Below are 57,152 nucleotides of genomic sequence, written 5' to 3'. Positions count from 1 at the left end.
AGAAGCAGGGTCAGCAGCTCGTCGCGGCTCTTCACGTAGCGGTAGACCGCCGAGGAGACCACGCCGAGGTCGCGGGCGACCGCACGCAGCGAGAGCGCGGCGGCGCCGTGGACCGCCAGGTGCTCGCGGCCGATCCGGACGATCTCGTCCATGGTCTGGGCCCGCGCCCGCTCGCGTGGGGTGCCGTCTCGTGAGGTGGCTGTCATGGCGCCATCGTGTCCCGATCCTGAGAGCGCTGTCAACAAAAGTGAGCACTGCTCTTGCTTTTGCTGCACACCTCCGCCAGACTCTTTCCGAGAGCACTGCTCTCGGAACCCACCAAGGAGACAGCCATGAACAGCACCTACCTCGTCATCGGCGCCGGCCCCGTCGGCACGACCATCGCTCAGCAGCTCGCCGCCCGCGGCGACCGCGTACGCCTCCTCACCCGCTCCGGGAGCGGCCCGGTGCACGCGAGCATCGAGCGCCTGCGCGGCGATGCCACCGACCCCGAGACCGTCACCCAGGCGGCGACCGGAACCCGCGCCGTCTTCCACTGCATGCACGGCAGCGCCTACGCCGCCGCCACCTGGCGCGCCGAGCTCCCGCGGGCCGAGAAGGTCGTGCTCGAGGCCGCCGGGCGGGCCGGTGCCGTCGTCGTCTTCCCGGAGAGCCTCTACGCCTACGGCCACGTCACCGGGCCGATCACCGAGCGGACGCCGCGCACCGCCGACTTCGGCAAGCCGGCGGTGCGGGTCGAGCTGCTCCGCGCCCGCGACGCCTCCCCGACTCCGACGGTCAGCGTCGCGGCCTCGGACTTCTACGGCCCGGCGGTGCGTACCGCCCACGCGGGCGAGCGGATGGTCCCGACGGTCCTGGCCGGGCGCACCATGCGCGTCCTCGGCGACCCGGACGCGCCGCACTCGTGGACGTACGTCCCGGACCTGGGGGCCGCGATGATCAAGGCGGCCGACGAGGAGAGCCTGTGGAACTCCTTCCTGCACGCACCCACCGCGCCGGCCGTCTCCCAGCGCGAGCTCGTCCAGCTCTACGCCGACGCGGCTGGGGTCGCGGCTCCGAAGGTCGGCCGCATCCCCACGTGGGCGATGAAGGCGATCGGCACGGTGCACGCCGGCACCCGCGAGCTGGCCGAGATGATCTACCAGTTCGACAAGCCGTTCGTGCTGGACTCCTCGGCCAGCGAGTCCCTGCTCGGCCTGTCCCCGACCCCGCTCGAGACCGGGGCCAAGGCGACGGTGGACTGGTGGCGTACGCAGGCCTGAGCAGGCCGGAGCGGACCGGAGCTGGGGCTAGCGGGCGCTCCAGCCGCCGTCCATCGCCCACGAGGCGCCGGAGACCATCGAGGCGTCCGGGCCGGTGAGCCAGCCGACCAGGGAACCGACCTCGTCCGGCTCGACCAGTCGCTTGACCGCCACGTCCTGCAGCAGCACCTTCTCGACGACCTCGGTGGCCGCGATCCCGTGCACGCGAGCCTGGTCGGCGATCTGCTTCTCCACCAGCGGCGTACGCACGTAGCCGGGGTTGACGCAGACACTCGTCACGCCGTGCGGGCCGCCCTCGAGGGCGGTGACCTTCGAGAGGCCCTCCAGGCCGTGCTTGGCCGAGACGTACGCGCTCTTGAAGGGGGAGGCGACCAGGCCGTGCACGGAGGAGATGTTGATGATGCGGCCCCAGCCGTTGGCGTACATGTGCGGCAGGGCGGCCCTGACCAGCAAGAACGGCGCGACGAGCATGATCGAGTGGATCCGGCGGAAGTCGTCGGGATCGAACTCCTCGATCGGGCTCACCCGCTGGATGCCGGCGTTGTTGACCAGGACGTCGACCTCCAGCGAGAGGTCGTCCAAGACCTCGGTGGCCGTCAGGTCGACCACCCACGCCTCGCCGCCGATCTCGTCGGCGAGGGCGTGGGCGGCGTCACCGGCGAGGTCGGCGACGACGACCCGCGCGCCCCGGGAGGCGAGCTCGCGGGCCACCGCCGCGCCGATCCCCGACGCGCCACCGGTGACCAGGGCCCGCCGACCCTGCAGCGTACGTCCGGAGACATCGGCGGAGCCCGAGGCGGCCGAGATCACGCCGGGCTCACCTCGCGCTCGGCCATCCGGTCGGCGTCGGCGCGGTCCAGGGCGCGGAGCGAGGTGCCCTTGGTCTCCTTGAGGGTGAGCACGACGAGCGCGGTGACAGCCCCAGCCACGGCGAGGTAGATCGCGGTGTTGGTCCAGGTGCCGGTGTCCTTGAGCCAGGCGATGGCCAGCAGCGGCGCGAGCGAACCGGCGAAGATCGAGGTCACCTGGTAGGAGATCGAGACGCCGGAGTAGCGCATCCGGGTCGGGAACATCTCAGCCATGATCGCGGGCTGGGTGGAGTACATCAGCGCGTGGATGGCCAGGCCGACGACCAGCGCGGCGACGATCGCGACGTTGCTCTTCGTGTCGAGCATCGGGAAGGCCCAGAAGCCCCAGGTGGCGCCGAGCACCGCACCGGCGAGGTAGACCGGCTTGCGGCCCACTCCGTCGGCGAGCCGGCCGACGGCGAGGATGAAGAAGAAGTGGCAGGCGTGCGCGATCGCGACCAGGCTGAGCAGCGCGCCCTGCTCCATCTTCTGGTCCTCGACCAGGTAGACGATCGAGAACGAGACCACCAGGTAGTACATGATGTTCTCCGCGAACCGCAGGCCCATGCCCTTGAGCACGCCCAACGGGTAGCGGCGCAGCACCTCGAAGACGCCGTAGCCGGCCGAGGCGGCGTCGGTCTGCTCCGCCTTCGCCTCCTCGAAGATCGGCGAGTCGGTGACGGAGCGGCGGATGAAGTAGCCGACGAGGACGACGACGGCCGAGAGCCAGAAGGCGACGCGCCAGCCCCAGGACAGGAACGCGGCGTCGGACAGTGTGATGGTCATCAGGGTGAGCACCAGCGTGGCCAGCAGGTTGCCCACCGGCACCGCGGCCTGCGGCCAGGCGGCCCAGGTCGCCCGGCGCTCGTCAGGGGCGTGCTCAGCGACCAAGAGGACGGCGCCGCCCCACTCACCACCCAGGGCGAGTCCCTGCACGAACCGCAGCAGCACCAGTGCGATCGGCGCGGCGATGCCGATCTGGCCGTACGTCGGCAGGCAGCCCATCAGCACGGTGGCGACACCGATCAGCATGATGGTCAGCTGCAGGGTGTACTTGCGGCCGAGACGGTCGCCGATGTGGCCGAAGACGACACCGCCCAGCGGGCGGGCGACGAACCCGATGGCGTAGGTGACGAAGGCCGCGATGATCGCATCGTAGGCGTTGCCGGTCGCCGGCATGATCACTTTGGCGAAGACCAGCGCCGAGGCGGTGGCGTAGAGGAAGAAGTCGTACCACTCCACGACCGTGCCGGCCATGGAGGCGGCCACGGTCCTGCGGAGCAAGGTCTGCTCGTCGGCGGGAGGGTCGGTGGGGGCGGTGGCGCCCGGCTGTGTCGAGGACATGGCTGGGAGTGTGACAGCGATCATATTGTGCTTGCAACGCGCATGTTGGCACACGGCGTGAACGAAAATGCACATTCCGGCTAAGGTTGTCCGATGGCCACCTCGTCTCCGACACCACCGTCCGCCGACCAGCTGCTGGTGCTGCTGGAGGTGGCCCGCAGCGGCCGGTTCACCACCGCGGCACGCTCGCTGGGCCTGACCCACACGACGGTGAGCCGCAACATCTCCGCCCTCGAGCGCGCGCTCGGAGGCCGGGTCCTGGTGCGCGGCTCCGACGGGTGGGCGCTGACCGCCCTGGGCGAACGTGCGGCGCGGGCGGCCGAGGGCGTCGCCGAGTCGCTGGCCCGGCTGGCCGCCGACGAGCCGGCCGACCCGGTCGCCGGTGTGGTCAGGATGTCGACGACCGACGGGTTCGCGGCGTACATCGCCTCACCGGCGGTCGCGGCGCTGCGGCAGGACCATCCCGAGCTCGCGGTCGAGATCGTCACCGTCACCCGGCAGGCGGCCCAGCAGCGCTCCGGCGTCGACATCGAGGTGGTGGTCGGCGAGCCTGCTGTCATGCGTGGTCGCGCGCTCCACCTGGGCGAGTACGAGCTCGGCCTCTACGCCTCCCCCGCCTACCTGGAGCGCCACGGCACCCCTGCCACGATCGAGGAGGCCGTACGCCACCGCCTGGTCTACTTCGTCGACTCGATGCTCCAGGTCGACGACCTCGACATCCCCCGACGCCTCCTGCCGGGCATGAAGGATGCCCTGACCTCGACGAACGTGTTCGTTCACGTCGAAGCGACCCGCGCCGGCGCGGGGCTCGGACTGCTTCCGTGCTTCATGGCCGAGCGGCACCCCGACCTCGTCCGAGTCCTCGACGACGACATCCACGACCGGCTGCCCTACTGGGCCGTCGTGCATCCCGAGTCGTGGCGGCGACCGGCCGTGGCCGCCGTCGTCGAGGGGCTGCGACAGCAGATGGCCGAGCAGCGCCCCGCGCTGCTCGGCCGATGACCCGGCTTCGCGGATTCGTTGGTGTCGGTCACGCCTCGGGTGCCTGGATCCTGGACCCATGCTCCGCCATTCCCCCGCCCATCAGCGACAATGCACAGGTGCCACACTCGACTCGGGCCGCTGCGGTGCGTCTGGTGGCGTTCTTCGTGGCCGGGATGCGGCTGGCGACGCTCGCGCAGATGGCGCCGTCGCTGCTGGCGGCGATGCCGGCGCTGCCCCGGGTCGATCACCCGTGGCTGACCGGAGCGAGCTGGATCCTCGCGACCGTCATGCTCGTCGCAGTCGCAGCGCTCACGGTCGTGACGCGGCGGCCGCCAGCGGTGCCGTACGCCGTGCTCGACGTCGCGGTGGCCGTTGCGCTGCTGGTCGTGGGGCTGTGGACGGTGCCGGTCGAGCTGCGTACGGGCACGTGGGTCGGGTTCCAGCTCGGCTATGCGCTGTGCGTCTCCTGCGGACTCTCGGCCGTACGCAGCCGCTGGCTGTGGATGTTCCTGCTGGCCTCGCTGGCGATCGCCGAGGTGGTCTACATCGCACCGACCGTGTCCGACCTGACCGATCTCACCCTGGCGGTGAGCACGTGCCTGACCTTGCTGGTCCTCGGGCCGCTGGCCTGGTTCGGCTGCCAGACGATCGTGCGGATCGGAACCGAGGCCGATGAGGCGCGACGCTATGCCGCCGCGGCCGCCAAGGCCGAGGAGGAGCGCCGCGCCCGGCTCGCGATCCACAACGGGACGGCGATGATGCGGCTGCTCGTCGAGACCGACGCCGCCGACGGCAACGGCGCGCTGCGCTCGCAGGCGGAGGTCGAGCTCAACCGGATGCGCGCTTACCTCAGCGGCCAGACCCCGCCACCGGTGGGCGACGCGACCAATCTGGCGGCCGTGGTCACCGCCGTCGGCGCGGAGTTCGACGACCTGCCGATCACGGTCGTCGCCGACCTCGCCCAGGACGTCTCGCTCACGCGGGATCTGGCCGACGACCTGGCCGCGGCGCTGCGCAGCCTGCTGCTCAACGTACGTCAGCATGCACAGGCGGGCCGGGTGGTCCTGCACGCCGCGGAGGACGAGGACGGAGCCGGCTGGGAGGTCACCCTGCACGACGACGGGATCGGCTTCGACACGGCCGCGACCGAGCTCGGGGTCGGACTGCGCGAGGTGGTCGTCGAGCAGCTCGCGCGGTCGAGCGTCGAGGTCAGGATCAGCAGCATCCGCGACCTGGGCACGACGGTCACGCTCACTCAGGCCTCCGGCGTGGAGGTCTCGTGACCACGACCCCCGAGCCTCGCTTCAGCCACGTCGACGACGCGACCGCGATGCGCGCGTCGCTGAGCCTGCTCCTGCCCGCTCTGACCTTCGTCTCCAGCCACGGATCCGTCGAGGACCTGCTGGCGTCGAGCCCCGAGGCCGACGTGGTGATCCTCGACCTCCACCTCGCCAACACCGGCCAGCCCGACGCGTCCCAGGGCACCGCAGCCATCCGCCGCATCGTCGAGGCCGGCTACCGGGTCTGCATCTACTCCCAGGAGGAGCGCCGGTTCGTGCTCGCGGCCTGTCTGGCCGCCGGGGCGACCGGTGTGGTCTCGAAGGCGGCCTCGCTGGCCGAGGCAGAGGCCGCGTTCCGAGCCGTGGCCGCCGATGAGCCGGTGATCCCCCCGGGCATCACCGGACTCATCGAGGTACTTGTACGCCGCCGCAGCATCACCGTGCTCTCCCCGCGGCAACGTGAGGTTCTCGCCCACCGCGCCCGCGGTCTGACGTACGCCGAGATGAGCCGGACGATGTACCTGTCCGAGTCGACCCTGCGCGGCTACTGGATGGAGCTGGCGCAGCTGGTCTCCGAATACCTGCGGGAGACCTCTCCGGGCGACATCGAGCATGCCCTCGGACTGCGTCCGGGAGACCTGCTCGATCTCTGGCCGGGGTGAGTCCTAGCTGCTGATCCCGCTCCACTTCCAGGTGCCGTCGGTGCCGACCCGGACCGGGGCGGAGAAGGTCGTGCTGTGCCCGAGACCGCTGCTCTGCCGCAGGCGGACGGCGTTGCCGGTCGTCGGGTTGATCAGCACGATGTCCTTCGCCGCGACCATCCCGGCGTCATCCCAGCAGTTGTGCACCGACAGGTAGCGCCAGGACGCGGCGTTGATGGAGCGTACGACGTACTTCTTCGCCTCGGCCGGACGGTCGGGGCGCACGATGATCTGCTCGAGCTTGTTCGTGCTGGAATTGATCGAGTAGAGGATGTTGTAGAGCACGCCGCTGCTGTTGCGCGTCCACACCCCGGCCACGGTCTTCGAGCTGCCGAACCTCACGGGCAGAGTCGCCGCTGCGCCCAGCCGGTAGTCGTAGGTGCTGCTGTTGTAGACGATCTTCATCTGGCTCACAGCGCCGGAGTCGGAGACGGTGTAGACGGCACTGGTCGGGCCGTTGACTACCTTCCGCGGGGTCCAGCCGGTCACCGCGGCACCACTGGTGCGGTAGAGCTGTTTCACGGTGACCTTGGTGAGAACCGACGTGGTCGTATCGCCGTGGAGGGTGACATCGCGGCCCCGGCCGTCGGTGCTCGGCACGATGAAGCTCGACATCCAGGTGTTGCCGCCGCCCGCCCCGCCGTAGGAGATCCAGGAGCGCGGATTCCACGAGACCGTCGACGGGCTGCGATAACCCTTGGTCACGGTGCTGTTCCGGACGTTCCGGTAGCGGAGGTAGCCGCCCGCCTTGCCGATGACGGTGCCGGAGCAGTTGACCGCGCCGGCCGCGGCCGCGGGCGAGGCACCCGCACCCACCATGGTGAGCGAGCCTGCCAACAGGGCGGCGGTAGCGGTGATGAACGCCGTTCGGCGCCGATGAGTCATGTTCTTCACCTGCCTGAGGCTAGGGATCCCGCGGCTTCCGGGGGACCAACGAAATCGCGAATCAGCTGCTGATCCCGGTCCACTTCCACGTCCCGTCGGTGCCGACGCGTACGGGGCTGGTGAAGGTGGTGGAGTGGTCGATGGCGCTGCTCTGCCGGATGCTCCGGGCGATGCCGGTCGTCGGGTTGATCACGATGATGTTCTTGGCCTGCACCGGGCCGTCGTCGTCGAAGCACCAGCCGACCGACATGTACTCCCAGCCCGTGCCGATGCCACGCACGGTGTACTTCTTCGCCTCGCCCGGGCGGTCGGGACGTACGACGATCTGCTCGAGCTTCCCGGCGGTCGGGTTGATCGCGTAGAGGATGTTGTACGTCACGCCGTTCCGCTCCGCAGAGGTGCCCGCCATCGTCGTGGTGCTGGGCATGGTGATCGGCAGCTCGATGCTCGGGCCGAGGGTCGTACCGACACCGCTCTTGCGCACGATGTCGAACTGCTTCAGCGTGCCGTTCGGCGAGATCGTGTAGAGGTGGTCGGTGCTTCCGCCCGCGACCTCGCGAGGATTCCAGTCGGTGACGAGCGTGCCGTTGGCGCGCTCCATCGCCGTGGAGCTGAAATAGGTCATCACGGACTGCGTCGAGTCGTGTCCGACGGTCACCACCCTGGACCTGCCGTCCGACGTCGGCACGACGTTGACCACCTCGTGATAGGTGCTGCCGCCCAGCTCGGCGGTCGGGATCCAGGCACGTGGCGCCCAGGTGAACGTCGACGGGCTACGGCTGCCGCTCGTGACCACGTCGTCCTCGATGACGCGCGTACGGATGTAGCCGTCGGCCTTGCCCGTGACTCTCGCGTTGCACCTGACCTCGCCCGCCGCGGCAGCGGGCGAGGCACCCGGGCCGAGCACGGAGAGGGAGCCGGCGAGCAGGGCCGAGGCAGCGGCGGCGAGGGACGTACGGAAGGTCAGAGGTTTCACGCCGCGGACACTAGTGAGGGCCGGTAACGGTCTGAACCCGTAGTTCTCCCGTACTCAAGGTGTCCAGCAACTGGGCGGTAACCGTCCCATAACCTGGACGACCCGATTCTGATGGGTACCGTGGCCGCCATGTTCAAGAAGGTGTTGGTTGCCAACCGCGGCGAGATCGCGATCCGAGCTTTCCGTGCAGGCTTCGAGCTCGGGGCCAAGACGGTCGCCGTGTTCCCCTACGAAGACCGGGGCTCAGAGCACCGGCTGAAGGCCGACGAGGCCTACCAGATCGGCGAGCTCGGACATCCCATCCGGGCCTACCTCGATCCCCATGCGATCGTCGAGGTCGCCAAGCAGAGCGGCGCCGACGCCATCTACCCCGGCTACGGGTTCCTCTCCGAGAACCCGGCGCTGGCCGAGGCCTGCGCCCGCGCGGGCATCACGTTCATCGGGCCGTCGGCGGAGGTCCTCACGCTCACCGGCAACAAGGCCACCGCCATCGCTGCGGCGAAGGCTGCCGGTGTACCCACCCTGCAGTCGGTCGAGCCGTCCACCGACGTGGACGCGCTCGTCTCCGCCGCCTCCGCCCTTCCCTACCCGCTGTTCGTGAAGGCGGTCGCCGGTGGTGGCGGTCGCGGGATGCGTCGCGTCGACGACCCCGAGAAGCTCCGCGAGGCCGTCGAGACCTGTATGCGCGAGGGTGAGGCCGCCTTCGGTGACCCGACCGTCTTCATCGAGCAGGCCGTGGTCGAGCCGCGTCACATCGAGGTGCAGATCCTCGCCGACGGCGAGGGCAACGTCATCCACCTCTTCGAGCGCGACTGCTCGGTGCAGCGCCGCCACCAGAAGGTCGTCGAGATCGCGCCCGCGCCGAACCTCGATCCCGAGCTGCGCGAGCGCATCTGCGCCGACGCCGTGCGGTTCGCCAAGGAGATCGGCTACTCCTGCGCCGGCACCGTCGAGTTCCTGCTCGACCCGAACGGCAACTACGTCTTCATCGAGATGAACCCGCGCATCCAGGTCGAGCACACCGTGACCGAGGAGGTCACCGACGTCGACCTGGTCCGCTCGCAGATGCGGATCGCCTCCGGCGAGACGCTGGCCGACCTCGGCCTGTCGCAGGACACCGTGCAGCTGCGCGGCGCGGCGATGCAGTGCCGGATCACCACCGAGGACCCGGCCAACAACTTCCGCCCCGACACCGGGATGATCACCACCTACCGCTCCCCCGGCGGCGCCGGGATCCGGGTCGACGGCGGCACCACGTACGCCGGGGCCGAGGTCTCGCCCCACTTCGACTCGATGCTCGCCAAGCTCACCTGCCGTGGGCGCACCTTCGAGGACGCCGTCACCCGCGCTCGCCGGGCGGTCGCGGAGTTCCGGATCCGCGGCGTGGCGACCAACATCCCGTTCCTGCAGGCGCTGCTCGACGACCCCGACTTCATCGCGGGCTCGATCACCACCTCGTTCATCGAGACCCACCCGCAGCTGCTGACCGCGCGGGCCTCCGGTGACCGCGGCACCAAGCTGCTCACCTATCTCGCCGACGTGACCGTCAACCAGCCGCACGGCGCCGCGCCGGTCTCGCTGCACCCCGTCGAGAAGCTTCCTACGGTGGACCTGTCCGTGGCACCGCCGGCGGGCTCGCGCGACCTGCTGCGCGAGCTCGGGCCGGAGGGCTTTGCCGCGGCGCTGCGTGCCCAGGAGGCGGTGGCGGTCACCGACACCACCTTCCGCGACGCCCACCAGTCGCTGCTCGCGACCCGGGTACGCACCGCCGACCTGCTCGGTGTCGCCGGCCACGTCGCCCGGCTGACGCCGCAGCTGTGGTCGATGGAGGCCTGGGGCGGGGCGACGTACGACGTGGCGCTGCGCTTCCTCTCCGAGGACCCGTGGGAGCGGCTGGCGCAGCTGCGCGAGGCGATCCCGAACATCAACCTGCAGATGCTGCTGCGCGGTCGCAACACGGTCGGCTACACGCCCTACCCGACCGAGGTCACCGACGCGTTCGTCTCCGAGGCGGCCGAGACCGGCATCGATGTCTTCCGGATCTTCGATGCGCTGAACGATGTCTCGCAGATGCGGCCGGCGATCGACGCGGTGCGTTCGACCGGGACCGCCGTCGCCGAGGTGGCGCTCTGCTACACCGGCGACCTCTCCTCGCCCGACGAGAAGCTCTACACGCTCGACTACTACCTGCGGCTGGCCGAGGAGATCGTCTCCGCCGGGGCGCACGTGCTGGCGATCAAGGACATGGCCGGGCTGCTCCGGGCTCCTGCCGCGCGCACCCTGGTCACCGCGCTCCGGGAACGGTTCGACCTGCCGGTCCATCTGCACACCCACGACACCGCCGGCGGCCAGCTGGCCACGCTGACGGCCGCGATCGAGGCCGGGGTCGACGCCGTCGACGCGGCTTGTGCGTCGATGGCCGGCACCACCTCCCAGCCTCCGCTCTCCTCGCTGGTGGCCGCGACCGACCACACCCCGCGCGCCACCGGTCTCTCGCTGGCAGCGGTCAACTCGCTCGAGCCCTACTGGGAGGCCGTACGCCGCGTCTACGCGCCCTTCGAGTCCGGGCTGCCCGCGCCGACCGGCCGGGTCTACCGCCACGAGATCCCGGGCGGGCAGCTCTCCAACCTGCGCCAGCAGGCGATCGCGCTCGGCCTCGGCGAGAAGTTCGAGCAGATCGAGGACATGTACGCCGCGGCCAACCAGATCCTCGGCCGCGTCCCCAAGGTCACCCCGTCCTCGAAGGTCATCGGCGACCTGGCGCTCTCGCTCGTCGCGGCGGGTGCCGACCCGGCCGCGTTCGAGGCCGACCCTGCTGCGTACGACATCCCGGCTTCGGTCATCGGCTTCCTCAACGGGGAGCTCGGCGACCCGCCGGGCGGCTGGCCCGAGCCGTTCCGCAGCAAGGCCATCGCCGGCCGCACCTGGAAGGAGCCGTCGCCGAGCCTGTCCGCCGAGGACGCCGCCGGGCTGGTCTCCGACCGTCGCGGCACGCTCAACCGGCTGCTGTTCCCCGGTCCGACGAAGGACTTCATCGAGGCGCGCTCGAAGTGGGGCGACGTCTCGGTGATCTCGACGCTCGACTACCTCTACGGCCTGCGCGAGGGTGAGGAGCACGTCGTCGAGCTCGACGAGGGCAAGACCGTGATCTTCGGTCTCACCGCGATCTCCGAGCCCGACGAGCGCGGCATCCGCACCGTCATGGCGACCATCAACGGCCACCTGCGTCCGATCGGGGTGCGTGACCGCTCCGTCGCCGCGGAGGTCGCCGCGGCCGAGAAGGCCGACCCGGCCGTTCCCGGCCAGGTCGCCGCGCCGTTCCAGGGCGTCGTCACCGTCACCGTCGCGGCGGGCGAGTCGGTCAAGGCCGGCGACACCGTCGCGACCATCGAGGCGATGAAGATGGAGGCCGCCATCACCGCGCCCATCGACGGCACGGTCTCGCGTCTCGCGTTCTCCGGCACGCAGGCCGTCGACGGCGGCGACCTGGTGCTCGTGCTCGGCTGAGCCGAGACGTCAGCCGCGTCGGCCGAGACGGCACTTCGGTGCCATCTCGGCCGACGCACGCGCCTTCTCGGCAGGGTCAGACCGCGGCGTACGCCTCGACCCAGTCCTCCGCATGCAGATCCCGCGGCAGCACGGGCCGTTGGGAGCGCCGGCGCCGCCGGGCGATCCGGTCGGCGAGCTGACCGGGTACGCCGTTGCGGCGCAGGATCTCGGCGATCCCACGGCCCCGGCTGCTGAAGACCCGCGCCACCCACGACTGGAAGTCGCGGCGCGCCGACTCGGGGAGCAACGGCTCCCGTCGTCGGTCGACGAGCAGCAGCCCGCCGTCGACGTTCGGCCGCGGGCGGAACGCGGTCGACGGGACCCGCCGGTCGAGGGTGAAGGTGAACCACGGCCACCACTGCGCGGTGAGCTGGGTGGTGCCGCCGACGCCTGCACGCTTGCGAGCGACCTCCCACTGGGTGAGGAGCACGGCATGGCGCCACGTCGTCGAGGCCAGCAGGTGGCGCAGGATCGGTGTGGTCAGGTGGAACGGGACGTTGGACACGATGACCGCGTCCTGCGGTGGCGCGTGTCGCAGGATGTCGCCTTCGGCGATACACACGTGCGTACCGATCCGCCGGCGCAGCTCGGCCGCGCGGCGGGAGTCGATCTCGACCCCCTGCAGCGGTCGGCCCAGCTCGGCCAGCGCCAGAGTGACCGCACCGTTGCCGGTGCCCCACTCGACCAGCGGACCCTGCCGCTGCGAGGCGAGATGGACGATGCGGTCGAGGACCGCCTTGTCGGTGAGAAAGTTCTGGCCGAGCTCGTGCCGGCCAGGGCGTACGTCGGGCATGGATGCTCCTCGAGACAGAAGGAGCCGGGCGGCATGCGGGTAGCACTCGAGAGCCGCCCGGCAGGGTGCCAGGTGGCGGCGCGAATGCGACGAGTGCTTCGGTGGGATCCGCGCCGTCAGCGGCGGCGGATCCGGACGAACATCGTCATGCAGCAGTTACCCATGGCGGTCACGCTAGCGAAGCCGCGGCCCCGCTCGCACACCGTTTATCGGCGGCCGAATCTGCAGTTGTGGGCGACGAAACTGTCGTTTCGTCGCCCACAACTGCGATCTCGGCCGCCAGAAGTGCCGTCTCGGCCTGCGGGGGCGACTACTCGACGTGGTGGAGGCGGCGGGCGGCCTCGGCTGTGGAGCCGGAGATCGACGGGTAGACGGTGAAGGTGTTGGCGATCTGGTCGACGGTCAGGCCGGTGGAGACCGCGAGGGTGATCGGGTGGATGAGCTCGGAGGCGCGCGGGCCGACGACGACGCCGCCGATGACGACACCGGTGCCGGGGCGAGAGATGAGCTTCACGAAGCCGTCGGTGATGCCCTGCATCTTCGCCCGCGGGTTGCCCTTGAGGTCGAGGCGCAGGGTGTCGGCGACGACCTCGCCGGAGTCGACCTGGGCCTGGGAGTAGCCCACCGTGGCGATCTCGGGCGCGGTGAAGACGTTGGCCGCGACCTCCTTGAGGTCCATCGGGATGACCGCGTCGCCGAGGAAGTGACGCATCGCGATCCGGCCCGCCATGGCGGCCGTCGAGGCGAGCATGAAGCCGCCGGTGCAGTCGCCGGCCGCGTACACGCCGTACGCGGAGGTGCGCGACACCTTGTCGGTGCGGATGAACCCGCCCTCGTCGAGCTCGATGCCGGCCTCCTCGAGGCCGAGGCCCTCGGTGTTGGGGATCGAGCCGAGCGCGAGGATGCAGTGGCTGCCGGTGACCTCGCGGCCGTCGGTCAGCCGCACCGTGACCTCGTCGCCGTCGCGCGACACCGACTCCATCCGCGACTTGCTGAGGATGTTCATGCCCTGACGCTCGAGTACGTCCTGGAGGACCGTCGCCGCGTCCGCGTCCTCACCGGGGAGCACCCGGTCGCGCGAGGAGACCAGGGTGACCTGGGAGCCGAGGTTGAGGTAGGCGCTGGCGAACTCAGCACCCGTGACGCCCGAGCCGACCACGATCATGTGGGAGGGCAGCTCGTCGAGGTCGTAGACCTGCTCCCAGGTCAGGATCCGCTCGCCGTCCGGCTGCGCGGTCGGCAGCACCCGCGGCCGGGCGCCGGTGGCGATCAGGACGGCGTCGCTCTCGATCGCCTCTTCGGCGTCGTCCTCGGTCCAGGTGGCGATCACCTGACGCTTGTCGGCATCGATGCGCCCGGTGCCCTTGACGATCCGGATCCCACGGCGGGCCAGCCGGCTCTCGATGTCGCTCGACTGGGCGAGCGCGAGCGACTTGACCCGCTTGTTGACGACCCCGAGGTCGGCGTAGAGCTCGGTGGCCGGGTCGCCCTGGTGGTCGCGGAAGTGGATGCCGAGGTCGCGGGCGAGCGTCATGTCGGACATCAGCTCGGCGGTGGCGATCAGGGTCTTGCTCGGCACGCAGTCGGTCAGCACTGCGCTGCCGCCGAGACCGTCACGGTCGACGACCGTCACCTCCGCCCCGAGCTGCTGCGCGACCAGCGCCGCCTCGTATCCGCCTGGACCCCCACCAATGATCGTCACCCGCGCCATGGGCCGCATTCTTCCACGCCCCTGGAGGGGCAGAGTCAGCCCATCGTCTTCTGACCGTCGATGGTCTCCCGGATGATGTCGGCGTGGCCGGCGTGCTGGGCGGTCTCGGCCAGGATGTGGGCGAACGCGCGACGGTTGGACCAGCGCGCGCCGGCCTCGAACCACGGCGCCTCGGGAAGCGGGTGGTCCGCGTCGAGGTCGACGGTGCGGATCAGCTCGTCGGTGGCCGCGGCCACCTCCTCGTACCGCGCGAGGACACCGTCCAGCGTCTCGTCCTCGGCGAGCAGGAAGTCGGCGGCGAACTCGGCGAACTTCTCCGGGGTGAGCTCCTGGGCCACCGGGCCGCGGACGATGAAGTCGGCCCATCCCCGCTCGGTGGCGGCGACGTGCTTGACCAGGCCGCCGAGGCTGAGCTCGGAGGCGGTCGGCGTGAGCCGGGCCTGCTCGTCGGTCAGGTTGCGGACGGCGAAGCGCAGGAAGCCGCGGTGCTTGGCCAGCGTCTCCAGCAGGTCGGAGCGCTCGCGGGCTGAGGTGGACGTGGCGGGCGCGGCGGTGGCGGTCATGACATGGACTCCTTGGTCGTGTTTCCCTCTGACACCCACCACGCTAGGAGGCTTTCAGGTCAGTTTCTGTCCGCTTTGAAACCGGGGTCGGAAAAGAATCCGAGGGCCATTACCCTGCTGGGATGACGAGCCCCGCGAACCCGATCCGGAGCGACGCGGTCCGCAACCGCGACCTCCTCGTCGCCGCCGGCCGCGAGGTGCTCGCCGAGCAGGGCCTCGACGCCCCGATGTCCGCGGTCGCCAAGCGCGCCGGGGTCGGCCAGGGCACCCTCTACCGGCACTTCCCCGACCGGCTCAGCCTGGCCAGTGCAGTGCTGGAGGAGAACGTACGCGACATCGAGCAGGTCGCCGCCCGCCCCGAGGCGACGCTGGCCGACGTGCTCGGCGTGGTCACCTGGCAGATGGTCCGCTCGACCGCCTTCGTCGGCATCGTCCGGCTCGGAGGTGAGGCCAGCTCGCAGCACCTGGCCGATCGCGTACACACCGCCATCGACGGCCTCCCCGAGGAGACCCACGGCACCGACGACGTCATGCTCGCCATCGCGATGGTCTCCGGCGCAGTGCACGGACCGACTCCGGAGGCCCGTGAGGCCGCCGTCCGCCGGGCCTGGGACCTGCTCGGGATCGAGATCGGCCCGGTCACGCCGGGGGTCTAGAGACGCGACGAGGCCCGGACCCGCGGTCGTGCGGATCCGGGCCTCGTACGGGAGATCAGAAGTTGATCATGTGACCCGCGATGCCGTGGACGGCCTCCTTGACCGCCTCGGAGAGCGTCGGGTGGGCGAAGATGTTGCGCGAGATCTCGTCGGCGGTGAGGTCCCACTGCTGCGCGAGGGTCAGCGCCGGGAGCTGCTCGGTGACGTCGGGGCCGATCATGTGGGCACCGAGGAGCTCGTTGTGCTCGGCGTCGGCGACGATCTTCACGAAGCCGACCGCGTCGCCCAGGCCCTGGGCCTTGCCGTTGGCCGAGAACGGGAAGGACGCGACCTTGACGTCGTAGCCCTTCTCCTTGGCCTGCGCCTCGGAGTAGCCGAAGGAGGCGATCTGCGGCTGGCAGTAGGTCGCCCGCGGGACCATGTCGAAGTTGATCTCCATGGTCTCGGCACCGGCGATGGTCTCGGCGGCGACGATGCCCATGGCCTCGGCCACGTGGGCGAGCATGAACTTCCCGGTGCAGTCACCGATGGCGTACACGTTCTCGATGTTGGTGCGGCCACGGCCGTCGACCGCGATGGCCTTGCGCTCGGTGAGCTCGACGCCGACGTTCTCCAGGCCGTAGCCCTCCACCCGCGGCGCGAAGCCGAAGGCGGCCAGGAACTTGTCGGCCTCGAGGACGGTCTCGTCGCCACCGGCGGCCGGCGCGACGGTCACCTTCACGCCCGAGCCGGTGTCCTCGACACCCTTGACGGCGGTCGAGGTGAGGACCTTGACGCCCAGCTTCTTGTAGTGCTTGGCCAGCTCCTTGGACACGTCGGCGTCCTCGGTGGGCACCATCCGGTCGAGGAACTCGACGATGGTGACGTCGACGCCGAAGTTCTTCAGGACGTACGCGAACTCCACGCCGATCGCGCCGGAGCCGCCGATCACGATGGACTTGGGCAGGTTGGCGTCGAGGATCTGCTCCTCGTAGGTGACGATGTTCTGGCCGTTCGGCACGACACCCGGGACGCTGCGGACCGTGGCGCCGGTGGCGATGATCAGGTTGTCGAAGGTGTAGTCGGTGTTGGCACCGTCCTTCGCGACCGTGATCGACTTCGGGCCGGTCAGCGTGCCCCAGCCGTCGATCTCGGTGATCTTGTTCTTCTTCATCAGGAAGTGGACGCCCTTGACGATCCCGGCGCTCACCTGGCGGGAGCGCGCGTGGGTCGGCCCGAAGGACATCGTGGCGTCACCCTCGATCCCGAACTTCTGCTTCTCCTTCGGGTCGTTGAGGGTGTGGGCCAGCTCCGCGTTCTTCAGCAGCGCCTTGGACGGGATGCACCCGACGTTGAGGCAGACACCGCCCCAGTACTTGTCTTCGACGACGGCGACGGACTTGCCGAGCTGAGCGGCACGGATGGCGGCGACGTAGCCACCGGGGCCAGCGCCGAGGACGAGAACATCAAAGTGGGTCACGGCTACCAGAGTAGTCCGCCGTTAGCAGATAGATCCCAAGCGGGTGAGGACTGGGCGGTAACCTCGTGACCCGTGACTCTCTATGCGGCCTATGGCGTCAATCTCGACCCGGCGCTGATGAGTGAGCGGTGCCCGCACTCGCCGTTGCGCACGACCGGTTGGCTCGACGGTTGGCGGCTCACCTTCGGTGGCGAGGACAACGTGCTCGGCGACGGTCCGACGACCACGATCGTGCCGGACCCGTTCGAGCAGGTCTTCGTCGCGGTCTACGACGTCGTCGACCAGGACATGGAGGCCCTGGAGAAGTGGGAGCTGGCCGACATCGGCCTCTACTTCAAGACCAAGGTGCGCATCTCCGCGCTCGCCGGGGAGCTGCTCTGCGAGACCTATGTCCTGGACACGTACGAGGGTGGCATCCCGGACGCCCGCCATCTGGGTGCGCTGGCCGATGCCGCCGAGGCGGCCGGGGCGCCGGACGACTACGTGCATGCGCTGCGTACGCGTCCGTGCAGGTCCAACGACTGACCGCGTCTAGACTCAGCGAGTGACCACGCCTTACGAACTCGCCAAGGAAGCCGCCGCCGCGCTCGCGGAGAAGACCGGCGTCGAGAAGCACGACATCGCGCTGGTGCTGGGCTCGGGCTGGCTGCCCGCCGTCGACGCGCTCGGCGAGGACTACACCGAGATCGCCACCACCGACCTGCCCGGCTTCAGCGCCGCCGCGGTCGCCGGTCACAGCGGCAAGATCCGCTCGATCCGGTCGGCTTCCGGGCAGAACCTGCTGGTCTTCCTGAGCCGCACGCACTACTACGAGGGCAAGGGCGTCGCCGCCGTGGTCCACCCGGTCCGCACCGCGGCCGCGGCCGGCTGCGAGACCATCGTGCTCACCAACGGCTGCGGCGGGCTCAACCCGTCCTGGTCGCCGGGCACCCCGGTCCTGATCCGCGACCACATCAACCTGACCGCGACGTCGCCGCTGGTCGGGGCCAACTTCGTCGATCTCACCGACCTCTACTCCGCGCGGCTGCGCGGACTCGCCAAGGAGGTCGACGCCACGCTGGACGAGGGTGTGTACGTCCAGTTCCCCGGCCCCCACTACGAGACCCCGGCCGAGGTGAAGATGGCCGGGATCCTCGGCGGCGACCTGGTCGGCATGTCGACCACCCTCGAGGCGATCGCGGCCCGCGAGGCCGGCATGGAGATCCTCGGGATCTCGCTGGTCACCAACCTGGCCGCCGGCATCTCCGACCAGCCGCTCGACCACGCCGAGGTCCTCGAGGCCGGCCGCAACGCCGCCACCCGGATGGGCGCACTTCTCGGCGACCTGTTGCCCAAGATCTGAGCCTCTGGGCACCCGATGACCTAGGGTCGGATCCATGGTCCCCACCGATCAATCCGCGCTTGTCGTCCTGGCCCGGGAATGGCTCGCCGACGACCCCGACGCCCAGACCCGCGCTGAGCTCGAGGCCCTGCTGTCCTCCACCGACCCGAGCGCGATCGCCGAGCTGGCCGACAGGTTCTCGGGCACGCTGCAGTTCGGGACCGCCGGGCTGCGCGGGGCGCTGGGCGCCGGGCCGAACCGGATGAACCGGGTGGTCGTGATCAAGGCCGCCGCAGGACTGGCTCGCTACCTGCTCGCCACCGGCGCGCAGGGGCCGGTGGTGATCGGCTACGACGCGCGGCACAACTCCGACGTCTTCGCCCAGGACACCGCCGAGGTGATGACGGGCGCGGGTCTGCACGCGCTGGTGATGCCGCGCTCGCTGCCGACCCCGGTGCTGGCCTACGCGGTCAAGGCCCTGGACGCGAGCGCCGGCGTGATGGTGACCGCCAGCCACAACCCGCCGCAGGACAACGGCTACAAGGTCTACCTCGGTGACGGTTCGCAGATCGTGCCGCCGGCCGACATCGAGATCGCCAGGCGGATCGCGGCGGTCGACAAGGTGAGCTCGGTCCCGCAGGGGCCGGCCGGCCAGACGATCAGCGAGGACCTGGTCGACAGCTACCTCGACACGGTCGTCGGGCTCCTCGACGAGGCCGGTCCCCGTGACCTCAGGACGGTCTACACCCCGCTGCACGGCGTCGGCGGCGACCTGGTGCACCTGGCGATGAAGTTCGCCGGCTTCCCCGACCCGGTCGTGGTCAAGGAGCAGGAGCGCCCCGACCCCGACTTCCCGACCGTCGCCTTCCCCAACCCGGAGGAGCCCGGTGCGATGGACCGGGCGATGGCGCTGGCCGGCAAGAAGGGCGCCGACCTCGTCATCGCCAACGACCCCGACGCCGACCGCTGCGCCGCCGCGATCCCGGTCGGCAAGAAGTGGCGGATGCTGACCGGTGACGAGGTCGGTGTGCTGCTGGCGACCCACCTGATCAACAAGGGCGTGACCGGGACGTACGCCGCCTCGATCGTCTCCTCCTCGCTGCTCGGCAAGATCGCCGCCGCCGCCGGGCAGCCCTACACCGAGACGCTCACCGGCTTCAAGTGGATCTCGCGTGCGCCGGGGCTCGTGTTCGGCTACGAGGAGGCGCTGGGCTACTGCGTCGACCCCGAGCACGTACGCGACAAGGACGGCATCTCGGCGCTCCTGCTCCTGTGCGAGCTGGCCGCGTCGCTCAAGGCGGAGGGCCGCAGCCTGGCCGACCTGCTCGACGAGATCGCGGTCGACCACGGTCTGCACGCCACCAGCCAGCTCTCCATCCGGCTCGAGGACCCGGCCCAGATCGCGGCCGCGACGCAGCGGCTCCGCGACCGGCCGGTGACCGCGCTGGCCGGTGCCGCCGTGCAGCAGCTCGACGACCTCACCACCGGGATCGGTGGCCTGCCGCCGACCGACGGCATCCGCTACCAGCTCGCCGGCGGGTCGCGGGTGATCGTGCGGCCCAGCGGCACCGAGCCCAAGATCAAGTGCTACCTCGAGGTCGTGCAGCCGGTCGCCGACGTGTCGGCGCTGGCGGAGGCGCGTGCCGACGCCGAGATCGCCCTCGGTGCGCTCAAGGTCGACATCCGCGCGGCGATGGGACTCTAACTTCGCCGCTGGTCGAGCCGCGAGCGCCAGCGAGCGTGTCGAGACCAACACAGTTCCCTCGGCGCTCGATAGGACCGTGTTGGTCTCGACACGCCTTCGCCTAGCGGCTCCGGCGGCTCGACCAGCGTTGTCAGAGGACGAGCAGGACCGCGAAGACGACGGCCACCACGAGGGTGGCCCCGATCAGCGGCCAGTCCCAGCTGCGGCGTACGTCCTCGGCGAGGGCGAACTGCTCGTCGGAGTCGCGCTTGATCCCGCGCCGGTCCCGGGCGTCCTGGGCCAGCCCGTTGAGGCGGTCCTCGACGAAGTCGGCGTGGTTGCTCAGCGGCTTGTGCTCGCGCTTGGCACCCTTGACCGCCTCGCGCAGCGGGCGCCCGACAGCGCCGCTGACGAAGGTGCGGCCGCCGGCGTAGGCGCCGAGGGTGCGGCCGACCGAGACGCTCTCCAGGGCAGCCATCGGGAAGCGCACCGTGGAGTAGAGGTGGTGGAGCACGAAGTCGCCCTCGCTGACACCGACCTTGGTGCGGAAGAACGCGGCGTACGCCACCAGCGCGAAGAGCACGCCGCCGGCGGTGGTCTCGGGGTGCCAGCCGGTGGCCGCGTCGATCACGATGATCGCGATCGCGGCCCCTGCGGAGAGGAAACCCCAAGCGGTGCTGCTGGAGTTGCGGAACCACTCCTCGGGCTGATCGTCAGTCACGGCGCAAACATTAGCCCGCGACCCGAGAATGCCTATGCTGAGGCCGTGCCTACCTCCACAGAGATCGCCAAGCTGATCGACCACACCCTCCTCAAGCCCGAGGCGACGCACGCCGACGTCGAGGCGCTGATCGTGGAGGCCGCCGAGCTCGGCACCTACTCGGTGTGCGTCTCCCCCTCGATGCTGCCGGTGACGGCGCCGGCCGAGCTGAAGCTCGCGGTGGTGTGCGGCTTCCCGAGCGGCAAGCACATCTCCGCGGTCAAGGCCGCCGAGGCGGCGGCCGCGGTCGAGGCCGGTGCGGACGAGATCGACATGGTCATCGACATCGGCGCCGCGAAGGAGAAGCGCTATGCCGACGTGGAGGCCGACATCGCCGCCGTCCGCGCCGCGGCTCCGTCCCCGACGGTGCTGAAGGTGATCATCGAGTCGGCCGCTCTCGAGGACGACGAGATCATCGGCACCTGCCAGGCCGCCGTCCGTGCCGGCGCCGACTTCGTGAAGACGTCCACCGGCTTCCACCCCGCCGGCGGCGCGACCGTCCACGCGGTGGAGCTGATGCGCAAGACCGTCGGTCCCGACGTCGGTGTCAAGGCCTCGGGCGGCGTACGCACCATGGAGCAGGCCGAGCAGATGATCGCCGCCGGCGCCAACCGGCTCGGCGTCTCCGGCTCGCGCGCGCTGCTGGCCGGGGCGCCAGGATCGGGTTCCGGCGCCGGCTACTGAGTGCCGGCTACGGGGTTTCGAGCGCTCTCGGGGAGAATGCTCCGGTGCGTGCTCAGGTCATCGTCCTCGCCGGCCCTTCCGGGGCCGGCAAGTCCCGTCTCGCCGAGCGGCTGGGCCTGCCGGTCCTCCGCCTGGACGACTTCTACAAGGACGGCTCCGACCCCTCGCTCCCCCGGATCACCGAGGGCCCGAACGCCGGGCTGGTCGACTGGGACCACCCCGACTCCTGGCTCCCCGCCGACGCGGTGAAGGCGATCGCCACGCTCTGCGAGACGGGCACCGCCGACGTACCCGTCTACGACATCGCCCACGACGGTCGCACCGGCTGGCAGGAGCTGACGCTCGGGGACGAGCGGTTCTTCGTCGCCGAGGGGATCTTCGCCCAGGACATCGTGGCCGAGTGCCGTGACGCGGGGCTGCTGGCCGCGGCGTACTGCGTCACCCAGTCGCCGACGGTGACCTTCTGGCGCCGGCTGACCCGCGATCTGCGCGAGCACCGCAAACCACCGTTCGTGCTGGTCAAACGGGGCCTGGCGCTGATGCGCGCGCAGCCGCAGGTCGTGGCCGACGCGGTCGCGAAGGGCTGCACCGCGGTCTACCCGAAGCACGGCTACCTCGCGATCCGGCGCCTCATAGAGCCGCGTACGCGTCCTTGATCTCGTGGATCAGGTCGACCCGCTCGTCGTAGGGCAGGAACGCGGACTTCATCGCGTTGGTCGTCAGCCGCTGGAGCTCGGGCAGCCCCCAGCCGAAGGCCTCCACGATCCCGGCCATCTCCGCCGACATCGAGGTGCGTGACATCAGCCGGTTGTCGGTGTTGATCGTGACCCGGAACCCGAGGTCGTAGAGCAGCCCGATCGGGTGCTCGGCGATCGACTTCGCGGCCCCGGTCTGCACGTTGGAGCGCGGGCAGAGCTCGAGCGGGATCCGCCGGTCCCGGACGTACGAGGCGAGCCGCCCGAGCCGCGGCGCCTCGCCCTCCTCGAGGGTGATGTCGTCGACGATGCGTACGCCGTGACCGAGCCGGTCGCAGCCGCACGGGTGCACCGCCTCCCAGATCGAGGGCAGCCCGAAGCCCTCGCCGGCGTGGATGGTGAAGCGCATGTTGTCGGCGGCCAGCTGCTCGAACGCCGCCAGGAATCGGCTCGGGGGGAAGCCCTTCTCCGGCCCGGCGATGTCGAAGCCGGCGACGCCACGGTCGCGCCAGGTCACCGCGAGCTCGGCGATCTCGGCGGCACGAGCGGCCTGCCGCATGGCGGTGAGCAGCTGACGTACGACGATCTTCCTGCCGGTCGCCGCGACCGCCGCCGTGCCCTCGTCGAACCCGGTCTGGACGGCCGCGACGACCTCGTCGAGCTCGTGACCGTTGGCCAGATGGAGCTCGGGGGCCCAGCGGACCTCCGCGTAGACGACCCCGTCCTCGGCCAGGTCCTCGACGCACTCGCGGGCCACCCGGGTCAGCGCGGGCACGGTCTGCATGACCGCCAGCGTGTGCGCGAAGGTGTCCAGATAACGCTCCAGCGAGCCCGAGTCGGCGCTGGTCACGAACCATTCCTCCAGCGCGACCGGGTCGTCCTGGGTCCCCTCCGGAAGCTGGTGGCCCACCTCGGCGGCGAGCTCGATGAGGGTCGAAGGACGTACGCCACCGTCGAGGTGGTCGTGGAGCAGCACCTTCGGCGCGGCCTTGATCTGCATGTCGGACGGTTTCATGGGCCTATTGTTCCCTATCGGACTAGATTCCGGGGGTGCGCAAATTCACCACTCTCGAAGAAGTCTCCGCCGCCGCAGGCACCGAGATCGGCACCGGCGAATGGCTGCAGGTCGACCAGGAGCGCGTCAACGCGTTCGCCGACGCCACCGGCGACCACCAGTGGATCCACGTCGACGAGGAGCGGGCCAAGGACGGTCCGTTCGGCGGCACCATCGCCCACGGCTACCTGACGCTATCGCTGATCCCCTACCTCGGCCTGAGCGTCTACTCGCTGGAGACGCCGGGGGCGAAGCTCAACTACGGCCTCAACAAGGTGCGTTTCCCCACGCCCGTCCTGGTCGGCTCCCGCATCCGTCCGGTCATCTCCTTCGGCGACGTCACCGAGCTGCCGACCGGGCTGCAGCTCGTCGTGAAGACCACGATCGAGATCGAGGGCTCCGCCAAGCCGGCATGTGTCGCCGAGTCGGTCGTCCTGCTCCTCGAGGACTGAGGACCGCGAGGGGCGCGGCCCCGCGCCGAACGCGTCGGTGCACAGCTGGACGAGGTGGCGTACGCCGGGCATCCCGAGCGCCCAGCCGGCCATCGCCCAGCGCAGGTCGATGTGGTTCAGGGCGCGGGCGACCGCGGCCACGCCGCTGGCTCTGACGCCCGCGGACTCGTACGTCACCCGGTAGAGCACCTCGGGGTGCTCGGCCGCCGGTCTGATCTCGAGCCCGTGCAGGTCGTGCCGGAGGAACCAGCGGCCGACCTCCGAGCAGATCCCGCAGTCGGCGGCCACCCACAGGGTCGCCCGGCCGGCCGCCCCGTCGGGCACCGCCGGGCGCCATCGCGGGACCCACGACGGGACCGTGGAGCGGTAGGCGACCCACCGGTCACCGAAGGCCTCCCGCAGCTGGGCGCCCTCGTGCCAGGCGGCCAGTCCTGCTGAATAGGCGAATGCCGCGACGGCCGGGACCAGCAGCCGCGGATCGCCGAAGGTGACTGCCAGGGCGACGAAGACCAGCACCATGCTGATCTGCATCGGGTTGCGGACGTAGGCGTACGGACCGGACGTGACGAGCCGGTCGGGCGGGTCGTACGGCAGCGGGGTACCCCTCCCGACGATGGCCAGCTCGCGCATCGCCGCGACGCTCGGCAGCGCACAGACGACGGCGATCTGGACACCGGCAGAGGTGACCAGGTCGGGCCAGCGCGGCTCGGGCGCGAGGACTGCCAGCGGACCGCCGACGATGAGGCTGCCGGCGACCAGTGCCTGCGCCCAGCCGCGGACCACGACGTGGCGGTCGAGCAGGGTCCAGCGGGCCAGGACCATGGCAGGAACCAGCACGACAGCGACGGCGAGGAGCTCGCCGACGAGCCAGGCCTCGCCGAGACCGACAGCCGGATGGGCCAGCGGCATCGCGCCCAGGTCGAGCCAGACCAGCCCGGCCGCGATCCCGACCGCCGGCCAACCCGACCGCAGCAGGAGCGCCGGCAGCGCACCCCACAGCACCGCCCACGCCAGCCACAGGTCGACGGCGATCCCCTGCCACACGGCTCCGTCGACGTCGAAGACCCACCAGCCCAGCCGCTGTGCGAGCAGGTTGACCGGGAGCAGCGCCAGGAGCGCCCACACCGAGGCGACGATCGTCGCGGCCAGCTCGCGATGGGTCGGCGGGCGCCACACGCACAGCACCACGACCGCGACGACCGGCAGGGCGAGCCCCAGGCTGCGTACAAGGGCAGGGTCGGTGCTCATCGTCCTCACCGGCTCGCCGCGGCGGCGAAGGTGTCGGCGAGGTAGTCGGCCGCGAGGCCGGTGGTGTGCTGCTGGAGCGGTCCGAAGTACCACGACGGGTCGTAGGTGCGCGCCCAGTCGAGGGTCCAGGTGGTCTCCGTCCGGTCGCCGGCCCGGTGCCACTCGACGGTCGCGGTCCGCAGGTCCATCCACCGCGACAGCGTGCTGTCGGCGGTGACCTCGAAGACGACACGCCCGGAGGCGCTCTCGACCTCGGACTCCGTGACGCGCAGCGTCATCGACCGCGGCGTCGGCTCGGCGCCGATCCCGAGCGACTTGCGGTCGTTGAACCTCACGACTCGGTGGTCACCGACCTCCAGCCCGGACCCGGTCGCCGAGACCGGCCGCGGGAAGGGCACGGTCTTCAGCAGGACGGCGTCGAAGGGACCGTACGCGGGTGGGGCGGCCAGCGCCGCGGCGTACTCCTCCGGGGTGGCCTCGACCATGACCGTCGCGGAGGCGGCCGACTCGCGCGGCAGATAGCTCACCCCGGCGACGCCCTCGACGAGGGCGGCCGCGAGCAGCGGGACGGCGACGACGGCATGGTGATGCTTCCATGCAGGCGTGGTCAGCGCGGTCACGATCCAGGCGATCAGGGCGGCCACACCGTAGATCAGCGGCGCGGCCATCACCAGGCAGACGACGCCCTCGTCCAAGAGCGGTCCGGCCAGCGCGAGCCCGACCGTGGTGACGGCGAGCGTCAGCCCGACGGCGCTGCGTGGCCGGGCGGTGAGCACCACGGTCACCGCGATCAGCGCCGGGATGCCGACGTAGAACATCGCAGTCTGCTCCAGGCCGCCGGCAGCGAGCGCCTTGGCGACCAGGATCGCGCAGAAGACGGCGAGCAGGTACGCGGCGAGAACGAGGCGCGCACGGCTCGGTCTCCTTTCCTCGCGGGGGTCGTCAGTCATCGTCCGGCTCCTTGATCGCTAGGTTTAATCACTTGATTAAAGCGTACGATGAACCCATGCCGCCACGGAAGCGAACGACCGGAACCGAGAAGAGCAGCGAGGAGACCCGCCAACGCCTGCTCGACGCCGCCGACGAGGTGCTGCGGGAGAAGGGGTACGCCGGGGCCTCGGCGCGCAACATCGCCACCGCCGCCGGAGTCACCTCGGCGCTGGTCTTCTACCACTTCGGCGGCGTCGACCAGCTCCTGCTGGCAGCGCTCGACCGCGACACCGCCGGGCGGATGGAGGTCCACGGCGCGACGATGGCGGAGGTGCGTACGGTCGAGGAGTTCGCCGCCGCGGCGGTCACGATCTACCGCACCGACCTGGAGCGCGGGTCGCTGGCGAAGTTCAGCGAGATGGTGGCGGCCGCGGTCACCAACGAGGACCTCCGCAAGGAGATCACCGAGCGCGCCGAGCCGTGGCTCGACTTCGTCGCCGAGCACTGGGACCGCGTCACGCGGGGCACGCCGTTGGGCAAGCTGCTGCCCGCGCGCGACGTGGCGAACGCTGCGCTGACCTTCTACCTCGGGGTCAACCTGTTCTCCGTGATCGATCCCGACAGGCAGCGCACCGAGGACGTCTTCGCCCTCGCCCAGCGGCTGGCGCCCCGCGCGAAGCTGCTGACGATGAAGCTCCCCGGTCGGCGATAGGGCTCAGGAGTAGTCGGCCCACAGACGCTGCGTCGCGCCGTCGACGGTCATCTCCCCACCGTACGGCAGGATCCACTGCGGTCGGGTGTGGCCGAACGGTGGACCGACGACGACCACGGCTTCCGGGTTGTAGCGGTGCACCGTCTCGATCGCCGCGTCTCGCTGCTCGGCGCGCTTGGCGGCACGCTCCTCGGCGGTGGGCTGTCGCTCGAAGTCGGAGGTCGGCGGCCGCGCGACGACGACCGCGTCGATCGCCTCGAGCAGGCCGCGCTCGCCCAGCGACCGCGTGATCCAGGCGAACTCGCGCGCCGGGATGAGCTCCTCGGAGGTCTCGAGCAGGAGTACGCCACCCTCGAGCACTCCCGGATCGGCCGGGAAACGCCCGGCGGTGAGCGCCCACTGGAGGATCTCGATGCAGCCGCCCCAGGTGCGGCCGGTCACTGTACGGGCGGGCCCCGCCCAGACCCACGGCTCGGTCGCCTCACGCTCGCCGTACTCGGTCAGCGCACGCGGGTCGTTCCAGTCGCGGCCGATGTCCTCGGACTCCCCCGGCTCGGTGATCTCGAGCGTCCCGCCGGTGAGGAGCGCCGCCTTCAGCGAGGCCTCGTGGACCGGGTCGAGTCCTGGGCCGGGCCCGAGATGGACCTGCGTCGACCCGCCGTGGAACGCGGCGACGCCGTTGGTCCACAGCCAGTTGAGAAGGTTGGTGTTGTCGCTGTAGCCGAGGAACGGCTTCGGGTCCTTGCGGACCAGGTCCGCGTCGAGGTGCGGGATCACCGTGATCTGGTCCTCGCCGCCGATCGTCGCCAGCACCGCCCGGATCTCCGGGTCGGCGAACGCGGCGTTCACGTCCGCCGCCCGCTCCTGCGCCGTCGCGCCCAGCTTCCGGGTCGACGGGTATTCCACCGGCACCAACCCGGTCACCTCGGTCAGCCGCGCCAGCGCCTGCTCGTGGATCGCCGGCGCCACCCCCGGCGCCGCGAACGAGGGTGACAGCACGGCGACCTTGTCGCCCGCGACGGCCTTGGGTGGCTTGACGATCTCCATGACCGAAGTCTGGCCGTGCGGTGGCCGGCGGTGCCAACTGTTATCGGTCCGACCCCCGGCAGGCGAGGTGTGACACGCTGTTACACCGACTATCCGGTCGTTCTGAGAGGGCGAGTAGTCCCACGAACGACGTGTTACAGCCCGCGGAGGCGCACACGGCGCCGGCCTCGCGACTCGACCAGCGGTGCGGATCAGCTGATGCGGTCGAGGATCAGCGGCGTCGCCTCGTACGCAGCCCCGTCCCCGATCTCGTAGCCACCCTCCAGCGCGGCCAGCGCCCGGTCGAAGCGCTCGGGCGTGTCGGTGTGGAGCGTGAACAGGGGCGCACCAGCAGTGACCGAGTCACCCGGGCGAGCGTGCCAGGTGACCCCGGCTCCGGCCTGGACGGCGTCCTCCTTGCGCTCGCGACCGGCACCGAGACGCCAGGCGGCGAGGCCGACGGCCATCGCGTCGAGCCGGGTCAGCACACCCGAGGTCGGCGCGGTGACCACGTGGGTCTCGCGCGCGACCGGAAGCGGTGCCGACGGGTCGCCGCCCTGGGCCGAGATCATCGCGCGCCAGGCGTCCATGGCCTTGCCGGAGGCGAGCACGTCGGCCGGATCCGGACCGGACACGCCGGCGGCCGTCAGCATCTCCCGGGCCAGCGCGACGGTGAGCTCGACGACGTCGGCAGGGCCGCCGCCGGCGAGGACCTCGACGGACTCGGTGACCTCGATCGCGTTGCCCGCGGTCAGACCGAGCGGCGTGGCCATGTCGGTCACGAGCGCGACCGTGTTGACCCCCGCGTCGGTGCCGAGGTCGACCATGGTGCGCGCCAGCTCCTGCGCGGAGTCGAGGGTCTTCATGAAGGCGCCGGCACCGACCTTCACGTCGAGCACGAGCGCCCCGGTGCCCTCGGCGATCTTCTTGGACATGATCGAGGAGGCGATCAGCGGGATCGACTCGACGGTGCCGGTGACGTCGCGCAGCGCGTAGAGCTTGCGGTCGGCCGGGGCCAGGCCCTCACCGGCCGCGCAGATCACCGCTCCGACCGACCCCAGCTGGGCCAGCATCTCCTCGTTGGACAGCGACGCGCGCCACCCGGGGATCGACTCGAGCTTGTCGAGCGTGCCCCCGGTGTGGCCGAGCCCGCGCCCGGACAGCTGCGGCACCGCCACCCCGCACGCGGCGACCAGCGGCGCCAGCGGCAGCGTGATCTTGTCGCCCACACCGCCGGTGGAGTGCTTGTCGGCCGTCGGCCGGTCCAGGGAGTCGAACGACATCCGCTCCCCCGACGCGATCATCGCCGCAGTCCACCGCGCGATCTCGCGCCGCGACATCCCGTTGAGCAGGATCGCCATGTTGAGCGCCGACATCTGCTCCTCGGCCACGACCCCCTGGGTGTACGCCGCGATCATCCAGTCGATCTGCGAGTCGCTCAGCTCGCCACCGTCGCGCTTGGCGAGGATCACCTCGACCGCATCATGTTCCGCCATGCGGACAGCGTAAGGCGCGACCACCGTAGGTCCCTACCGGGCGCCGTCCGGCCTGATCAGGCCAGGGCCTCCGGGCCGAAGGCGTCGGGAAGGACCTCGGACATCGGCTTCACGCCCGAGACGGTCATCAGGAGCAGGTCCGGGCCGCCGTTCTCCCAGAGGAGCTGGCGGCAGCGGCCGCAGGGCATGATGACCTCGCCGGAGCCGTTGACGCAGACGAAGTGGGTGAGCCGGCCGCCGCCGGTCATGTGCAGCGAGGAGACCAGCCCACACTCGGCGCACAGCGTGACGCCGTAGGCCGCGTTCTCCACGTTGCACCCTTGCAGCAGACGCCCGTCGTCCGCGTAGCCGGCGGCTCCGACAGGGAAGTTGGAGTAGGGCGCGTACGCACGTTTTGCGGCCTCGAGGGCATGCGCACGCAGGCCTTCCCAGTCAAAGCCGTCTGCGGCGTACGTCTGCTTCTCGGTCATGGTTCGACCTTAAAGCCTGTCCGGACATCTGGATTGGATGCCCTGAGGCTTAGGCTTCGCCCAGATCAAAAGTTGGTAACCGTTCGCGGAATCCCTGGCGTTGCTCGGTCAATGGGGAGAGCGTTCGAACATGAATGTCCTTTGCGCCGTGATTTGCGGGGCAACGACCTGGAGGCACCAGTGAAGAACACCATGAAGAAGGCCGCCGCCGGCGGCGTCGCTGCGGTCCTGTCCGCTGCCGCCCTCGCCGCGTGCGGCGAAGCGCCGTCCGAGCGCGCTGGGGAAGGCAAGAGCGACTACCTTCCCTGCATCGTCTCCGACGAGGGCGGGTTCGACGACAAGTCGTTCAACCAGCTCAGCTACGAGGGCGTGAAGGAGGCGGCCGACGAGCTTGGCTCGGACTTCAAGGACGTCGAGTCCAACAGCCCCAACGACTACACCTCCAACCTCGAGGGCCTGGTCGGTCAGGGCTGCGACACGATCGTGACCGTCGGCTTCGCGCTCTCGGCCGCGACGATCGAGTCCGCCAAGGCCAACCCCGAGACCGAGTACGTCCTGATCGACGACGCGGCCGACGCAAACTTCGACGGCAAGACCGACGCCGAGAACATCAAGCCGATCCTCTACGACACCGCGCAGGCCGCCTTCCTGGCCGGCTACGCCGCTGCCGACTACACCAAGACCGGCGTCGTCGGCACCTACGGCGGCCAGCCGTTCCCGACCGTGACGATCTTCATGGACGGCTTCAAGCAGGGCGTGGAGTACTACGCGAAGACGAAGAAGAAGGACGTCAAGGTCGTCGGCTACGAGGGCGGCGAGAAGGGCTCCTTCACCGGCGAGTTCGTCGCCAACGAGAAGGCCACCAACACCGCCCGCCAGATCATCGAGCAGAACGCCGACGTGATCCTGCCGGTCGGCGGCCCGATCTACCAGGGCGCGCTCACCGCGATCGAGGACTCCGGCAAGGAGGTCGCGCTGATCGGTGTCGACGCCGACTTCTACGAGACCGACCCGAAGACCCAGGACGTGGTCCTCACCTCGATCCTGAAGAACATGAAGACGTCGACCACCGACGTCATCCTGGCCGCCGGTGAGGACAAGTTCGACGCGACGCCGTACGTCGGCACGCTCGAGAACGAGGGCGTCGGTCTGGCGCCGTTCCACAACTTCGAGTCGAAGGTCTCCGACACTCTTCCCGCCGAGCTCGAGGAAGTGTCCGCCGGCATCGTCGACGGCTCGATCAAGGTCAACTCCTACCTGGCGAAGTGACCCACTCGGTGGCCCGCACGTCGGGGCCACCACGACGAGGGGGCCGGGCGCACCCGGCCCCCTCGCCACGTACATCTGGAATTTCTCCACCCCTGCAAGGAATGATCCCTGCCATGAGACTCGCGCTTCGAGACATCACCAAGCGCTTCGGCTCCTTGGTCGCCAACGACCACATCTCCCTGACCGTCGAGCCCGGTGAGATCCACTGCCTCCTCGGTGAGAACGGCGCGGGCAAGTCCACGCTGATGAACGTCCTCTACGGCCTCTACCAGGCCGACGAGGGCGAGATCCTCATCGACGACGAGCCGCAACACTTCAAGGGCCCCGGCGATGCGATGGCCGCCGGCATCGGCATGGTGCACCAGCACTTCATGCTCATCCCCGTCTTCACCGTCGCCGAGAACGTCATGCTCGGCCACGAGGCCACCGGGTTCGCCGGCAAGCTCGACCTCGACGCCGCCCGCAAGCAGGTCCGGGAGATCTCCGAGCGCTTCGGCTTCCACGTGGATCCCGACGCGCTCGTCGAGGATCTCCCCGTCGGCGTCCAGCAGCGGGTCGAGATCATCAAGGCGCTCTCGCGCGACGCCGAGGTGCTCGTCTTCGACGAGCCGACCGCCGTGCTGACGCCGCAGGAGACCGACGAGCTGATGGCGATCATGCGTCAGCTCAAGGAGTCCGGCACCGGCATCGTGTTCATCACCCACAAGCTGCGCGAGGTCCGAGAGGTGGCCGACCGGATCACGGTCATCCGCCGCGGCACCGTGGTCGGCGAGGCGTCCCCGGAGGCCTCCAACGCCGAGCTGGCAGCGCTGATGGTCGGACGCCCGGTCGAGCTCAAGGTGCACAAGGACCCGGCGAAGCCGGGCGAGCGCGCGCTGGTCGTCTCCGACCTCACGGTGGCCGACGAGGACGGCTACGTCCATGTCGACGGAGTCAGCTTCCACATCGACGCGGGCGAGATCCTGGCCGTCGCCGGCGTCCAGGGCAACGGTCAGACCGAGCTCACCGAGGCGATGGTCGGCCTGGCGCCGCACGTCGAGGGCTCGATCAACCTCGACGGCCGCGAGATCGTGGGCCGCTCGGTGCGCAAGGCGCTCGAGGCCGGCATCGGGTTCATCCCGGAGGACCGCCAGATCGAGGGTCTGGTCGGCAACTTCACCATCGCCGAGAACCTCATGCTCAACCGCAGCTACGACAAGCCCTTCGTCTCCCGCGGCTCGCTGAACCTCAAGAAGCTCGACACCTTCGCCAAGGAGAAGCTGGCCGAGTACGACGTACGCGCCCCCGGGGTCTCGACCCTGGCCGGGCAGCTGTCGGGCGGTAACCAGCAGAAGGTCGTCGTGGCCCGGGAGCTCTCCCGTGACCTTCGGCTCCTCGTCGCCTCACAGCCGACGCGCGGCGTCGACGTCGGGTCGATCGAGTTCATCCACAAGCAGATCGTGGCGGCACGGGACTCGGGTGTCCCGGTGCTCGTCGTATCCTCCGAGCTCGACGAGATCGCCGCTCTCGCCGACCGGATCATGGTCCTCTACCGCGGGCGGGTCGTGGGCATCGTCCCCGCCGACACCTCCCGCGACACCCTCGGCCTGATGATGGCCGGCGAGTCTCCTGAAGGGAGCGACGCGTGAGCGAGAAGGGGCCGGAGAACGAGCCGGCCGAGACGACGGAACCGACGGAGACGACCGAGGCGGGGTCGACCGACACGAAGACGGCCTCCGACACCGACCGGGTGCCCGAGGCCAGCCGCTGGCACGTGGCGCTACGAGAGATCACGACCGGCAACGCGCTGGTCGCGGTGCTCTCGGTGGTGCTCGCGATGTTCTTCGGCTCGCTGATGATCCTCTTCACCGACGAGGACGTCCGCTACGGGCTCTCCTACTTCTTCGCCCGCCCCTACGACACCTTCTACTACGCGTGGGAGGCCATCTCGGGGGCGTACGTCTCGCTGTGGCGGGGTGCGGTCTTCAACGACCTGGGCGGCACGTTCGCCCAGCAGATCAAGCCGATCACCGAGACCCTGAAGTTCGCCGCGCCGCTGACGCTGGCCGGTCTCGGCATCGGCCTGACGTTCCGCGCCGGGCTGTTCAACATCGGTGGCCGTGGGCAGATGCTGCTCGGTGGCGCCGCCGCCGCGTTCGTGGCGGTCAAGCTCGACCTCCCGATGATCGTCCACCTGCCGCTGGCGATCATCGTCGGTGCGCTGGTCGCGGCCCTGTGGGGCGGCATCGCCGGCCTCCTCAAGGCCCTCACCGGCGCCCACGAGGTGATCGTGACGATCATGCTCAACTACGTCGGCTACTACCTGGTCTTCTACGCGCTGACCCGCAAGTCGCTGCTCCAGGCGCCGGGCTCGGGCAACCCCAAGTCGGCGCCGATGCCGGAGTCGGCGATCCTGCCGGACCTGCTCGGCCCGCAGTTCAACCTGCACGCCGGGTTCCTGCTCGCGGTGCTGGCGACGTTCCTGGTGTGGTGGATCCTCAACCGCTCCTCCCTCGGCTATCGGTTCCGTGCGGTCGGGGAGAACCCGGCGGCCGCGCGGGCGGCCGGCATCAACGTCGGGCTCGCCTACTTCAGCGCGTTCCTGATCTCCGGTGCCCTGGTCGGGCTGGCCGGTGTCAACCAGGTGCTCGGCTCGGTGACCGACGGCGCGACCAGCGGTCTCGACGCCGGCATCGGCTTCGACGCGATCACGGTCGCCTTGCTGGGACGCTCGCGCCCCTTCGGCATCCTGGCCGCCGGGATCCTGTTCGGCGCGTTCAAGTCGGGCGGCTTCTTCATGCAGGCCTCCGAGGGCATCCCGGTCGACATCGTGCTGGTCATCCAGTCCCTGATCGTGCTCTTCCTCGCCGCACCGCCTCTGGTGAAGGCGATCTTCCGACTCCCCACGAAGGAGGCCTGACCGTGTCCGCTGTCGATCTTCCGGTCAACTCCGACGCCCCCGTCGTCGCCGAGCGCATCCCGGGTCTGTGGAAGACGCCCGGCGTCATGGCGGCGTTCACCGTGCTGGTGGCGCTGCTGGTTCTCGTACGTCCCCGCGCCGGTGACTCCACCTTCCGGTGGAGCCGCGACGGCGACTGGTTCGCCATCCCCGACATCACCCTGCCGGCCAACGGCGTCGTCTGGACGGCTGTGGTCCTGTGCCTCGTCGCCACGGCGTACGCAGCCTGGAACGCCTACTCCGGCCGCAAGACGCACCTCGCCGTGGTCGCCGCCTTCGCGGTCGTCGCGGTGTCCGGCTTCCTGGCCTGGGCGGTCGCGGGCAAGACGCTGCCCGTGGTCGGTCTGCTCGCCGGCGCGCTCGCGCTGGCGGTCCCGCTGGTGTTCGGTGCTCTCGGCGGCGTACTCGGCGAGCGGGCGGGCGTGGTCAACATCGCCATCGACGGCCAGCTGCTCTTCGGCGCCTTCGGCGCGGCGGTCACCGCCTCGATCACCGGCTCGCCGTGGGCGGGCCTGATCGCGGCGATGGTCTGCGGCGTGCTCGTGGCCCTGCTGCTCGGGCTCTTCGCGATCACCTACTGGGTGGAGCAGGTGATCGTCGGTGTCGTGCTCAACGTGCTCGTCATCGGCTTCACCAGCTTCATGTTCTCCCAGGTCCTCTCGGAGAACGCGGGCGCGCTCAACAGCCCGCCGCACTTCCCGCGCCTGGAGATCCCGCTGCTGTCCGGCATCCCGGTCATCGGCCCGATCTTCTTCCGCCAGACCGTGCTGGTCTACCTGATGTACGCCGCGGTCGTCCTGGTCGCCTGGGCGCTCTACCGCTCCAAGTGGGGCCTGCGCGTCCGCGCGGTCGGCGAGCACCCGAAGGCGGCCGACACGGTCGGCATCAACGTGATCGCCACCCGCTACCGCACCGTGCTGCTGGCCGGGGCGATCGCGGGCATCGGCGGCGCGACCTACACGCTCGTCTCGGTGCCGTCGTTCGGGCGTGAGATGACCGGCGGTGCGGGCTACATCGCGCTGGCCGCGGTCATCTTCGGCAAGTGGGACCCGATCAAGGCGACGCTGGCGGCGCTGCTCTTCGGCTTCGCGTCCAACGTGGAGTCGGTGCTCTCGGTCATCGGCTCGCCGGTGCCGTCGCAGTTCATGCTGATGCTGCCCTACGTCGTGACCATCTTCGCCGTCGCCGGGCTCGTCGGGCACTCGCGTGCTCCGGCCGCGGACGGCGTGCCCTACAAGAAGAGCTAGCCCCCGAAGACTCAGACCAGCGCGCGGTGGGCGGCGGCGGCCAGCACCTTGGCGCCGACGCCCACCGCGCGCTCGTCGATGCGCAGGTCGCCCTGGTGGAGGTCGTAGGTGGGGCCGCCGGGGGTGCGTACGCCGAGCCGGAACATCGACCCCGGGACCTGCTCCTGGTACCACCCGAAGTCCTCGCCGCCGAGGCTCTGCGCGGAGACGACCGCGCCTCGCTCGCCGAGGACGTCCCGGACCGTGTCGACGAGGATCTGGTGGGACTGCTCGTCGTTGCTCACCGGCGGCACGCCGCGGGTGTAGTCGACGGCGGCCGTCACGCCGTAGGGCGCGATGATCTCGGCGACCACCTCACGCACCACGTGCTCGACCTCGCTCCAGGCGTCGCTGTCGAGGATCCGTACGGTGCCGCCGACCGAGCCGTGGGCGGGGATCACGTTGTGGATCTGTCCGGCGGTGACCTTGCCCCAGACCACGCTCACGCCGGCCCGGGGGTCCATCCGCCGGCTCAGGATAACCGGCAGCTCGGTGGTCACCTTGGCGAGCGCGAAGACCAGGTCGCCGGTCAGGTGCGGACGCGAGGTGTGGCCGCCGGTGCCGCTAAGGTGGACGTCGATCAGGTCGGACGCGCTGGTCAGCGATCCGGAGCGGAGCCCGACGCGGCCGACGTCCACGGTCGGGTCGCAGTGCAGCGCGAAGATCCGGTCGACGTCGTCGAGCGCCCCCAGGCTCATCAGGTGCAGCGCCCCGCCGGGCATGACCTCCTCGGCGGGCTGGAACAACAGGCGTACGCCGCCGGGCAGCGGTGACTCGCGATGCAGGTCGGCGAGGGCGAGGCCCGCGCCGAGCAGCGCGGTGGTGTGCACGTCGTGGCCGCAGGCGTGGGCGACGCCCGGGACGGTGCTCGCCCAGACGTCGGTGGTGACGTCGTCGACGGGCAACGCGTCCATGTCGCCGCGCAGCGCGACGATCCGCGCATCCGTCCCGTCCCCGCCCAGGTCTGCGATGAGACCGGTCGTGGAGGGCCGCTCGACCAGCCAGCCCGCCTTCTCCAGTCGCTCGGCGATCAGCTCGGTGGTGCGATGTTCCTGCCAGGACAGCTCCGGGTGCGCGTGGATGTCCCGGCGCAGGTCGATCAGCTCGGCGTCGTAGGCATCGACTCGCTCGGCGAGGAAGGCAGCAGGCTCCAGCATGGTCCCGTCAGACTAATCCCTGTCGTAGGCGGCCAGGATCCTGTCCGCGGCCACGGTCGCCGGAAGCTCGCCGGAGAGCACCTCGCGACGGATCTGGTCGCGGATCGCCCGGACGCCCGGCGAGTGCTCGAGCCGCTGGTCGAGCTCGTCGCGGACCAGCGCCCAGGTGAAGTCGAGCTGCTGCTCGGCACGCTTGGTGCGCAGCCCGTCCTCGCCGAGGTGGGCACGGTGGGCCATCACCTGCTCCCACACCGAGTCGACGCCGTCGTCGTGGAGCGCCGAGGCGGTGATCACCGGCGGCGCCCACTCCTCACGCGAGCGCACCAGCCGGAGCGCGCCGGCGAGCTCGCGCGCGGCCGCGCGCGCCTCCTGGGCGCGGTGGGGGTCGTTCGGGTCGGCCTTGTTGACCGCGATCACGTCGGAGATCTCCAGGATCCCCTTCTTGATCCCCTGGAGCTGGTCGCCGGTGCGCGCGATGGTCAGGAACAGGAACGTGTCCACCATCCCCGCCACGGTCACCTCGGACTGCCCGACGCCGACCGTCTCGACCAGCACCACGTCGTAGCCCGCCGCCTCCAGCACCGCCATCGCCTGCACGGTCGCCTTGGCGACCCCGCCGAGCGTGCCGGCGCTCGGGGAGGGCCGGATGAAGGCGTTGGGGTCCACGCTCAGCCGGGCCATCCGGGTCTTGTCGCCCAGCACGGAGCCGCCGGTGCGTACCGACGACGGGTCGACGGCGAGCACCCCGACCTTGAGGCCGTTGGCGGTCAGCCGGCTGCCGAGCGCCTCGATGAACGTCGACTTGCCGACGCCGGGGACTCCGGAGATCCCGACCCGCACGGCGTCGCCCGCCGGAAGCTTCGTGAGCAGCTCGCGCGCGATGTCGCGGTGCTGGGGCTTGGTCGACTCCACCAAGGTGATCGCCCGTGACACCGCCGCCCGCTTGCCGTCGCTGATGCCGTCGAGGAGGTCTTGTACGTCGGGCCCTGGCATGGCCAGCACCTTAGCCAATCCGTCGCGGCTCGGGCGGCCCGGCTCGACCAGCGGCGGCCTACCGGCGCCGAGTCCGGAGGGCACGAATGACCGCCGGAGAGCGCGGGTACAGAACGGGCATGACGGATCTCGGCTACACCCTGTTCACCGAGCAGAGCGGACCTCGCGACCTCGTCCGGTACGCCACCGCGGCCGAGGAGGCGGGCTTCGACTTCGAGGTGATGAGCGACCACTACTCGCCGTGGCTGACGGAGCAGGGGCACGCGCCGTACGCCTGGAGCGTGCTCGGCGCGGTCGCCCACGCCACCTCGCGCGTGGGCCTGATGACGTACGTCACCTGCCCGACGCTCCGCTACCACCCCGCCGTGGTGGCGCAGAAGGCCGCCACCGTGCAGCTGCTCGCCGAGGGCCGCTTCCGGCTCGGCCTCGGCTCCGGCGAGAGCCTCAACGAGCATGTCGTCGGTCAGGGCTGGCCCTCGGTCCAGGAGCGGCACGCGATGCTGCGCGAGGCGGTCGAGATCATCCGCGACCTGCACACCGGTGAGCTCGTCGACCACCGCGGTGAGTACTTCCAGGTCGACTCCGCCCGGATCTGGGACCTCCCGGAGGAGCCCGTCGAGATCGGGATCGCCGTGGGTGGCGACCGCGCCATCGAGGAGCTCGCCCCGCTCGCCGACCACCTGATCGGCGTCGAACCCGAGGCGTCGCTGGTCGACGCCTGGAACGGTGTCGAGGGCGCCAAACGGATCGGCACCGAGGCTCGCGCGATCGGCCAGGTGCCGATCTGCTGGGATCCCGACGAGGAGACCGCCGTCCGCCGCGCGCACGAGCAGATGCGCTGGTTCAGCGGTGGCTGGGAGGTCAACGCCAACCTGCCGACGCCGGCCGGTTTCGCCGCGGCCACCCAGCTCGTCCGCCCCGAGGACGTCGCCCGGTCGGTGCCGTGCGGTCCCGACCTGGACAAGATCGTCGAGGCCGTCTCGGCCTACTGGAAGGCAGGCTTCACCGACGTCGCGGTGGTGCAGATCGGCGACGACTCCCAGGACCGGTTCCTCGCCGAGGCCGCCCCGCCGCTGCTCGAGCGGCTCCGGGCGGCCGCGCCCTGATCACCGGGCACGCCGCAGGATGTCGCGGAGGACGTCGGGGAGCCTGCTCGACCGAGCCTCGTCCAGGGGCGTCCACGAGACACCCACCTGCAGCACGTACCAGGCGACGGCAGCGGCGATGATCGCCAGGCCGACGACGGCGACGACCCACCGCTGGGAAGGCGACGAGGCGGCGCGGGTGATCGGGCCGACGGTGTCGCGGACCCGTTGCGAGGCGAGCCAGGCGGCGCACATGAACGTCATCGCAGCCGCGTAGAGGACGCCGGCCAGCGGCATCCCCAGCACCAGAGACCCCACGCCGACCGCGGCCGCGATCACTCCGGTCAGCACGGTCAGTGCTGCCGTGCCAGGGACGGCACGCGCCAGGTCCCACGGCGATCGGACGAGCGCCCACGGCCCGTCGTACCACTTCCGTCCGCGCGCCTCGCGGCGCTTCGTCAGGTGGTCGGCGGCGAGCGACACCGCGCGCAGCAGCCAGACCCCGAGGCAGAGGAGCGCGACCCCGAGGAATGGGTACGCAGCGACGACCCCTGCCAGGATCGCGGCGAGCGCGACCAGGATCAGGAAGTGCATCGGACCGGGCCAGCGCTTCAGGTTGGCATGCTTGCTGGGCGGGCTCCACCCGGGCTCCGGCTGGGGTGCCGGCGGCGGCGTCTGCGGGTCGAACCGGCGCACCACCACGGGCTCGGCCGGCGCGTCCGCGACCGTCACCGCGGTCGGCGGCACCTCCTCCACCTCGGTCACCGCGTCGCCAGCGGCGTCCGGGTCGACCAGTGTCGGCTTGAGCTCCGCGTCCACGGGTGCGGCGGCCAGCGGCATCGTCAGCGGCAGCACCTTCGTCACCGCCGCGGCATCGCCCCCGGACCACGGCACCTCGGGCTCCATCAGCCACTCCCGGAGCTCCTCGAGGCCCGGCCGGTCCGCGGGATCCGTCGCCAGCGCGGCCGCCAGGACCTCTCGCATCGGACCGTCGACGCCGTCGAGATCGTGCTGGCCGCGGCGTACGCGATCCAGGACGGCCATCGACGGTCCGGTCCCGAACGGCGGCCGGCCCAGCAGGGCGTAGGCGGTGGTCGCCGCCCACGAGTGCACGTCGCTGGCCGGCGACGCGGGCGTCCCCTCCAGGATCTCCGGCGCCAGGTAGCCCGGCGTGCCGACCAACCATCCGGTCAGGGTGATCTTGGGATCGTCGGCGACCCGGGCCAGACCGAAGTCGATGAGCACCGGCGTACGGCCCTCCATCACCACGTTGGAGGGCTTCACGTCGCGGTGCAGCACCCCGGCGTCGTGGCAGGCCGCGACGCCGTCGGCGAGGCAGCGGGCCAGCCAGAACCGGTCCTCGCCCACGACCGGCCCGTTGTCCTTGATCCGGTCGTGCAGCGTCGGGCCCGGGACGTAGCGGGTCGCGACGTAGGGCAGGCCGGCGTAGGGATCGGCGTCGACGATCTCGGCGATCCACGGGCTGCGCACCTGCCGCAGCGACCGGACCTCGCGCTCCAGCCGCGCGCGGGTCTCCTCGTCCCCCACGACATGGGTACGCAGCACCTTCAGCGCCACCCGCTCGCCGGTCTCCTCGTGGCGGGCCAGATGGACGACGCCCATGCCGCCCTCACCGAGCTTGCTGAGGAGCTCGTAGGAGCCGACCCTCACCAGCCCGTCCCCGGATGCCCGCCCGGGGCGTAGGTCCGTCACAGCTCTGAGGCTAGACGAGCCCGACGCCCCCGGCGAGGACAAACTCGGGACTACCCGCTGGTCGAGGGCCACTTCGTTCAGGCCCTCGCGCCAGCGAGCGTGTCGAGACCAACACAGTCCCATCGAGCGCCGACGAGCCGTGTTGGTCTCGACACGGATTCGTTCGTTCCTCACGAATCCGGCTCGACCTGCGAATCGGTCAGTGGTCGAGCTGCTCCCGCAGCCGGCCGAGCAGGTCGAGGGCGGAGTCGGCGATGACGGTCCCGGGAAGGAAGACCGCTGCCGCGCCCATCTGCTCGAGCGTCGCGACGTCGTCGGGCGGGATGACGCCGCCGATGACGATCATGATGTCCGGGCGTCCCTGCTCCTCCAGCGCCGCCTTCAGCGCGGGGAGCAGCGTGAGGTGACCGGCAGCCAGCGACGAGACCCCGACGATGTGGACGTCGGCGTCGACCGCCTGCTGCGCGACCTCCTCAGGGGTGGAGAACAGCGGGCCTACGTCGACGTCGAAGCCGAGGTCGGCGAAGGCGGAGACGACGACCTTCTGGCCACGGTCGTGACCGTCCTGGCCCATCTTCGCGACGAGGATCCGCGGGCGGCGGCCCTCGGCCTCCTCGAACTCCTTGGTCGCCTTCAACACCTCGGTGACCTTCGAGTCACCCGACGTCGTCGCCTCGTCCCGGTACACACCGGAGATGGTACGGATGACGGCCTGGTGCCGTCCCCACGCCTTCTCCATCGCGTCGGAGATCTCGCCGACGGTCGCCTTCGCACGAGCGGCGTCGACGGCCAGCGCGAGCAGGTTGCCGTCCAGGTTCGCCGCGGACTTCTCGGCGCTCGCGGCGTTCGTGATGGCCTCCAGGGCGCGGCGTACGTCCTCGTCGTCGCGCTCCGCGCGCAGCCGCTCCAGCTTGGCGACCTGCTGCTTGTAGACCTGGTCGTTGTCGACCTTGAGCACGTCGAGCGGGTCCTCGGACGGAAGCCGGAAGGTGTTGACGCCGATCAGCTTCTGGGCACCGGAGTCGAGACGCGCCTGGGTGCGCGCCGCGGCCTCCTCGATGCGCATCTTCGGGATGCCCTGCTCGATCGCCTTGGCCATCCCGCCGGCCGCCTCGGCCTCCTGGATGTGGGCCCAGGCGCGCTCTGCCAGATCGTGCGTCAGACGCTCCACGTAGTAGGAGCCACCCCACGGGTCGATGATCTCGGTGGTGCCGCTCTCCTGCTGCAGCAGCAGCTGGGTGTTGCGGGCGATGCGGGCCGAGAAGTCGGTCGGCAGCGCGATCGCCTCGTCGAGCGCGTTGGTGTGCAGCGACTGGGTGTGGCCCTGGGTCGCGGCCATCGCCTCGATCGCGGTGCGGCCGACGTTGTTGAAGACGTCCTGGGCGGTCAGCGACCAGCCACTCGTCTGGGAGTGGGTCCGCAGCGACAGCGACTTGGGGTTCTTCGGGTCGAACTGCGAGACCAGGCGCGACCAGAGCGCGCGGGCGGCGCGCATCTTGGCGATCTCCATGAAGAAGTTCATCCCGATGGCCCAGAAGAACGACAGTCGCGGCGCGAAGGCGTCGACGTCGAGGCCGGCGGCCAGACCGGTGCGCAGGTATTCGACACCGTCGGCCAGCGTGTAGGCGAGCTCGAGGTCGGCGGTCGCACCGGCCTCCTGCATGTGGTAGCCGGAGATCGAGATCGAGTTGAAGCGGGGCATCTTCGCGGCGGTGTAGGAGAAGATGTCGCCGATGATCCGCATCGACGCCGCCGGCGGGTAGATGTAGGTGTTGCGGACCATGAACTCCTTGAGGATGTCGTTCTGGATGGTCCCCGCCAGCTGCCCCGGCTTCACCCCCTGCTCCTCGGCCGCCGCGATGTAGAGCGCCATGACCGGCAGCACCGCGCCGTTCATCGTCATCGAGACCGACATCTGGTCCAGCGGGATGCCGTCGAACAGCGTCCGGGTGTCGTAGATCGAGTCGATCGCGACGCCCGCCATGCCGACGTCACCCCGCACCCGCGGGTGGTCGGAGTCGTAGCCACGGTGGGTGGCCAGGTCGAAGGCGACGCTCAGGCCCTTCTGGCCGGCAGCGAGGTTGCGCCGGTAGAACGCGTTGGACTCCTCCGCGGTCGAGAACCCGGCGTACTGCCGGATCGTCCACGGCTGCGTCGTGTACATCGTCGGGTAGGGCCCGCGCAGGAACGGGCTCAGGCCGGGGAAGGTGTCGAGCGCGTCGAGGCCCTCGAGGTCCGCGGGGCCGTAGCCCGGCTTGATCTCGATGCCCTCGGGGCTCAGCCAACCCTCACCCGTCGGCACGGTCGGGGAGCCCGCCGGACCACCTTCGCCGTTCAGCGGGATCCCTTTGAAGGAGCCGGGAATCGTCATGAGAGCTTCTCCCTCGTAGCGGTCAGGAAGGCGAGCGCGTCGACACCCAGCGAGGCGGCGTCGTCCACCTCGGCATCGACGGCGTCGGGCTTCCCGGCGATGATCACGTGCGTGGCGCCCGCCTCGCGGAGGGCTGCGATCGCGTCCGAGCCCCAGGCTGCGTACGCCTTGTCGGACCCGGCCAGGCAGACGACCGGCGGCGCGCCGGCCGCGCGGTACTTCCCGGCCAGCTCCTCGGCGTCCGCGGTCGCACCCGCGACATCGACGCCGATACCACCGGCGGCGAGCAGGTTGGTCGCGAAGGTCGCCCGGGCGGTGTGCTGGGCGACCGTCCCGAGGGTCGCGAGGAAGACCTTCGCGGTGGCGGGGGTGTCGCGCAGCGCCTCGAAGGACGCGCCGTAGCGCACCACCCGCTCGTTGAGCGGGTCGACCGGGCGCTCGGGAAGCGTCTCGGCGAGGTTGGGGAACTCGGTGAGCCCGGTGATCGGGCGCTTGCGGCGCGCGATCGCCTTCTCCCGCTCCGCGGACACCGCGGCGATCCGGTCACGGAAGGGCGAGAAGTCGTGGCCGCCGGTGGTTGCTCCGGTCCACTCCTCCTCCAGCTGGATGAACGCCTCCCAGCCGGCCTCCGCCATGTCGGCGGTCAGCTTCTCGACGGCGTAGGAACCGCCGGCGGGGTCGGCGACGGCCGCGACGTGGGACTCGTCGATCAGCAGGTGGGACACGTTGCGGGCGATCCGGCGCCCGAACCCGTCCGGCACTCCGTTGGCGGAGTCGAAGGGCAGGACGGTCACCGCGTCCGCCCCGCCGACACCGGCGGCGAAGGCCGCGACGGTGCCGCGCAGCATGTTCACGTAGGGGTCGTACTTCGACAGCATCGGCCGCGAGCTCGCTGCGTGGATGCGCATCTCCACACCCTCGGCCCCGGAGAGCTCGAGCACGCGTGCCCACAGCTGGCGGGCGGCCCGCAGCTTGGCGATGGTCGGGAACTGCTCGTCGGTGGCCGCGTAGCGGAACTCGATGAGGTTCGCCGCGATCGCGGGCGAGAAGCCCGCCTCGGTCAGCGCTCGCAGGTAGGCGACGCCGACCGCGATCGACCAGCCGAGCTCCTGCACGTCGGAGGCGCCGAGGTCGTGGGCAGCGGTGGCGTCGACCACGATCGCGCGTACGCCGATCCCCTGAGCCAGACGGGCCAGGTCGACCAGCTCGGCGAACGCCTCGTCGGGCGCCAGCGGCAGGTCGCGCAGCAGCGCGCCCATCGGGTCGGCACCCAGGTTGGTCGCGGCGTGCAGCCCGGTGCCCCGCTCGGCGATCAGCGCCAGCAGGTTCTGGGCGACCTTGACCGCTCCGATCGGTGCGTCGAGCACGATCGGCGCGAGGTCCAGGAGCACCTTGTCGAGCAGTACGTTCAGGTCGGTGGTCTCGTCGGCGGCCACCCACAGCGAGGACACTCCCCCGTCCAGGTCGACGAGGGCGGCCTCGTTGGCCGCCTTCGCGTCCACGCCGGACAGACCGGAGACGAGCGACCGGATGTCCCAGGCGCCGGAGCGCGTGGGCCGGGCTTCGTCGGCGTATGACTCACCCGGCAGCCCGAGCGGGGCGATCCGGAGGCCGTCGAGAGAGGTGCGGGTCAGCTTGTCCCAGACGAGGGCGTCGGCGTCGTCGGCCGTCAGCCGACCGCTCTTGCGGAGGACAGCAGCAGTCGCCGCCTCCCACTCTGCCTGGGAATGGGCATCCGCCGGCTGGGCAAGGCGCAACGAGTCGGCGCGAGCGGCGTCGTTCATGGGTCGAACCTTAGGCGGATGAAGTGGCGGTGACCACAAAGTGTGAGGTTTACAACCGCTAACTGAGACGCGTCACCCGGCGCTGGGTCCCGTGGCAGCGGAAGTCGCGCCGGATGAGTCTCGACGGATTCGGGGTCCCGATCGGCCCACCCTCAGGGGACGACCCGATCAGCGCGATCCTCCTGGTGCTCTGGCTCGTCATCGCGCTACCGCTCATCATCGTCGTCGTCGCGGTCGTGCTCCTGACCGGCATCGAGCTCATCCTCCTCCTCGCGATCCTCCCCTTCGCCGTCGGCGCCCGGGTCGTCTTCGGCCGCCACTGGACCGTCGAGGTCCGCCGCGGCTTCACCCCGATCCACGAGGAGCGCGCCGGCAGCTGGACCGCCAGCGCCGTACGCATCCAGGAGCTGGCGCGCGAGATCGAGTCGGGCAACGTGCCGGCGGACACCCTCGCCAAGCGGTCCTAGTCGCGACAGAGGCGCAGCAGGGGCAGGCCGGTGTAGACCAGGACCCAGACCGGCCAGAAGAACCCGCGGCCGGTGAGGTGCCAGGCGACGACGGCGATCGCGCCGCAGATCAGGAACACCAGAAGATCTCGTACGAAGCCAGAGGCGGCCCCGCAAGGCGGAGCCGAGTCCTCACCCAGGTCGCCGACCACCGCGGCGAGCTCGTCGGCCCGGGAAGCACCCCACACCGCCGCGGCGCGCGACTCGAGCTCGGGCGCATCGATCCTCCCCGCGGCGTACGCCTCGACGAGGCGAGCCCGCGCGGCCTCCCGTTCGACGTCGCCGACCCTCATCACAGGCCCTCGAGGTCGAGGGCCCGGCCGGCGGCGTACAGGTCCTTCGGGCAGGTGGAGGCAGCGCAGTCCTGGTAGCGGGAGGCCAGCCGGGCGAGGGCCTTCACAGTCCCCGCTGCGGAAGGATCTGCGGCCAGGTTCCGCTGCTCGTAGGGGTCCGAGGAACGGTCGTAGACCTCGACCTGGCCGGTGTGCAGGCGGGCATAGGTCCAGGAGCCGACACGGATGCCGGACCACAGCTGCCGGCTCCCGTCGGTGACCCGCCAGCCTGCGACCGGGATCGCGCGGACCTGCTCGGGCGCGCTCAACCACGGCATGATGTCGATCCCGTCAGAGGCCCGAGGCGGCCGAGCGCCGGCCGCGGCCAGCAGTGTCGCCGCAAGGTCCGGGTTGGTGACCGGGGTCCGCACCGTCCGGCCGCGCGGCACGCCGGGGCCGCTCATCAGGACTGGGATCCGCAGCGACTCGTCGTAGTGCCACAGCTTGCCGTTGAGGTTGTGGTAGCCGTTGGAGAAGCCGTTGTCGGAGGTGAAGACGACCAGCGTGCGCTTCAGCTCACCGCTCCTCTTCAGCCCGACCAGGAGCGAGGCGATGTTGCGGTCCAGGCTGCGGATCGCCTCGAGACGGCGCTGGTAGGCGATCCGGAGCGCGTCCTTCTTCCTCGGGTTGAACGTCCCGCGCGCGGGCGATCCCTTCGCGTAACCGGAGGTGTCCTCGGGGAAGAGGTTGGGCCGCGCCGGGATCCGGACGTTGTCGTAGGAGCCGCGGTCCTGGGTGTCGGGCACGGTCACCGACACGGCGGCGTCGGTGCCGGGGTAGATCTTCTTCGGGTCGTCGGGCCCTGAGGGCCCGCCGTGGTGCGGAGCCACGTAGTTGACCCAGGTGAACCAGGGCTTCCCCGACCGGCGCTCGGCCGCGATCCCGGCCTTCGCATGCTCGGTGATGACGGTCGAGGAGTAGCCCTTCGACTTGATGATCTCGCCGTTGACGTTGAACTTCGGCGAGCGGAAGTTGTAGGTCGACGGGTCGACGGTCGCGCGCCACTGGTCCCAGCCGGGCGGCACGTCACCGCGAGTCGAACCCTCGCCGTAGCCGTTGAGGTACTTCCCGGCGAGGATCGTCGAGTAACCCGCGTCCTGCAGCGAGGTCGCGACCGTCGAGGAGTCGTCGAAGGCCCGATAGCCGCCGTAGGGCCCCTCGATCGTGCGCGCACCGTGGTTGTGGGCGTACTGCCCGGTCAGCAGCGACGCCCGGGCCGGAACGCAGATCGGCGTCGGCGCGATCCCCTCGGCGAAGGAGACCCCGGTCCGCTCCACCAGCTTCCGCACCTTCGGCAGGTGGCCCATGTCGAGGTAGGAGAGATCGTCGACCGTCACCAGCAGCAGGTTCGGCTTCCCCGCGGGCCGTTCAACAGCAGGCGTACGCGTCGGGGCGGCCGCCACGGCGGCCGGCTCGTGCACCAGGCCGGTCACGGCGAGGGCACTCATCGCGGCCGTCGCCACGGCTGCCCGCCTGCGGCGGGTGAACAGGTTGCTGACCGGCATGACCAAACGCTCCTCAAGTAATATGAGTTGTTTAGTCTACTTTAACCCGACGGTCTCACCCCGTGGTGACCAAGGAGAGCGACACGACGCCCGGGAGATAACGGTCGTCGCTGAGCTCGAACGAGCGCCCGTCGGCGAAGCGCGCGGTGCGTACGACCCGCAGCAGCGGGCTGCCCCGCGGAACCCCGAGGAGTCGGCCGTCCATCGCCGAGGCAGCGAACGCCTCGATCCGGTGCTCGGCATGCGCGAGACGGACGCCGAGCTCGGCCTCGACGACGTCGACGATCGAGGGAGCGTCGACGGGCAGCGACTCGATGGTGGCGGAGAGCCAGCCGGGGAACACGGTGTGCTCGACCATGGCCGGCGACCCGTCCAGGGAGCGCATCCGCACCACCCGCAGCACCGGGTTGCCGGGTCTCTCGCCGAGCTCGCGCGCCTCCGAGGCGGTGGCGCGTCCACGCGCCACGTCGACGAACCGGCCGCCGGGCGCCAGCCCGGACGCGACGGCCCACTGCGCGAACGAGCGCACGCCGAGGCTCTGCAGACGCGTGGGGACGTGCGCATGCCAGTGCCGGCCGTGATGGGAGACGAGACGGCTGTCGGTCTCGAGGCGCACGAGCGCACGCTCCACGGTGCCGCGCGCGACGCCGAACTCGCGGGCGAGGCAGGACACCGCCGGGAGCGGGCGGCCGGCCGGGTACTCGCCCGCCCGGATCCGCCCCTCCAGCGTGGCCGCGACGGCGTGGTAGCGGCGCACTGCCTTCGACTCCCGCATCGGGTCACCCGACCCCGAGGACTCGTTGGACGAACCAGTAGAGACCGACGACCGCGACGCCGGCGGCCGCGACGACGCCGAGCCACCAGCCGATCACCGGCTGCCGTCGCCGCAGGACCAGGAGCACCGGGAAGACCAGGGCGACGATCGCCAGCTGGACGACCTCGATGCCGAGGTTGAAGACGAGCAGGGAGCCCAGCAGCCGCCAGGAGAACGGCTCGTCGATCCCGAAGGCACCGGCGAAGCCCAGGCCGTGGATCAGTCCGAACCCGAAGACCACCGCGAGCCGGACCCTCTCCCCCGCCGTCCTCGGAGCAGCGTCGGTCGACGTACGGACGGCCAGGGCGAGGGCACCTCCACCGGCCGGGACGGGCGCCGGGTCGATGCCGTTCGAGGCAGCACGGGACGCCGCAGCCGAGCCCGGGCGACCGTCGCGCCACGAGACCCATACGTGCCAGGCCGCGACCGCCGCGATCGACAGCGCGATCACGGGTTCGACGATCGCGGCCGGGACCGACACCAGGCCGAGGCTCGCGAGGATGAAGGTCACCGAGTGCGCCGCGGTGAACGCGGTCGCGGCCAGCAGGATGTCGCGCGGACGGCGGGCGCCGACGATGAGCGCGACCAGGAAGAGGACGTGGTCGATGCCGAAGAGCAGGTGCTCGGCGCCGAGGACGAAGAAGTCCAGGAGCCTGGTCGGCGACGACTCGTCGGTGGAGAAGCTCGGGTCCTCGGCGGTGAGGACCGTGCTGCCGGAAGCCTCCGGCAGCGAGTACTCCAGGATCGTCTCGGTGCTGCCCACGAAGCCCTCCGACTCGGGGAACAGCTCGCTGGAGACCTCGTACGCCACGTCGTCCGCCACCTCGGGGCAGGCGTGGTCGAGCGTCACCACGAGGTGAGGGACACCGTCACGCTCGGTGGTCCGGAGCTCGCCGGCCATCGAGGATGCACAGGCCTGACCGTCGGCGGAGACGCGGAACCGGTCGCCGAGGTAGCCCAGCACCGCGTCCCGGTGGTCCTCGATCAGCCCGACGTCGGCGCCCGAGGCCTGGAATGCGGCCTTGGCCTCGCTCTCCAGCCCGGGGTCGGCCTCGGCCTTCGCCACGGACCTGACCAGGAGGACGTACTCCATCTCGAGCTCGGTGCTCAGGACACCGTCGGAGCGCTCGGTCAGCTCGGCATAGACGGTGGAGGTGAAGCCGTGGGCCGAGGCCGGGAGCACCAGCAGGAGGGGTGCGAGCATCGCCAGCACGGCAGCGGCGAGAAGACGTACGCCGGTGGGAACGGTCATGAGGATCCTCGATCGGGAGCGGGGGAAGGGGGCCCGCCCGGCAGGAGGTGCCGGGCGGGCCTCCCGCGGGTCAGACGATCGGCTCGGTGTCGAGCCGGACGTGGTCGATGGCCCAGTACCAGTCGTTCATCGCATTGAAGAGCCGGAAGCTGACCTTCATCGAGGTCGCGCCCGCCGGCACGTCGACCGGCAGGTTGACGGTCTTGTTGCCCTGGCTGAGGTCAGGGGTGTTGGCCGGCGTCCAGTGGACCAGCTGGACCTTCTGGCCGGTGTCGAACTCGACGGTGACCTCGGCCTCCTGCGGCTCCTCCTCGCGGTAGTGGTTGTCCCAGGCGAGGTAGACCCGCGAGGTCCCGGCCGGGATCGGCGCACTCGGCGTGGTGAGCGTCGAGTCGAAGCGGCCACGGCTCTCCGGGTCGTTGACGTCGTCCCACTCGTCGGGGTCGGCGACAGCGACGACGTTGCGGCCGAGTGTGAAGCCGCTGCGGTCCTGGTCGTCACCGTTCTGCCAGAACGCCTTGGTCATCAGCGACCAGCCGTTCATCTCCTTGGTGCCGGTGGGCATGTCCGGAGAGTTGGTGATCGTCCAGCCCGCCGGTGTGGTCTTGGTCCAGCCGAGGACGTTCGCGTTCGCCGGCATGTTGTGCTCGACCCCGGTCTGGAGATGAGGCACCACCGACTCGAAGTCCTGGTAGACGAGGTAGTCGGCCGGGTCCACCGGAGGCGGCGGCGGAGCGGTCTTGAAGCTGGCCGAGATCGACCCGCCCGCCTTGCCCCAGGTGTTGTACGGCGTGACCCGCACCTCGTACTCGGTGTCGCCCTTCAGGTTCCGGATGGCGTGGCCGCGGGAGGCCGGCAGCGGAAGGATGTAGAAGCCCGACCACTGCTTGAAGTCGGCGACGGTGGCACCGGTGGCCTTGTCGACGACCTGGTAGCGGTAGAGGTGCACGATGTCCTGGACGTCGTTGGCCGCCGGCTCCGCCTGCGGGAACGACACCTGTGCGGTGTCCTCCTTGATGTCGGACACGGTCACCGCCGCCCCGGCGGGCCACTTCGGGCCGGCGGTCTCCGCCGCGCGCCGGTCGGTGTAGGGGAAGTTGCGCTGCGGGTTCTTGACCGCCTCCTCGACGTCCCACGTCCAGGTCTGGTCGATCCACTGGCCGGCCTGCAGGTCGTAGTTCTTGACCTTGACGACGCTGCCGTTGACCTCGACCACCGAGGACTGTGCGTTGTCGCCCGCGTCGTTCGGGGTCGTGTCGTTGTCGACGCCGCTCTCCATCTCGAAGTAGGCCAGCGGCGGGGCGTTCACGGTCGTGAAGCCGCCGTCCTGCCAGATCGAGGTGGAGATGTTGTTGGGCGTGTGGATGTGCCCGCCCCAGACGACGGCCTGGGGGAAGTTGTCGAAGACCGACGTGAAGGTGTCGCCGCAGCCTTCCGAGAGGCCGGCGCCGTACCACTCGTTCGAGACGTAGTGCGTGCACTTGAGGGGGTGGTGCACGAGCACGAACACCGGGCGGTCGGGGTGCTCGGCGGTCGCGGCGGCCATGCGGGTGTGGAGCCAGTCGCGCGCGTAGGCGTAGTTGCCGGTGCTGCGCTGGGTCGGCCGGCCGGTTTCCTCGTCGAGCTGGCCGGAGCCGGGCGAGACCGTGATGAAGTGGTAGCCGTTGATCACATAGTCGGCGTTGGGCCGCTGGCCACCGGTCGACTGGGTGAAGAGGTCGTAGCCGGTCATGCCCGGGCCGACGTCGTGGTTGCCCAGCGCGGCGACGAGGGAGATGTCGTCCTTGCCGTCACCGTTCTCGTCGAGACGGCGGTCGAGCACCTCCTTCAGGCCTGCGTACTCACCGGCGGTGGCGTTGTTGGTCAGGTCGCCGACGAACAGCGCGGCGTCGAGGTCCTGCGCGTGGTAGAGGTCGAAGGCCTTGTCCAGGTCGCCCCACTCGTTGTGGATGTCGCCGATCGAGCCGAAGGTCACCTGCGGCTGGTTGTCGTTGGCGGCACGACGCGCGGCGGCGGCACGGGCCTTCTCGACCTCGGCGTCGTTCCCGACGACGACCTCGAAGTCCTCGAAGTCGACGGTGTCGTTCTCGCCGACGGCCGAGTAGCTGATCCGGTAGTCACCCGGGGTCTGCGGGGTGAACTCGTAGACCGGCTCGCTCGCGGAGCCGGTCGGGGAGATCTCCGCGGTGACGCCGTCGGGCGAGGTCACCGACACGACGTAGTCGCCGGTGCCGAACGAGCTGTTCTCCGCGGTGGGGACGGGCTCCGGGATGCGGAAGGTCTCACCGACCGCGGCCTTGGGCCTGGGGGCGTCCTGCAGCCGCACCTGCTCGTCGACCAGCACGAAGGCCGGGCCGTCGGCCTCGGCGCGCTCCTGGGCGACGACGGTGCCGCCGCCCGCGATCGCGACAGTCACGAGGGCGCCCGCGGCAAGCCGCGCACCCCACGATCGTCTGATGGGAATCATCGGTCTCCTCGTCTCGGTCACGGTGCTCGGGCACCGGGAACTTGTCTGGACAAGTCCATCCGAACGAGGTGGCGCGTGATTGTCCGTCTGCAGCCCGAAACCACGGCAGACAGATGAAATATCCGTGACGCGATGCGGCAATCCGGGGCGGTTGCCACATCGGGGTTCTACCCAGGCGTGCCTAGAGGCCGTCGAGGTCCAGCGGCCGGTCGGCGGCGTACATCTCCTGCGGGCAGCTGTCGCCGGCGCAGTCGCGGTACTTCTCGGTCAGGTCGGCCAGCTGCGAGACCGTCTCGGCATGGGCCGGGTCCTCGGCGAGGTTGTTCATCTCGTAGGGGTCGGTGGTGCGGTCGTAGAGCTCGACGCCGCCGGTGGCCAGCTCCACGTAGGTCCACCGCCCGACGCGTACGCCGGACCAGAGGCGGGAGGTGCCGTCGGCCGTCGGCCATGCCTCGATCGGGACCACGCGGGTCTGCTCGGGGGCGCGCAGCCACGGCAGGATGTCGATGCCGTCGGGCTCGTGCGGGTTCTCGGCGCCGGCTGCCGACAGGAGCGTCGTGGCGATGTCCGGGTTGGTGAGCGTGGTCGCGACCTCGCGCCCCTTCGGTACGCCGGGCCCGCTCATCAGCACGGGGATCCGCAGCGACTCCTCGTAGTACCAGAGCTTGCCGTTGAAGTTGTGGTAGCCGTTCGAGAAGCCGTTGTCGGAGGTGAAGACCACCAGCGTGCGCGCCAGCTCGCCGCTCTTCTTCAGCCCGCCGAGCAGGGAGGCGATGTTGCGGTCCAGGCTGCGCGCGGACTCGATCCGTCGCTGGTAGGAGAGCCGGTAGGCGTCCTTCTCGATCTGCGAGGGGTTCTTCCGCGACGGCGACCCCTTGGGGAACTCCTTGCGCTTGTCCGGGAACAGGTTGGGCTGCGGCGGGATCGGCTTGTCGGCGTACGCGTCCCGGTCCTGCTTGTCGGGCACGGGTACGCCGATCGCACCCTTGGTGCCAGGGAAACGCTGCTTGGGGTCGCCCTTCTCCGTCGGGCCGCCGATGTGCGGCGCCACGTAGTTGACCCACTGGAACCAAGGCTTCTCCGCCGCGCCGGGCTTCTTCCTGGCGTCCTTCAGCGCTGCCTGCGCCTGCTGGGTGATGACGGTCGTGGAGTAGCCCTTCGGCTTCACCATGCGCCCGTTCACGTTGAACTTCGCGCCCAGATAGTTGTACGTCGAGGGGTCGATGGTCGCGCGCCACTGGTCCCACCCCGGCGGGATGTCGCGCTCGCTGCCCTCCTGGCCGTACTCGTTGAGGTATTTCCCGGTGAAGAGCGTGGTGTAGCCCGCGTCCTGCAGCGACGTCGCCACGGTCTGGGAGTCGTCGAAGGACGGGTAGCCGCCCTCGGGGCCGTGGATGGTGTGGGCGCCGTGGTTGTGGGCGTACTGCCCCGAGAGCAGCGAGGCCCGGGCCGGCACGCAGATCGGCGTCGGCGCGACCGCGTCGGTGAAGGTCACCCCGTTCTCGCCGACGAGCCTCTTCACGCTCGGTAGGTAGTCCATGTCGACGGTGGCGAGGTCGTCGACCGTGACCATCAGCAGGTTGGGCTTCTCGACCGGCATCTCGAAGGCCGGCGTCGACGTCGAGGTCTGGACGGAGTCACGCTCGCCGGACGGCTGCTGCGTCGGCGCGTGCCCACAGCCCGACATACCGACGACTCCAGCCATCGCGATCGCTGCCGAAAGAGTCCAGACCCGTCCGGGTACCGCCACTGATCGTCCTCATCACGCTGGTCGTCTACTGGTCGTGCCGATGGTTCATCCCAGATCAACGCACTTGTCGCGCTCTCGCCACCCCCGGGCAGGACGCTGGTCCTATGAAGATGGCGCTGGTCACCGAGAGCTTCTTTCCTACCATCGATGGTGTCACAACCACGGTGAAGGCCATCGCCGACCGCATGATCGAGTCGGGCCACGAGGTGCGCTTCATCGCGCCCGGCCCCGGACTCCCCGTCTACCGCAACAGCCGGGTCGTGCGGGTCTCACCTATCGCCAAGACCGGCCGGCAGGTACGCAGCGCCCTGGAGTCCTTCGAGCCGGACGTCGTCGTCAGCTTCGACCCGGGGCGCCTGGGCCGCAAGGCGCTGGCCTCGCCGACCGCCGCCGACGCGACGACCCTGGTCGTCCAGCAGTCCCCGATCTCCCCCAAGGCGGCGCTCACCTGGAACGCCTCCGTCGCTGCGTACACGGATGAGATCTTTGTCACAAGCGAATGGCTGCGCCGCGTGCTCGCGGCGATCGACGTCGCCGCGGAGGTCTGGGAGCCCGGGGTCGACACGGCCGCCTTCTCCCCCAGCCTGCGCGACGACTGGCTCCACCGCCGCTGGTCGAAGGCCAAGTCCCGCCCCACCCCGCTGGTCGTGGTCGGATACGCCGGCAACCTGGCCAAGAGCCACGGCGTACGCCGCCTCGCCGAGCTCACCTCCGTGCCGGGCATCCGCCTCGTCATCATCGGCGACGGACCCCAGCGCGGATGGCTCAAGCAGCGCATCCCGCAGGCCAAGCTGACCGGGCCGCTGGGCACCGGCGACCTGGCCATCGCACTGGCCTCGCTCGACGTGCTCGTCCACCCCGGCGAGGAGGAGGGATGCGGCCACATCCTGCGTGAGGCCGCGGCCAGCGCGGTGCCGGTGGTCGCCCCGCGCGCGGGCGCTGCGGCCGAGATCGTCCAGCACATGGAGACCGGCGTGCTCTACAACCCGGCCCGCAGCCGCGAGCTCGCCGACGCGGTCGCCTCGGTGGTCTCCGACCCCCGGCGTCACCTGCTCGGCGACCGTGGTCGCGAGCTCGTCGCGACGCGTCCCTGGACCGACGCCGTCGACGAGCTCTTGACCCGTCTGGTCACACTGAACGACACCCGATCCTCACGATCTCACGACGCCACGCCCGAGAATGCGGGTCCTGCTGTTAGGCTTGCCTAACCCACGCCCAAGATACTCGCCAGTAACCCCGCCCGCCCTCGCAGAGACGACAATGTCACATACTCCCTGCGTACAAGTTCGGGTATCAGGGGTAGTAGCGTGCGTGCCGTGGCAACCACGACTCTGATCAAAGGCGCGCGGTCGACGCGCTCGACGATCGCCCTGAAGCTCCTTATGGCGGCCAGCGGCATCGTCTTCATCCTGTTTGTGCTCGTGCACATGTACGGCAACCTCAAGGCCTTCAGCGGCGAGCTTGCCTTCAACGAGTATGCCGAGCACCTGCGTACGTTCGGGGAGCCGATGCTGCCGTACGGCGGCCTCCTCTGGATCATTCGCGTGGTGCTCCTGGCCTCGCTGGTGGCACACGTCGGCTCGGCGATCGCGCTCGCGAAGCGTGCGCACGCCCAGCGCCCGGTGAAGTACTCGGTGAAGAAGAACAAGGCTTCGTCGCTCTCCTCGCGCACGATGCGCTGGGGCGGCGTGGCGCTGTTCCTCTTCGTCGTCTGGCACCTGCTCCAGTTCACCATCGTGAAGATCAACGTGGGTGCGGGCGGGCAGGCCCCTGAGGTCACCGAGAACCCCTACCGGCTGCTGATCTCCGCGTTCCAGCCGGAGCAGTGGTGGATGGTGATCATCTACCTGCTCGCGATGCTCGCGCTCGCGTTCCACCTCCACCACGGCACCTTCAGCGCCATCCAGACGCTCGGGTTCACCAACACCGCTGAGTCGCGTGCCAGGGCCCGCGTCGCCGGCTGGGTCGTCGCGATCGTGGTCGCCGGCGGCTTCTCGCTGGTCCCCCTGTTCACCGTCTTCGGCGTCATCTCGTAAGGACATCTGACACATGGCTGCTGGAACCCACTACCTGCCCGGCCTCACCCCGACCAACGAGGCACCGGTCCAGAAATCCGACGACGCCGCCGGCTACTACGTGCTCGGCGACAAGCTCGTCGACCCGAAGGCGCCGACCGGTCCGATCGCGGAGCGCTGGACGAACCGCAAGTTCGAGAACCGCCTGGTCAACCCGGCCAACCGCCGCAAGCTGTCGATCATCATCGTCGGCACCGGCCTGGCCGGCGGCGCCGCTGCCGCCACGCTCGGCGAGGCCGGCTACAACGTGAAGTCGTTCTGCTACCAGGACTCCCCGCGTCGCGCCCACTCGATCGCCGCCCAGGGCGGTATCAACGCCGCGAAGAACTACAAGGGCGACGGCGACTCGGCCTACCGGCTCTTCTACGACACGGTCAAGGGCGGCGACTACCGCGCCCGCGAGTCCAACGTCTACCGCCTCGCCGAGGAGTCGGTGAACATCATCGACCAGTGCGTCGCGCAGGGTGTCCCCTTCGCCCGCGAGTACGGCGGTCTGCTCGACAACCGCTCCTTCGGTGGCGTGCAGGTGTCGCGTACGTTCTACGCCCGTGGCCAGACGGGGCAGCAGCTCCTCATCGGCGCCTACCAGGCCATGGAGCGCCAGGTCGCGGCCGGCACGGTCGAGCAGTTCACGCGTCACGAGATGCTCGAGCTGATCGTCGCCGATGGCAAGGCCCGCGGCATCATCGCCCGTGACATGGTCACCGGCGAGATCGAGACCCACCTGGCCGACGTGGTCGTGCTCGCCACCGGCGGCTACGGCAACGTCTTCTACCTCTCGACCAACGCGATGGGCTCCAACGTCACCGCCACGTGGCGCGCCCACCGCAAGGGCGCCTACATGGCCAACCCGTGCTACACGCAGATCCACCCGACCTGCATCCCGGTGACCGGCGCCCACCAGTCGAAGCTGACCCTGATGTCGGAGTCGCTGCGTAACGACGGCCGGATCTGGGTGCCGAAGAACGCCGAGGACTGCGCCAAGGACCCGCGCGAGATCCCCGAGGAGGACCGCGACTACTTCCTGGAGCGGATCTACCCGTCCTTCGGGAACCTGGTCCCCCGCGACATCGCCTCGCGCGCCGCGAAGTACATGTGCGACGAGGGCCGCGGCGTCGGTCCTGAGGTCGAGGAGACCCAGCCCGACGGCACGGTGAAGAAGTTCCGCCGCGGTGTCTACCTCGACCTGGGTGCCGCGATCGAGCGCCTCGGCAAGGACGCCATCGAGGAGAAGTACGACAACCTCCTCGACATGTACGAGCGGATCACCGGCGAGAACCCCTACGAGGTGCCGATGCGGATCTACCCCGCCGTGCACTACGTCATGGGTGGCCTGTGGGTCGACTACGAGCTGTCGACCAACATCCCGGGTCTGTACTGCACCGGCGAGGCCAACTTCTCCGACCACGGCGCGAACCGCCTCGGCGCCTCGGCGCTGATGCAGGGTCTGGCCGACGGCTACTTCGTGCTCCCGAACACGATCCGCGAATACCTCGCCGACGGGCCGTTCGAGCCCATCTCCGAGGACCACCCCGCGGTCGTCGAGGCGAAGCAGTCGGTCCAGGAGCGGATCGACAAGTTCATGTCGATCAACGGCACCCGCTCGGTCGAGTCGATCCACAAGGAGCTCGGCCTGATCATGTGGGAGTACTGCGGCATGGAGCGGACCGAGGAGGGCCTCAAGAAGGCCATCGGCCTGATCCGCGAGCTCAAGAAGGAGTTCTGGACCAACGTCAAGGTCCTCGGCTCGGCCGACTCCCTCAACCAGGACCTCGAGAAGGCCGGCCGCGTCGCCGACTTCATCGAGCTCGGTGAGCTCATGTGCATCGACGCGCTCAACCGGCGCGAGTCCTGCGGCGGCCACTTCCGGGCCGAGTCGCAGACCGAGGACGGCGAGGCGCTGCGCCACGACGACGAGTTCGCCTACGTCGCGGCCTGGGAGTTCGGTGGCGAGGACGGCGCCCCGATCCTCCACAAGGAGGACCTGATCTACACCGCCATCGAGATGAAGCAGAGGTCGTACAAGTGAAGCTCACCCTCAAGATCTGGCGGCAGGCCAACGCGTCCGAGAAGGGTGCGCTCAAGACGTACGAGCTGGACGGCGTCTCGCAGGACATGTCCTTCCTCGAGATGCTCGACCTGCTCAACGAGCAGCTCCTGCAGAACGACGAGGAGCCGGTCGCGTTCGACTCGGACTGTCGCGAGGGCATCTGCGGCATGTGTTCGCTGATGATCAACGGCGAGGCGCACGGCCCGGAGGTCACCACGACCTGCCAGCTGCACATGCGCTCGTTCAAGGACGGCGACACGAT

General features: G+C 70.3%; 49 protein-coding genes and 1 pseudogene (2 of these 50 only partly in view). 23 read left to right on the top strand and 27 right to left on the bottom strand.

The features are described 5' to 3' along the window. Positions 1 to 206, bottom strand: partial view of a TetR/AcrR family transcriptional regulator gene (locus G5C66_RS15435; protein WP_165111850.1) — the start only. 529 nt of this gene lie to the left of the window's left edge; 206 of the gene's 735 nt are visible here — the first part of the coding sequence; the start codon lies at positions 204 to 206; its stop codon lies beyond the left edge, outside the window. Positions 207 to 332: 126 nt separating this feature from the next. Here G5C66_RS15435 and G5C66_RS15430 point away from each other — a divergent pair, with 126 nt between their 5' ends. Continuing rightward, the gene (locus G5C66_RS15430) at positions 333 to 1,262 is read left to right on the top strand and encodes an NAD-dependent epimerase/dehydratase family protein (protein ID WP_165111849.1); all 930 of its coding nucleotides are present in this window, start codon (positions 333 to 335) and stop codon (positions 1,260 to 1,262) included. A 27-nt stretch (positions 1,263 to 1,289) separates the two neighbouring features. Here the strand turns inward: G5C66_RS15430 and G5C66_RS15425 are convergent, their stop codons facing one another. Then, the gene (locus G5C66_RS15425) at positions 1,290 to 2,072 is read right to left on the bottom strand and encodes a 3-hydroxybutyrate dehydrogenase (protein WP_338144189.1); all 783 of its coding nucleotides are present in this window, start codon (positions 2,070 to 2,072) and stop codon (positions 1,290 to 1,292) included. Next, positions 2,069 to 3,454, bottom strand: a complete 1,386-nt coding sequence (locus G5C66_RS15420; protein WP_165111848.1) for an MFS transporter — start codon at positions 3,452 to 3,454, stop codon at positions 2,069 to 2,071. Before G5C66_RS15420 ends, G5C66_RS15425 begins: the two co-directional genes overlap by 4 nt. 93 nt (positions 3,455 to 3,547) lie before the next feature. On the opposite strand from G5C66_RS15420, the gene G5C66_RS15415 reads away from it, so the two are divergent. From G5C66_RS15415 to G5C66_RS15405, 3 genes are all read left to right on the top strand, one after another. After that, positions 3,548 to 4,456: a LysR family transcriptional regulator gene (locus G5C66_RS15415; RefSeq protein ID WP_165111847.1), complete on the top strand. Its 909-nt coding sequence runs from the start codon at positions 3,548 to 3,550 to the stop codon at positions 4,454 to 4,456. A gap of 98 nt (positions 4,457 to 4,554) precedes the next feature. Then, positions 4,555 to 5,721: an ATP-binding protein gene (locus tag G5C66_RS15410; RefSeq protein ID WP_165111846.1), complete on the top strand. Its 1,167-nt coding sequence runs from the start codon at positions 4,555 to 4,557 to the stop codon at positions 5,719 to 5,721. Beyond that, entirely contained in the window at positions 5,718 to 6,380 is a 663-nt protein-coding gene (locus G5C66_RS15405; protein ID WP_165111845.1) for a response regulator transcription factor, read from the top strand. The genes G5C66_RS15410 and G5C66_RS15405 overlap by 4 nt, the downstream gene beginning before the upstream one ends. 3 nt (positions 6,381 to 6,383) lie before the next feature. Here the strand turns inward: G5C66_RS15405 and G5C66_RS15400 are convergent, their stop codons facing one another. Together G5C66_RS15400 and G5C66_RS15395 are read right to left on the bottom strand one after the other, a co-directional pair. Then, positions 6,384 to 7,313 carry a hypothetical protein gene (locus tag G5C66_RS15400; RefSeq protein WP_165111844.1) on the bottom strand — a complete coding sequence of 310 codons (930 nt, stop codon included), beginning with the start codon at positions 7,311 to 7,313 and terminating at the stop codon, positions 6,384 to 6,386. 52 nt (positions 7,314 to 7,365) lie between these two features. Continuing rightward, complete coding sequence (locus tag G5C66_RS15395; RefSeq protein ID WP_165111843.1) at positions 7,366 to 8,280, bottom strand: hypothetical protein; 915 nt, start codon at positions 8,278 to 8,280, stop codon at positions 7,366 to 7,368. Positions 8,281 to 8,409: 129 nt separating this feature from the next. Here G5C66_RS15395 and G5C66_RS15390 point away from each other — a divergent pair, with 129 nt between their 5' ends. Further along, on the top strand, positions 8,410 to 11,787 hold the full coding sequence (locus G5C66_RS15390; RefSeq protein ID WP_165111842.1) for a pyruvate carboxylase: 3,378 nt from the start codon (positions 8,410 to 8,412) through the stop codon (positions 11,785 to 11,787). Between the two features lie 76 nt (positions 11,788 to 11,863). Here the strand turns inward: G5C66_RS15390 and erm are convergent, their stop codons facing one another. The 3 genes from erm to G5C66_RS15375 form a co-directional block, all read right to left on the bottom strand. Beyond that, entirely contained in the window at positions 11,864 to 12,622 is a 759-nt protein-coding gene (gene erm / locus G5C66_RS15385) for a 23S ribosomal RNA methyltransferase Erm (protein WP_165111841.1), read from the bottom strand. 310 nt (positions 12,623 to 12,932) lie between these two features. Beyond that, positions 12,933 to 14,333 (bottom strand): NAD(P)H-quinone dehydrogenase, encoded by a 1,401-nt coding sequence (locus tag G5C66_RS15380; protein ID WP_206444152.1) that lies wholly within the window; start codon positions 14,331 to 14,333, stop codon positions 12,933 to 12,935. Positions 14,334 to 14,368: 35 nt separating this feature from the next. Continuing rightward, positions 14,369 to 14,896 carry a DinB family protein gene (locus G5C66_RS15375; RefSeq protein WP_165111839.1) on the bottom strand — a complete coding sequence of 176 codons (528 nt, stop codon included), beginning with the start codon at positions 14,894 to 14,896 and terminating at the stop codon, positions 14,369 to 14,371. 122 nt (positions 14,897 to 15,018) lie between these two features. On the opposite strand from G5C66_RS15375, the gene G5C66_RS15370 reads away from it, so the two are divergent. Further along, positions 15,019 to 15,552: a helix-turn-helix domain-containing protein gene (locus G5C66_RS15370; RefSeq protein WP_165111838.1), complete on the top strand. Its 534-nt coding sequence runs from the start codon at positions 15,019 to 15,021 to the stop codon at positions 15,550 to 15,552. A 55-nt stretch (positions 15,553 to 15,607) separates the two neighbouring features. Here G5C66_RS15370 and lpdA read toward each other — a convergent pair whose 3' ends face one another. Beyond that, a complete protein-coding gene (lpdA, locus tag G5C66_RS15365) occupies positions 15,608 to 17,011 on the bottom strand; it encodes a dihydrolipoyl dehydrogenase (protein WP_165111837.1) in 1,404 nt (467 codons plus the stop codon). 72 nt (positions 17,012 to 17,083) lie between these two features. On the opposite strand from lpdA, the gene G5C66_RS15360 reads away from it, so the two are divergent. Genes G5C66_RS15360 through G5C66_RS15350 form a run of 3 tightly spaced genes read left to right on the top strand, consistent with a single transcriptional unit; the run spans position 17,084 to position 20,037 of the window. Continuing rightward, positions 17,084 to 17,536, top strand: a complete 453-nt coding sequence (locus tag G5C66_RS15360) for a gamma-glutamylcyclotransferase (RefSeq protein WP_165111836.1) — start codon at positions 17,084 to 17,086, stop codon at positions 17,534 to 17,536. Between the two features lie 19 nt (positions 17,537 to 17,555). Then, positions 17,556 to 18,353, top strand: coding sequence for a purine-nucleoside phosphorylase (locus G5C66_RS15355; RefSeq protein WP_165111835.1), 798 nt, complete (start codon positions 17,556 to 17,558; stop codon positions 18,351 to 18,353). Positions 18,354 to 18,387: 34 nt separating this feature from the next. Beyond that, positions 18,388 to 20,037, top strand: a complete 1,650-nt coding sequence (locus tag G5C66_RS15350; RefSeq protein WP_165111834.1) for a phospho-sugar mutase — start codon at positions 18,388 to 18,390, stop codon at positions 20,035 to 20,037. 130 nt (positions 20,038 to 20,167) lie between these two features. Here G5C66_RS15350 and G5C66_RS15345 read toward each other — a convergent pair whose 3' ends face one another. Continuing rightward, on the bottom strand, positions 20,168 to 20,737 hold the full coding sequence (locus G5C66_RS15345; protein WP_165111833.1) for a hypothetical protein: 570 nt from the start codon (positions 20,735 to 20,737) through the stop codon (positions 20,168 to 20,170). 45 nt (positions 20,738 to 20,782) lie between these two features. Between G5C66_RS15345 and deoC the strand changes: the two genes are divergently transcribed. Together deoC and G5C66_RS15335 are read left to right on the top strand one after the other, a co-directional pair. After that, positions 20,783 to 21,460, top strand: coding sequence for a deoxyribose-phosphate aldolase (deoC, locus tag G5C66_RS15340; protein ID WP_165111832.1), 678 nt, complete (start codon positions 20,783 to 20,785; stop codon positions 21,458 to 21,460). Between the two features lie 44 nt (positions 21,461 to 21,504). Beyond that, the gene (locus G5C66_RS15335; RefSeq protein ID WP_165111831.1) at positions 21,505 to 22,116 is read left to right on the top strand and encodes an ATP-binding protein; all 612 of its coding nucleotides are present in this window, start codon (positions 21,505 to 21,507) and stop codon (positions 22,114 to 22,116) included. Here the strand turns inward: G5C66_RS15335 and G5C66_RS15330 are convergent. Next, a complete protein-coding gene (locus G5C66_RS15330) occupies positions 22,091 to 23,170 on the bottom strand; it encodes an adenosine deaminase (RefSeq protein ID WP_165111830.1) in 1,080 nt (359 codons plus the stop codon). The genes G5C66_RS15335 and G5C66_RS15330 overlap by 26 nt on opposite strands. 35 nt (positions 23,171 to 23,205) lie before the next feature. On the opposite strand from G5C66_RS15330, the pseudogene G5C66_RS26865 reads away from it, so the two are divergent. Next, positions 23,206 to 23,499, top strand: a pseudogene (locus tag G5C66_RS26865) (MaoC family dehydratase); the annotation flags it as partial. Here G5C66_RS26865 and G5C66_RS26860 read toward each other — a convergent pair. Both G5C66_RS26860 and G5C66_RS15315 read right to left on the bottom strand, forming a co-directional pair. Next, entirely contained in the window at positions 23,404 to 24,483 is a 1,080-nt protein-coding gene (locus G5C66_RS26860; protein ID WP_338144194.1) for a methyltransferase family protein, read from the bottom strand. The pseudogene G5C66_RS26865 and the gene G5C66_RS26860 sit on opposite strands and share 96 nt — an antisense overlap. 431 nt (positions 24,484 to 24,914) lie before the next feature. Next, positions 24,915 to 25,859 (bottom strand): hypothetical protein, encoded by a 945-nt coding sequence (locus G5C66_RS15315; RefSeq protein WP_165111828.1) that lies wholly within the window; start codon positions 25,857 to 25,859, stop codon positions 24,915 to 24,917. 56 nt (positions 25,860 to 25,915) lie between these two features. Between G5C66_RS15315 and G5C66_RS15310 the strand changes: the two genes are divergently transcribed. Continuing rightward, positions 25,916 to 26,551: a TetR/AcrR family transcriptional regulator gene (locus G5C66_RS15310; RefSeq protein WP_165111827.1), complete on the top strand. Its 636-nt coding sequence runs from the start codon at positions 25,916 to 25,918 to the stop codon at positions 26,549 to 26,551. 3 nt (positions 26,552 to 26,554) lie between these two features. On the opposite strand, the gene G5C66_RS15305 is transcribed toward G5C66_RS15310, so the two are convergent. The 3 genes from G5C66_RS15305 to G5C66_RS15295 form a co-directional block, all read right to left on the bottom strand. Beyond that, a complete protein-coding gene (locus tag G5C66_RS15305; protein WP_165111826.1) occupies positions 26,555 to 27,598 on the bottom strand; it encodes a S66 family peptidase in 1,044 nt (347 codons plus the stop codon). A gap of 191 nt (positions 27,599 to 27,789) precedes the next feature. Beyond that, entirely contained in the window at positions 27,790 to 29,073 is a 1,284-nt protein-coding gene (locus G5C66_RS15300) for a thymidine phosphorylase (RefSeq protein WP_165111825.1), read from the bottom strand. Positions 29,074 to 29,129: 56 nt separating this feature from the next. After that, positions 29,130 to 29,543, bottom strand: a complete 414-nt coding sequence (locus G5C66_RS15295) for a cytidine deaminase (RefSeq protein WP_165111824.1) — start codon at positions 29,541 to 29,543, stop codon at positions 29,130 to 29,132. Between the two features lie 180 nt (positions 29,544 to 29,723). On the opposite strand from G5C66_RS15295, the gene G5C66_RS15290 reads away from it, so the two are divergent. The 4 genes from G5C66_RS15290 to G5C66_RS15275 all read left to right on the top strand — a co-directional run bounded on the left by G5C66_RS15290 (position 29,724) and on the right by G5C66_RS15275 (position 34,997). Next, positions 29,724 to 30,812, top strand: a complete 1,089-nt coding sequence (locus G5C66_RS15290; RefSeq protein ID WP_165111823.1) for a BMP family ABC transporter substrate-binding protein — start codon at positions 29,724 to 29,726, stop codon at positions 30,810 to 30,812. A gap of 113 nt (positions 30,813 to 30,925) precedes the next feature. Next, positions 30,926 to 32,440, top strand: a complete 1,515-nt coding sequence (locus tag G5C66_RS15285; protein WP_165111822.1) for an ABC transporter ATP-binding protein — start codon at positions 30,926 to 30,928, stop codon at positions 32,438 to 32,440. Next, on the top strand, positions 32,437 to 33,711 hold the full coding sequence (locus G5C66_RS15280; RefSeq protein WP_338144188.1) for an ABC transporter permease: 1,275 nt from the start codon (positions 32,437 to 32,439) through the stop codon (positions 33,709 to 33,711). Before G5C66_RS15285 ends, G5C66_RS15280 begins: the two co-directional genes overlap by 4 nt. A 2-nt stretch (positions 33,712 to 33,713) precedes the next feature. Further along, positions 33,714 to 34,997 carry an ABC transporter permease gene (locus G5C66_RS15275; protein WP_338144187.1) on the top strand — a complete coding sequence of 428 codons (1,284 nt, stop codon included), beginning with the start codon at positions 33,714 to 33,716 and terminating at the stop codon, positions 34,995 to 34,997. A gap of 11 nt (positions 34,998 to 35,008) precedes the next feature. On the opposite strand, the gene G5C66_RS15270 is transcribed toward G5C66_RS15275, so the two are convergent. Together G5C66_RS15270 and meaB are read right to left on the bottom strand one after the other, a co-directional pair. Then, entirely contained in the window at positions 35,009 to 36,193 is a 1,185-nt protein-coding gene (locus G5C66_RS15270) for an amidohydrolase (protein ID WP_165111821.1), read from the bottom strand. Positions 36,194 to 36,205: 12 nt separating this feature from the next. Then, positions 36,206 to 37,204 (bottom strand): methylmalonyl Co-A mutase-associated GTPase MeaB, encoded by a 999-nt coding sequence (meaB, locus tag G5C66_RS15265; RefSeq protein WP_420901743.1) that lies wholly within the window; start codon positions 37,202 to 37,204, stop codon positions 36,206 to 36,208. A 101-nt stretch (positions 37,205 to 37,305) separates the two neighbouring features. Here meaB and G5C66_RS15260 point away from each other — a divergent pair, with 101 nt between their 5' ends. Beyond that, a complete protein-coding gene (locus G5C66_RS15260) occupies positions 37,306 to 38,292 on the top strand; it encodes an LLM class F420-dependent oxidoreductase (RefSeq protein WP_165111819.1) in 987 nt (328 codons plus the stop codon). On the opposite strand, the gene G5C66_RS15255 is transcribed toward G5C66_RS15260, so the two are convergent. From G5C66_RS15255 to G5C66_RS15245, 3 genes are all read right to left on the bottom strand, one after another. Then, a complete protein-coding gene (locus G5C66_RS15255) occupies positions 38,293 to 39,984 on the bottom strand; it encodes a protein kinase domain-containing protein (protein WP_165111818.1) in 1,692 nt (563 codons plus the stop codon). It abuts the gene before it with no gap. Positions 39,985 to 40,183: 199 nt separating this feature from the next. Further along, complete coding sequence (scpA, locus tag G5C66_RS15250) at positions 40,184 to 42,355, bottom strand: methylmalonyl-CoA mutase (protein ID WP_165111817.1); 2,172 nt, start codon at positions 42,353 to 42,355, stop codon at positions 40,184 to 40,186. Beyond that, complete coding sequence (locus tag G5C66_RS15245) at positions 42,352 to 44,139, bottom strand: methylmalonyl-CoA mutase family protein (protein WP_165111816.1); 1,788 nt, start codon at positions 44,137 to 44,139, stop codon at positions 42,352 to 42,354. The genes scpA and G5C66_RS15245 overlap by 4 nt, the downstream gene beginning before the upstream one ends. 113 nt (positions 44,140 to 44,252) lie before the next feature. On the opposite strand from G5C66_RS15245, the gene G5C66_RS15240 reads away from it, so the two are divergent. Continuing rightward, positions 44,253 to 44,606: a hypothetical protein gene (locus G5C66_RS15240; RefSeq protein WP_165111815.1), complete on the top strand. Its 354-nt coding sequence runs from the start codon at positions 44,253 to 44,255 to the stop codon at positions 44,604 to 44,606. Here G5C66_RS15240 and G5C66_RS15235 read toward each other — a convergent pair. The 6 genes from G5C66_RS15235 to G5C66_RS15210 all read right to left on the bottom strand — a co-directional run bounded on the left by G5C66_RS15235 (position 44,603) and on the right by G5C66_RS15210 (position 52,765). Beyond that, positions 44,603 to 44,938, bottom strand: coding sequence for a DUF1707 domain-containing protein (locus tag G5C66_RS15235; RefSeq protein ID WP_165111814.1), 336 nt, complete (start codon positions 44,936 to 44,938; stop codon positions 44,603 to 44,605). The two genes, G5C66_RS15240 and G5C66_RS15235, sit on opposite strands and share 4 nt — an antisense overlap. Continuing rightward, positions 44,938 to 46,482: a sulfatase-like hydrolase/transferase gene (locus G5C66_RS15230; RefSeq protein ID WP_165111813.1), complete on the bottom strand. Its 1,545-nt coding sequence runs from the start codon at positions 46,480 to 46,482 to the stop codon at positions 44,938 to 44,940. The genes G5C66_RS15235 and G5C66_RS15230 overlap by 1 nt, the downstream gene beginning before the upstream one ends. 55 nt (positions 46,483 to 46,537) lie before the next feature. Then, positions 46,538 to 47,257, bottom strand: a complete 720-nt coding sequence (locus G5C66_RS15225; protein WP_165111812.1) for a GntR family transcriptional regulator — start codon at positions 47,255 to 47,257, stop codon at positions 46,538 to 46,540. Positions 47,258 to 47,261: 4 nt separating this feature from the next. After that, positions 47,262 to 48,548, bottom strand: a complete 1,287-nt coding sequence (locus G5C66_RS15220; protein WP_165111811.1) for a HupE/UreJ family protein — start codon at positions 48,546 to 48,548, stop codon at positions 47,262 to 47,264. 70 nt (positions 48,549 to 48,618) lie between these two features. Further along, entirely contained in the window at positions 48,619 to 51,015 is a 2,397-nt protein-coding gene (locus tag G5C66_RS15215; protein WP_165111810.1) for a hypothetical protein, read from the bottom strand. A gap of 181 nt (positions 51,016 to 51,196) precedes the next feature. Then, positions 51,197 to 52,765 (bottom strand): sulfatase family protein, encoded by a 1,569-nt coding sequence (locus tag G5C66_RS15210; protein ID WP_338144186.1) that lies wholly within the window; start codon positions 52,763 to 52,765, stop codon positions 51,197 to 51,199. A 104-nt stretch (positions 52,766 to 52,869) separates the two neighbouring features. On the opposite strand from G5C66_RS15210, the gene G5C66_RS15205 reads away from it, so the two are divergent. From G5C66_RS15205 to G5C66_RS15190, 4 genes are all read left to right on the top strand, one after another. After that, on the top strand, positions 52,870 to 53,973 hold the full coding sequence (locus G5C66_RS15205; RefSeq protein ID WP_165111809.1) for a glycosyltransferase: 1,104 nt from the start codon (positions 52,870 to 52,872) through the stop codon (positions 53,971 to 53,973). 108 nt (positions 53,974 to 54,081) lie between these two features. Next, complete coding sequence (locus G5C66_RS15200) at positions 54,082 to 54,801, top strand: succinate dehydrogenase/fumarate reductase transmembrane subunit (RefSeq protein ID WP_165111808.1); 720 nt, start codon at positions 54,082 to 54,084, stop codon at positions 54,799 to 54,801. A gap of 13 nt (positions 54,802 to 54,814) precedes the next feature. Beyond that, positions 54,815 to 56,869 carry a fumarate reductase/succinate dehydrogenase flavoprotein subunit gene (locus tag G5C66_RS15195; protein ID WP_165111807.1) on the top strand — a complete coding sequence of 685 codons (2,055 nt, stop codon included), beginning with the start codon at positions 54,815 to 54,817 and terminating at the stop codon, positions 56,867 to 56,869. Next, on the top strand, positions 56,866 to 57,152 hold the 5' portion of the coding sequence (locus tag G5C66_RS15190) for a succinate dehydrogenase/fumarate reductase iron-sulfur subunit (RefSeq protein WP_165111806.1). It continues 454 nt past the right edge of the window; only the first 287 of its 741 coding nucleotides appear in the window; it begins with the start codon at positions 56,866 to 56,868; its stop codon lies beyond the right edge, outside the window. The genes G5C66_RS15195 and G5C66_RS15190 overlap by 4 nt, the downstream gene beginning before the upstream one ends.

Source organism: Nocardioides turkmenicus (assembly GCF_011045035.1).
GTDB classification, from domain to species: domain Bacteria; phylum Actinomycetota; class Actinomycetes; order Propionibacteriales; family Nocardioidaceae; genus Nocardioides; species Nocardioides turkmenicus.
The sequence above is the reverse complement of the archived record's forward strand: the minus strand, read 5'-3'. Positions and strand labels throughout refer to the sequence as shown.

What these genes read in the sequence shown, in the direction of transcription:
- G5C66_RS15430 (WP_165111849.1), top strand. Translation starts at nt 333, where the DNA reads ATGAACAGCACCTACCTCGTCATCGGCGCCGGCCCCGTCGGCACGACC.
- G5C66_RS15420 (WP_165111848.1), bottom strand. Translation starts at nt 3,454, where the DNA reads ATGTCCTCGACACAGCCGGGCGCCACCGCCCCCACCGACCCTCCCGCC.
- G5C66_RS15415 (WP_165111847.1), top strand. Translation starts at nt 3,548, where the DNA reads ATGGCCACCTCGTCTCCGACACCACCGTCCGCCGACCAGCTGCTGGTG.
- G5C66_RS15390 (WP_165111842.1), top strand. Translation starts at nt 8,410, where the DNA reads ATGTTCAAGAAGGTGTTGGTTGCCAACCGCGGCGAGATCGCGATCCGA.
- erm (WP_165111841.1), bottom strand. Translation starts at nt 12,622, where the DNA reads ATGCCCGACGTACGCCCTGGCCGGCACGAGCTCGGCCAGAACTTTCTC.
- G5C66_RS15380 (WP_206444152.1), bottom strand. Translation starts at nt 14,333, where the DNA reads ATGGCGCGGGTGACGATCATTGGTGGGGGTCCAGGCGGATACGAGGCG.
- G5C66_RS15375 (WP_165111839.1), bottom strand. Translation starts at nt 14,896, where the DNA reads ATGACCGCCACCGCCGCGCCCGCCACGTCCACCTCAGCCCGCGAGCGC.
- G5C66_RS15370 (WP_165111838.1), top strand. Translation starts at nt 15,019, where the DNA reads ATGACGAGCCCCGCGAACCCGATCCGGAGCGACGCGGTCCGCAACCGC.
- G5C66_RS15350 (WP_165111834.1), top strand. Translation starts at nt 18,388, where the DNA reads ATGGTCCCCACCGATCAATCCGCGCTTGTCGTCCTGGCCCGGGAATGG.
- G5C66_RS15330 (WP_165111830.1), bottom strand. Translation starts at nt 23,170, where the DNA reads ATGAAACCGTCCGACATGCAGATCAAGGCCGCGCCGAAGGTGCTGCTC.
- G5C66_RS26860 (WP_338144194.1), bottom strand. Translation starts at nt 24,483, where the DNA reads ATGGTCCTGGCCCGCTGGACCCTGCTCGACCGCCACGTCGTGGTCCGC.
- G5C66_RS15315 (WP_165111828.1), bottom strand. Translation starts at nt 25,859, where the DNA reads ATGACTGACGACCCCCGCGAGGAAAGGAGACCGAGCCGTGCGCGCCTC.
- G5C66_RS15310 (WP_165111827.1), top strand. Translation starts at nt 25,916, where the DNA reads ATGCCGCCACGGAAGCGAACGACCGGAACCGAGAAGAGCAGCGAGGAG.
- G5C66_RS15305 (WP_165111826.1), bottom strand. Translation starts at nt 27,598, where the DNA reads ATGGAGATCGTCAAGCCACCCAAGGCCGTCGCGGGCGACAAGGTCGCC.
- G5C66_RS15300 (WP_165111825.1), bottom strand. Translation starts at nt 29,073, where the DNA reads ATGGCGGAACATGATGCGGTCGAGGTGATCCTCGCCAAGCGCGACGGT.
- G5C66_RS15295 (WP_165111824.1), bottom strand. Translation starts at nt 29,543, where the DNA reads ATGACCGAGAAGCAGACGTACGCCGCAGACGGCTTTGACTGGGAAGGC.
- G5C66_RS15285 (WP_165111822.1), top strand. Translation starts at nt 30,926, where the DNA reads ATGAGACTCGCGCTTCGAGACATCACCAAGCGCTTCGGCTCCTTGGTC.
- G5C66_RS15270 (WP_165111821.1), bottom strand. Translation starts at nt 36,193, where the DNA reads ATGCTGGAGCCTGCTGCCTTCCTCGCCGAGCGAGTCGATGCCTACGAC.
- G5C66_RS15260 (WP_165111819.1), top strand. Translation starts at nt 37,306, where the DNA reads ATGACGGATCTCGGCTACACCCTGTTCACCGAGCAGAGCGGACCTCGC.
- scpA (WP_165111817.1), bottom strand. Translation starts at nt 42,355, where the DNA reads ATGACGATTCCCGGCTCCTTCAAAGGGATCCCGCTGAACGGCGAAGGT.
- G5C66_RS15245 (WP_165111816.1), bottom strand. Translation starts at nt 44,139, where the DNA reads ATGAACGACGCCGCTCGCGCCGACTCGTTGCGCCTTGCCCAGCCGGCG.
- G5C66_RS15240 (WP_165111815.1), top strand. Translation starts at nt 44,253, where the DNA reads ATGAGTCTCGACGGATTCGGGGTCCCGATCGGCCCACCCTCAGGGGAC.
- G5C66_RS15235 (WP_165111814.1), bottom strand. Translation starts at nt 44,938, where the DNA reads ATGAGGGTCGGCGACGTCGAACGGGAGGCCGCGCGGGCTCGCCTCGTC.
- G5C66_RS15230 (WP_165111813.1), bottom strand. Translation starts at nt 46,482, where the DNA reads ATGCCGGTCAGCAACCTGTTCACCCGCCGCAGGCGGGCAGCCGTGGCG.
- G5C66_RS15225 (WP_165111812.1), bottom strand. Translation starts at nt 47,257, where the DNA reads ATGCGGGAGTCGAAGGCAGTGCGCCGCTACCACGCCGTCGCGGCCACG.
- G5C66_RS15220 (WP_165111811.1), bottom strand. Translation starts at nt 48,548, where the DNA reads ATGACCGTTCCCACCGGCGTACGTCTTCTCGCCGCTGCCGTGCTGGCG.
- G5C66_RS15215 (WP_165111810.1), bottom strand. Translation starts at nt 51,015, where the DNA reads ATGATTCCCATCAGACGATCGTGGGGTGCGCGGCTTGCCGCGGGCGCC.
- G5C66_RS15205 (WP_165111809.1), top strand. Translation starts at nt 52,870, where the DNA reads ATGAAGATGGCGCTGGTCACCGAGAGCTTCTTTCCTACCATCGATGGT.
- G5C66_RS15195 (WP_165111807.1), top strand. Translation starts at nt 54,815, where the DNA reads ATGGCTGCTGGAACCCACTACCTGCCCGGCCTCACCCCGACCAACGAG.